Source organism: Bacillus sp. ILBB4 (assembly GCF_035064545.1).
GTDB lineage: Bacteria > Bacillota > Bacilli > Bacillales > Bacillaceae_H > Priestia.
In genome coordinates this window covers 113,573-171,243 of sequence record NZ_JAIQVD010000003.1, presented here as the reverse complement: position 1 = coordinate 171,243, position 57,671 = coordinate 113,573, and the positions used below count along the sequence as shown (strand labels likewise).

Here is a 57,671-nt window from a genome sequence, read left to right as displayed (position 1 = left end):
CTCCTGCAAAACCTTCTTCCTGACTAATAGCATATAGAACCGAAACCACCCATGAAAAAAATGGAGCTATGATTAATATAATCGTTGTTCCCCACACTATATATTTTCTTTTAGCTGTTTTCCCTCGGCTTAGTCCGCTTGCAAACATAAGCCCTACTACTAAAACTGTTAATGCCACTCCAATTGCCATTTCATCACCGCCTTTAGCAGCCAGTTTCTCTTCTACTTTACATCGTTTTCTTTTTTGCCTCTTGGACGGAAATAAATACGCTTGTAACAACAAGTAAGAGTAAACCTTCTCCGATAATCATTAAACCTTTTATTTGAATGTCTAGAGCATCAAACCCGCTTATTTTCGCAAAAGCATAAAGAAGTAAAAATGAACCGAATAACATAGTAACGAATGAAATAACAAGGGCGACTATTCTTTTGTTACATACGATACTTACAAAAAGGATTACCGTAAATACGATACTAATGGCCATACAATTATTAAGAATGAAAGACATACGCATCCCCTTAAATATCTTTTTATTCCATTATTCTTACTCAAACCTAAATCCAATCCCACCGTCTACAATAATGTTTTGACCCGTAACAAACGAAGCATCATCAGAAAGGAGCCATTTTACTGCTTTTGCGGCTTCAATCGGATCACCAATTCTGCCCAGCGCGTTTAGCTTTTGATAGGATTCATTGAGCTTTGCTTTTTCGTCTTCAGATAGATTTGAAAACCTTTCTTCTAACATAGGCGTACGAAATGCACCTGGGCACAGAGAGTTAATTCTTATATGTTGATGGCCATATTCTTGAGCAACTGACTTCGTTAAAGCAATCACACCGCTTTTCCCAGCCGCATATACGCCAGTCCCTGCTGAACATAAAATAGCGTCCATTGACGATGTATTTACAATGACCCCGCTATTTTGTTTGGTCATTACCTGCAGCTGATATTTCATACAAAGCCATACACTTTTTAACGTAACGTTTATTAAATGGTCAAAGTCTTCTTCTTTGAATTCATGGGTAGCATTAGAAGCTGCCTCCGTGTTAGCCGCATTATTAAAGCTCACATCAACTTTTCCAAACGTCGAGTATGTTTGGCTCACGAGATTTTTAACATCTTGACTATTCGTTACATCCGTTTTGATAAAAAGAGAGTGAGGAGACCACTTTCTTAATACAGAAAGAGCTTCTTCTCCTTTTTCACTATTTCTAGAAGCAATCACGATATGCATGCCCTCTTTTGCGAGTAATTCCGCTGTAGCTAAGCCAATCCCCGACGTTCCACCCGTAATAATCCCTACTTTTTCTTCAAACATATAGTTCTCCCCTTTTGCGTTTAATGAAGTCCCAACAAATTAAATGTAGTAACATTAGCCATAGAAGTTATTCAGCTTTGGATAGATTAATACCTGCTTCGAAACACTAAAAAGAGAGTAAGACACAACTAAAGCAATTCAATCTAAAGGCGAGCAAATTGGATACATGAGCTAGTTTAGGTCACTCGCTACATCGCTGTTGATTTCTGTGCAAGGCTTCGCTTTCCGCGGGCACCCGCTGAGCCTCCTCGTCGCTTACGTTCCTGCGAGGTCTCACCTATTCCGCTTTTCCCGCAGGAGTCTTCGCCATGCCCTCCAATCAACCGCTAGAAGCACCTACCCACATAAACGAAACCTACGTCCATCACAATAACAAAAAAATCCGAACGAGTTTGATTCTCCATCCCTCGTTCGGATTCACCTTCAACTAAACTACTTTTGTCTCAACCTCTTTTAATTAGCCACTAACTTGATTATGAGAAACAGATAAAGTAGATTTTCGATTCCATAAATAGAAAGCATAACCGCTTAAAAATAGATTCTCGTTCTAAACGACATGTTTTGTTGAAAAGAGAAGAAATGCGGCCACTTTTTTGTTTTTGTGAGATAAAAAGCTATTCCTATTGCCAAAGGAACGATTCCTAAAAACTGAAGATAATGTGTAGTAGGATGCGTCATGCTCACGTATGCACCGTTTACCACAAACCAAAAAATGACTAAGATTTCTAGACCAATAACTTTCCACAAAAGTTTTGACTTAATCATTACTAAACCAACTTTCTCCTTTAGCGTTCATTAATAACCTATACTATTCGCTTTAAGAATTTTATATGTTACTGACTCTTTTATCATTTAAGCTCGTAGAAAGTACTGAGTAAAGTTTAAGGCAACGTTCTATCCGTTTAAAATAAGGAGATGGCTTTCTACTGTTTTACTGTGATTATACAAGGTACAAAAACGCACAAAATCCTGCCCACGTGACATAATCACTGAACTCCATTTTTTTACCGCCTCTAACAAGTACATTTACAGCCCAGTTCAAAACATTTCCTTCAGACGTTTTATCTACATACTTTCTCCCTAAAGAGTATGCGACCACTCGAAATAAGTAATAGCTGGCTAAACATAAAAGAGATATGATCATAAAATTCAAATTCAATTCTTTCACCTGGTACACCTCATCGTTTTTCTGCTATTTCATCCTTGTTCATAAAAATCTTTTTTGACGTCTTTTAAAAGTTTTAAGATACCTTTATAAAAGCAAGCGATTAACATTCCAGCGATATTGGACACCATCGTAATTGTAAGATTGCCGATAATCAGGCTAAGAAAAGTACCAAGAAACATAATACCTATTCCGATATAAAAACCTGGGTGAAACAGTTCATCGTTGTCCTCTTTTTCTTCTTCACGAATGTTTATTCTGTTTTGTAATGTGGCATCCTTTTTAATAAATTCATCAATAGTCGTCTCGTAGATGTCGCTTAATTTTAAAAGATATTGAATGTCAGGATAGCTTTTATTATTCTCCCACTTATGTATGTGCTGTACCGATACACTCAGCTGCTCAGCAACTTCTTCTTCCGACATCTTTTGTTCTTCTCTTAATTTTTGCAACTGATTTCCTAACCTCAACTCATTCACCTCTATAACTATGACAGCGTGTAAACAAAATTTATTTACACTACGCTTTCTATAATTCTAACATATTATGGTAAAAAAGAGATAAACAGTTAATGAAGCATATACAAAAAACTAAAACGGCATTCATAAAAAATAATGAGAATTCTCATGTGTAAAAATGAAAGAATGCACTTTTATCTCCATCCTTTTATTGTTTATACTAAATAGTGGATTGTACGAACATCGAAATAAAAAAGGAGGAAACATGACGATGGAAATGCTATTTATTTATATATTGGTTATCGCTCTTATTGGATTCATTATTTGGAGAAGGGTTAAAAGGAGACATAGACCCATTAAAAGGAATGGACTTGGTATATTAGCTCCTATTTTGTTCATATTAATTGCATTTTCACTTAGTCTAAGTCAGATGATGCACATACCAGGCCAGCCCTTTCACTTACCTCCCTACTGGGAAATGATGATTGCTGGTGTACTAGGTGCTATATTCGGACTCATTATGCTTAGCCAAACAGACTATGAAGTAAGAGAAGATGGCTTTATTTATTCAAAGCCAAATAAGAATTTTAAATATGTGATTATCGCCATTATCTTTATAAGAATGGCTTTGAGCCAATACTTCAAAGGCTTAGATTCCATAGACTTCGCGGTCTTAACGATGACACTAGCTTTTATATATATTGTCATTTGGAGAGTTGGCAGCTATATGAAATTCCGTAAATTAAACGGTGATAATTACAGCGTAAATGCTGGGTAATCATCAATATAACTAGTCCTTCTTTCTGTTTGGAAAGAAGGATTTTTTGTCATAGTGAGTAAAAGTCCCGCCTGTTGTGTAAGACAACACATATGTTGTATAATGCAATATGTGTTTTTTATAACAGTAGTCTATATATAAAAACAGATTATATTAAAACTGTACCTAATCACTCGCTGTTTGATTTACAGGTATATGATGAAAGGAATCGTACTATGACATTTATCAATTCGGTAACAGGCCCAGTCCATACGTCAGAACTAGGGCTAACGTTAATCCATGAACATATGCGCGTTCGTTCTGAATCTGTTCATGCGCAGTTTCCTCATTTGTATGATGAAGAACAAGAAGTTGCAAAAGCAGTAGAACAAGTAAATCGTGCGAAGGCACTCGGAGTCAAAACAATCTGTGATCCTACGGTGATGGAACAAGGACGGGATATTCGTTTTATTGAACGAATTGCCCGTGAAACAGACACTCAAATCGTCGCAGCCACAGGAATTTATACGTATAACTACATCCCTACCCATTTTCAAACTCGAAGCATTGACTATATGGCAGACCTGTTTGTTCGAGACATTGAAGTCGGCATTCAAAACACGTCGATCAAAGCAGGTTTTTTAAAATGCGCTACGGATGTACCTGGCGTAACGGCTGATGTAGAAAAAGTAATGCGCGCTGTAGCACGAGCTCATAAAAAAACAGGCGTGCCGATTATGACGCATTCACATCCTGCAAGCGGTACGGGCTTGAAGCAGCTTGACATCTTACTGGATGAAGGCGCTAATCCAAATCAAATTCTGATTGGACATACGGGAGATACGGATAATCTTGAGTACATTTCAAACATATTAACTCAAGGTGCTTTTATTGGAATGGACCGCTACGGCCTAACAAGAGAATGTTCAACTGAAAATAGAAACAACACGGTTATTGAGTTAGCTAAACAAGGATATTCAAACCGCATGTTTCTCTCACAAGACTACTGCTGTACAATGGACTGGTTTCCAGAAGGCGTGATTGAAGAACGTTTTCCAAAATGGTCGATGAGCTTTGTATTAGAAGAAGTCGTTCCTGAGTTAAAAAGAAAAGGCGTAACGGAACAGCAGATTCAGCATATGCTTTTTGATAACGCTCGCTGCTGGTTTGAAGGAAAGTAATGAAGACGGACAATACGCCTCCTATAAATTGAAATAATAGTTTATAGAGGGCGTATCCATTCCGTTTATATCTAAGCTTTGTTCGTGTAGAACCGGGCTAATTTTCGAATAAAAAATATATCTCACCTGTTATTTTTCAAGAAACGATTTTTCGAAAAATCCTAAAAGATATTCCAATGTTATTGGATCACTGTAGGTCGAAGCTTTTGTGTTAATTTCGAACACACGATTGTTCTTAACCGCAGGTATGTTCTTCCACACACTTGTTTTTAAAAACGAATTATCGCCATCCGTACTTTTACTCAAGATTATATAATCGCCCGCGAACTCAGGAAGTAATTCTGAAGAAAACGTATAGATACCCGATTCAAGTGCTTTCTCTTTTACTTTTTTAGGCATGTTTAGCTTCATTGCCTGATACAATACTTCTGTTCCGCGCGCATAGTTATTTCCAAATACATAAAACTCTTTATTGCCGCTTTCAATCACAGAAACAGTCGCATCTTTACCGATTTTTTTGCGAATTGTTTCTCCTGCAGCCGCTGCGCGTTTTTGGAAATCATTCACCCATTCTTTCGCTTCTTTTTCTTTGTTTAAAAGCTTTCCAATTTCTATTTGCTGATTCAAATAATCTAATTTACCCCAAGTAAAGACAACGGTAGGAGCTATTTTATTTAGTTTCTTGATGTTCTTCATTTCAGATCCAGCAATAATTAAGTCTGGTTTCAGCTCCATAATCTTTTCTAAATCATCCTCTGATACTACTTCTACTCCCTTTACTTTTTCTTTAAAAAGCGGGTTCATACTGCTCCATTCATCAATCCCAACGAGCTTTCCTCCTAAAGACATTACATTAGGGCCGTTGCTAAGAGCCACTATTCTTTTAGGGTTTTTAGGAACTTTGACAGGTCCAGCTTCTGATTTATATGTAATTGTTTCACTTTTAGTATCTCCCTTATCTTTTCCGTTTGTCGTTTCGCTGTTTCCACAAGCGCTCACGATAATAGCCAGTATAAGTAGAAATGGTATAAAAAATAGCTTCTTCAGTTTAATCTTCTCCTTTTTCACGTTGTTCTTATTTGATAATGATAATCTTTATCAATTATTACTCTGTATATATTATACGTCAGTGATAACGATTGTCAATAACTATAAAATTTTCCACCAAAGAAAAAAAGGCCTCTATACTTAGAGGCCTTTTTCTATTACTTCATTCATCTCACTTAGTAAAATTAACTCGTTTTTCTTAATAACTTTTGTTTTTCTTTGCTCTTTTTTATCATAAAGTGTGCACCCGACAAACATAATCCAACGGCTATTCCGATCGTCAGGTTTGTAAACACCGTTAACGAAAATGTCGTAAGTAAAACCAGGGAATGAAATGATCTTTCTTTTATCACTTTTGCAAACTGTTCTTTTTTACTTATATTCCATGCCACGACCATCAAAACTGGAGCGAGACTAGCAAGCGCCACGTATGAAGCGTACGGAGCGAGCACTAACAGCACAATCAACACAAAGATAGCGTGCGTGATTCCTGCAATTGGAGAGGAAGCGCCGTTTTTAATATTGGTAACAGTTCTTGCAATCTCTCCTGCCGCGGGAATACCTGAAAACATCGGCGTTATCATGTTTACGATTCCCTGGCCAATCAGTTCTTTTTTGCTGCTGTGCTTTGATTTTGTCATTTCATCTGCAACGCGAGCTGTCAGTAAAGATTGTAACCCTACAAGTATAGCAATGACAAATGCAGAAGGTAAAAGAGTTACCAGCCTCTCCACTGTTATATCTGGAAACGCTGGCGCCGGAAAATGACGAGGTATCTCTCCGTAAATGGAACCAATGGTTTCAAACTGATTGGAAAAGAAAAAAGATGCCAAGCCCGTTGATACAATGATTCCAAGTAAATAGGACATTCCCAGCGACTTAGGTGAAAAGTAAAGAACAATTAAAATCGTAGCTAAGCACAATCCTGCTGTAGCGATACTATAGATGTTGATGAAGTGTAAATTACCAAAGATCTCTTTTATATTTAAATGAAAATACTGATATTTTTCAATAGCGTGTAACCCAAGGAAGTTTGGAATCTGCCCGCTAAAGATAATCAGCGCAATTCCCGACTGAAATCCTACAATAATAGAGGACGGAAAATACTTGATTAAAGCTCCTACTTTACATAGCGCAAAGATAATGAGGAGAATTCCGGACATAAAGCCGGCAATTAATAAGTTTTCATAGCCATATTGCAGCACAATCCCTAATAAAACAGGAACAAACGCACCGGTAGGTCCCGCGATTTGAAACCTACATCCACCTAAAATAGCAATTAGCAGCCCTGCTACAATCGTTGTATAAAGTCCTGTAACAGGCGATATTCCAGAAGCTATCGCAAATCCTAACCCTAAAGGTATAGCTATAATGCCAACAACAATACCTGATAGTATATCTTTCTTCAAATGCTGCAAGGAGTAATTTCGAAAAACCTCTAGATTCATAAGTGTACATCAGCCTCCATTTTAAGTAGTGAGGTTACCCATTCGTATTTTGGTCATACAACCTTATTTAACTTTCATTCGTTCAAAATAAGGTGGGCTACTCGATTACTTCTATTTTAAAGGAGACAACTTACAAAAAAATAAAGAGGAAATTAGAAGTTTATTAGCAAGTTATTAAAATTTTCTTAAGAATTCTTACTATTTATTCTTTTAGTTATTTTTTAGATAGAGCTAGGTAAAACCGGTACGATTTTCTCGATATAAGACTTTAAGAGCTATAAACTGAGGGAATAATGAAGTCTTTGTTCACGCAGACCCTAGGTAGAGGCTTGAAACAGAGTCTTCTAGGCATACAATTTTTGATACTTATCGCTGTAAATAAATCTTTTTTACTCAACTGCGCTATAAATGTAGAAATAAAAACAACTAGACCCTATAGTAGCTATAGGGTCAATGATTATATTTATTAACAGCTCAGATTATAACTAAATGTTCCTTTTCCAACATTTTGATCTAATCCATTGATAGTTAGCTTGCGCTGCTCTTTTTCCGGAAGGTGAAACGTAATCTGGTTATAAGGCAATTCATAAGAACCTTCCTTGTTAATGTTTATTTGAATCTCATCTTCTGTAGTTTCCATATCAACATGAATGTACGCAAATGTGTGCAAATATTCGTTTGTTAACCCATCATCTTCATATAAGCTATAAGAAGATCTCCCTTTCCCTCTACAAGGAAATAATAAAAATCCTCTTTCATCCATATTCTTCGTTGAAAAAGTTACTTCTGCTTCATTAATCGGGATGATTGCTCCCGCCTTAGCTAGCAGCGGCGTATAGTGTAAAGGTGCAGGAATTTCAACCTTTTTTCCCCCTTCATACCACGTTCCAACATGAAAATCGTACCATCCTCCAGGATTATTTGGCAAATACACTTCTCGCTCTTTCTTTCCTTTTTCAACAACGGAAGCAACCAGCAGAGAATCGCCTAGCATAAAGTCGTCATTTTCTTCAAAGGTAGTTTCATCATGTTCAAAATCATAAAAAGTAGGCCTTATAATAGGATGGTAGCTATTAGAGGTTTCGCGCAACTCACTATAAATATATGGAATTATTTTTGTTCTAAATTTAATTAATTCTCTAATTGAGTCTAGAACTTCAGGATACATCCAAGGTTCATTAACTGTCTCGTCATCGTTCCAAGAGTGGATAGTAAATCTCGGATGAACAATTCCATTTTGTATCCATCTTACGAATAATTCAGGTTCAGGAGCAGGGCCAGAAAATCCACCTACGTCATGTCCAAAATTATAAATACCGGATAAACTTAGCCCTATCCCCATCTTGATATTGAATTTTAACGTTTTCCAACTGGTGCGATTATCGCCTGTCCATGTTTGCACATAACGATGCATTCCCACAGAGCCGGATCGTGATATTAAATAAGGACGCAACTGAGGGTTATGTTCCAACTGTGCTTCATAGGAAGCCTTCATCATAAGCAGTGGATGAAGTGCACGAATCAGTTCAAACTCTTTATTGTTCCCAAAACCGTGACAGATGGCTTCCTTACTCCAGATTTCAAATTCATTATTATCATTCCAAGTGGAATCAATTCCATAATCCAATAACTTTTCTTTTACTTGCCCTTTCCACCAGTCGTAGGTTTCTTTATTGGTAAAATCTAAATAAGCACCTATTTCATCCCAAAATTGTGCCATTTCAGGTTCTTCGTTATGACTATTTGTTATAAACATCTTTTTTTCTTTTAACTCATTAAATAAGGGATGATCTTTTAATAAACAGGGCTTAATATTTGCACATAAACGTAAACCCTTATCATGAAAGTCGTTTACCATCTTTTTTGGTGAAGGAATTTTTGATTGGTTCCAATTAAATACATAACGCTTATCTTCTATTGACGTATAGCCCGACGACAATTGGAATGAATCACATAAGATATCATGTTTTTCACACAGCTTTAAGAATTCGTTTAACTGCATTTGTGCATCTGGAGCATCGGTATAACTCATTGTCGATCCAGAATACCCCAAGCTCCACTTCGGTGGAAAAATTGTTTGTCCAGTTAACCATGAAAATTTCCGAGTAACATCTTTAACTTTTGGGCCTCCAATAATATAGTAATCTAAATCACCTTGTTTAGCTTGATAGTATCTGTATAGCTCATGATAGTTATCGAGTTCCGTACCTAGTTCGAAAATTGAACTGGACAAATTATCATAGAAGACCCCAAATGAGAATCCTGTTTCTCTATGCCTTGTGATGTAAAAAGGAATATGTTTATAAAGAGGATCGCTATATTCTGCATCATACCCCATTGCATCAATTGCTTGCATTCGATAGCGCTTTCCATGTTTATCAACTGATCCTGTCTTTTCTCCTAATCCAAAATATTGTTCATCTAAATCACGCTTTAAATAATGAACGATCCCCTCACCAAGTGAACCATCAAAATTATACGCCTGAGTTTTTCGGTCATTCGCAAAATTCACCCACCCAGAATCCTCACGGTAAAACCAGCTAATCTTAAATCCATTTAAATCAACATTAAGCTTTAACGCTGAAGTTTCTACGGTGCATTCACCGTTATTATTACTGAACTCATAGCTTGGTAGTGAAAAACCGCTTGTATCCAAACGTTTGCGCCCCTCCAATGGAACATCTGCCTGCCCGGGTGCGACGCTCCAAGTTTTATCTAGTTGTAACTCTTTACCGTCTGTAAACAAAACTCTGATAATGTCCGTTTCAAGTACCATAATTTTCGCGTATATGTTACTCTCTGCTAGTTCAAATTGAAGAATATTATTAGCTTCATTCAAGAAAGTAAATTGATAATTCTCTTTAATACTCATGTCGCATCTCCTTTACTGTGCATGTATTATAAAATAGTATGTCAAGCTGCTCCCTAATAAAAGTTTATAAATATTGTCTTTACTAGCTCCTATTCAAAATACTTTTATCAAATTCTTTTAGTTAAAGTTGCTTCTCTCTTTCAAGTCTGCAACAATTTTACTGTATAAATTATCTGTAAGGTTATAAAAGAAAAATAAAATGATTAATCCAATAATATTAAGAGCCGCCGGAGCAAGAAATAATAACCCCTTAAGACCTAACAATGTATCTGAAGACTGCTGAATATTTGGAACGTACCCAATTAAGCTCAGTGCAACTCCTGGAATAAAACCTGCCAAAGCCTGCGCAAGCTTTCGGAAGAAACTGTATGTTGAGTAAACAATGCCTTCTGTACGTTCTCCCGAATTCCACTCATGATAGTCGATGGAATCAGCAATCATTACCCACGGTAGACCAAGCGCAAATGCTAATGCAAAGTTTCCTAATGAAAAAACAGTTAAAAACGTTACTGTACTCGTTGGTAATATAAAATTTAAAACGTCACAGGCAATGCAAACTAAAAGCCCAAGCATGAATGTATTTTTCTTCCCTATTCTTTTTACCATTGCCGGGATGAACATTGAACCAACTACAGCAAGCCCTATACTCAAAAAGGAAAGTATTGCCATTAATTCTGGACTTTTTAAATTATACTCCAAATAGTACAACTGAACAGCGTTGCGAATATTGGAAGAAGCAATCATGAATAACGCTGCTAAACACAATACAATAAGAGGACGGTTTGAAAACAATGCTTTGAATAGTTTAGATAAAGGCACCTTTTCCTTTCTTGGGGCTCTAATAACGTTTTCTTTAGTATTACGATAGCAAATTAAATGAAACAAAATTCCGAATATTGACATCACAGATATAGCCACGATGTACCCGACTTCTTTATTAGCAAACTGTAGCACAATAGGAATTACCACTACTCCTGAAATAAGAAGAGCTGTTTGACTACCAATTGCTCTAAATGAACCCAAAGATGCACGGTCAATTGGATCTTGTGTCATCGCTGCAGACAAAGAACCATATGGGATATTAACAAATGAATAGGCTAGCCCAAATCCCATATAGGTGGCAAATGCCCAAACAATCTTTCCGGTGTCTGAAAAGTTTGGAGCCAAAAACGAGATGACCGTCATTAATGCTAGAGGAACTGTTCCCCATAAAATGAAAGGTCGGAACTTTCCTCTTTTTGAGATATTTGTTCTTGAATCTACAAATGCACCAACACTTGTATCTGCAAACGCGTCAAATATTTTAGAAATTAAAAATACTAGCCCTCCCCAGTAAGCAGAGATTCCCAAAACATCTGTATAAAATTTCAGAAGGTATAACTGTCCCATATCAAACATAAGTCCGTTACCAATATCACCAAAACCATAAGACATCTTTTCTTTGAAAGTTAGCTTTTTAGAAACCGTAACTACTGGCCTTTTACTTGGAACCACTGGTAATGCCATATAACTATCCCCTCTTTCTCCCATTTACAATCCCCTTTTGTAAACCCTTTCATTAAGAAGTAGACATAGATGTTTCAATATTTAAAATCTATCACACTCCTTTCAGATGTCTCTTTTTAAGTTAGTAGCCCACAAACTTAAAGCATCAATTTTCTCTTTTCTTTAACTCTTTCCAAACTTGTTCATATACTTTTTTTAAAGGAACGCTGTAAGTCTCAGCAATGAACTTACAATCTTCAAATTCTGGTGCCCTTTGTACAACTTCACCTTTCATAAGTCCGGTTTTTACTGTAACGCTTCCCCATTCGGTTTCTACTTTATGGAATTCTCGTTCCAGCCGGTGAACCGACAATGGATAATAGCGAATTCCCAAAGTTGTTGTTTCCTGAAATAAAATCTCCTTTATTTTATCTACATATGCCTCTGCACAAAGCAGCTGAAGTAAAACACCTGGTCTGTTTTTCTTCATGTAAATAGGCGTGTAAAAGACGTCGTTGGCTCCGGACTCTAAAAGCAAGTCCATAATATATCCCAGTAATTCGCCAGAAATATCGTCAAGATTCACTTCCATTTTTATCATTTTACGATCGATGTGCTCCAAGTTAGGAGGAATGTGTGAAGACAAAATAGTCTCTCCTTTCTTTTAGTTCCTGTTTACTTTGAGATAGGATACTTCAGACTTTCAATTTTCCTCACCAATAATTACTCGGAGCACATTAGGATGTTTTTCAAAATCTTTTGTTCCTGCTCCATATCCCACTGCTTGTACTGTCATGGAAGGAACTGTACAGAATTCTTCTGAAAGCACTGATACAATAGCTGCACCTGTAGGCGTGGTTAACTCGCTTTTTATATTGCTTTGCTGAAGAGGAACACCTTTTAATATTTCTAAAGTAGCAGGTGCAGGGATTGGATAAATCCCATGATCAATATGTACTTTACCAGCACCTACACAAACAGGTGATGATTTTATTTTTCGAATTTCTAGTTTGTTTATCAAAATAGAAGCTCCTACAATATCTATAATCGAGTCTACAGCTCCGACTTCGTGAAAGTGTACTTTTTCTAAAGAAATACCGTGAATAAGACCTTCAGCTTCCCCAATTTTTCTAAAAATGTTTAACGAAGTTTCTTTCACTTCTTGAGATAATTGACTTCCGTCGATCAGCTTTACAATATCTTGGTAAGCACGATGACTATGGTGATGGCTGTGTTCGTGATGATCGCTATGTTCATGCTTGTGACGATGGTCGCTATGTTCATGTTCGTGATTGTGGTCGACATCTTCATGTTTATGATTATGTTGATGTCCATCAGCATACTTGTGATCAGCTGTTTCCGATAGTTCTACATCAAACTTCGTACTAGAGATTCCATTTTTCACAACTTTTCTCCAGCTCAATTTATACTCTTCAGAAATATTTAGTTTTTGAAGCTCCTCTTCTAAAAGAGTTGAATCTCCTCCAGCATCAATAAGTGCACCAATGAACATATCACCACTAATGCCTGAAAAGCAGTCAAGATAAAGCGTTCTCATTATGTTTAGCTCCTTTTTGAATTAATCGGTGAATCAAAGCAGCGTTGTAAGCAGCGCCGAACCCATTATCAATATTAACTACGCTAATTCCGGAAGAACATGAATTTAGCATAGTTAATAAAGCTGATAATCCGTTAAAATTTGCTCCATAACCAATGCTAGTAGGTACAGCAATGACCGGATGGGAAACCAATCCACCAACAACGCTTGGAAGAGCTCCTTCCATACCAGCTACTACCACTGTCACAGTAGCATTTTGAATCTCATCAATATTATTTAAGAGTCGATGAATACCAGCTACTCCTACATCATAAATACGGCGAACTTTACACCCGAGTATTTCTGCAGTTACTGCAGCTTCTTCTGCCACAGGCAAGTCAGAGGTTCCTGCACAAACAATGGCAATATATCCTTCAAAAAAAGAATCCTGATCCGAATCCTTCCAAAAGAGAATTTTTGCTACCTCGTTATATGCAAAACTTGGGCATGCTTCAAGCACTTGATTTGCTTTTTCTTTTGATATTCGCGTCACAAGCACCGACTTATCTTTCAGTTGCAGCGCTTTAATAATAGAAATGATTTGTTCGGCTGTTTTCCCTTCACCAAATACTACTTCTGAAAAACCTTGACGTTTTTTTCGATGATAATCTACCTTAGCAAAACCTAGATCCTCATATGTAGCTAACTCTTTTTCAGCATCTGCCACAGTTAGTTTCCCTTGCTGAACTTGTTTCAAAATTTCTTTTATCATTGTTCGTCACACACCTTAGATTGTTTATTCAGTGAAGTTTAGTGTCACTATTCCACTTTGGATAAAGCTTGATTCATGCTACCACTTTGATAACCAGTCAAATCTAATGTAATATATTTATAGCCTAGTCCCTTCAATTTCTTAGTAATGATATTATTTTTTTCCATAATAAAGGTCATATCCTGAGGTTCCACTTCAATTCTAGCAATCTCTTTATGGGTTCGAACTCTCACTTGACCAACACCTAGCTCTTTTAAATAGGCTTCTGCTTTTTCTACTTTGGTTAATTTTTCTTTCGTAATATACTCACCGTAAGCAATTCTAGAAGATAAGCAAGCAAATGAAGGCTTATTCCAAGTTGGTAACTCTAATTGCTGAGATAACTCTCTAATTTCTTTTTTAAACAAATTAGCCTCTAGTAAAGGTCCTCGTATTCCTTTTTCCTTTGCAGCTTTCATGCCAGGTCGGTGTTCATTCATATCATCCGCTATAGCACCATATACAATCGTTTTAAATTGGTATTCTTCAATAATTGGCTTCAGATGATCAAATAAGCTACTTTTACAAAAATAGCATCTATTTTTGTTGTTTTCCGAATAGCCTGGAATAGCTAATTCTGATGTCTCAATGATCTGATGCCTTACCCCAATTTGCCTTGCTAGCACCTTGGCTTCTTCCAGTTCACTTGATGGATAGGTCTCCGAATCTGCAGTTACTGCAATCACATTTTCATTTCCTAATGTTTCAACAGCCACTTTTAATAAGAAAGTGCTATCGACTCCTCCGGAGAAAGCTACAACAACTGATTCCATATCTCGAAAAATAGAAGTTAAAATCTCGTATTTTTTGCCCAACATGTTCTTATCCTCCCGTCTTTGACAATCTTCTTACTTTTAAATTGTCATGCTTCCAAATCCACCATCAACCCGTATTAGCGTTCCTGTTACAAAACTAGAAGCCTTTTCTGAAGAAAGCCAAACAGCTGCTCCTTGTAGTTCTTCTGGCTTACCAAACCGCTTCATAGGTGTATGTCCCATAATTGAATCTACCCTCTGTGAACTTAGTAATTTTTTATTTTGTTCTGCTGGAAAAAATCCAGGAATAATTGCGTTGACTCGAATACCGTTCGGAGCTAATTCTCTAGCTAAAAATTGCGTTACACTATTAAGACCGGCTTTTGACACAGAATACGTAAATACTTTAGATAACGGAGTAGTCGAAGAAACAGAAGAAATATTAATAATACTGCCTTTTCTTTTTTGTTCGATCATTTTTTCAGCAAAAATTTGACACGTAAGTACAACCCCTTTTAGATTGACATCCATAATATCATCCCATTCGTCCATATCTAGCTCAAAAAAAGGAGTTCCACTATTTTTACCAGGAGCGTTAAGAAGAATATCCCATCCTCCTGACCATTTTTCAATTGCACTAGCTACTTCAATTAAGGATTCACGATCACTGACATCAGCTTGAAAAGCTTTTGCTTTTCCTCCATTACGTTCTATTTCCTTCACTACATCTTCTGCTTTTTCTAAATTACGTCCTACAATAGCAACTGTTGCTCCATGATTAGCTAGTCCTATCGCTATAGATGAACCTAAAACACTATTTCCACCAATTACGACTGCAGTTTTTTTAGTTAAATCAAATAATTGTTTCATTTCTGTCCTCCACTCTCAAAAAATTTCCTTCTTTATTAAATGATATAGAATACAGCTCTGAACTTTGTTGCATATGAGGATGAGAATGGATATGATTTAGCAATGCCTCAGAAACCTCAATTTCACTTAGCTCTAACGTATTTTTAATTCGCACCATCTTTACTTGAGTAAAGTCTAATATATTACTCGTTTTAATAGCTGCCTGAATGGCTTGGCGATCATTAGGTAACGTAGTAGGTATTTTTGTAGGCGCCACAACTGTTGAAGTTAAGCCATTGGCGTACATAAATTCTAGGTTTGCTTTATCTACTAATCTTTGAGTTGTAAAGTCTGCAGTTCCGACTCCATTTGCATTTCCTTCTGTTTGGGGAGTCAAGTCCAAAACAACCATCTTATTAACGGCCGGTCCGCCATGAGCATATGGAGTTGGATAGCGTCCTGTGACATTAGGATCCATTCCATCCCCACTAATATTTTTACCAATTTCATCAATAACCAGCACGTCTAGCTCATCAAAGTACAATTTCGGTAAAAGCTGTTTAGCTATAATTTGTAGATTCGTCTCTTTATCCTCAATTTGTTCAGACGGCAATACTTCTATTACAGCTACTTTATCAAATGAGTTTTCAATACTAGCAATGCCAAATAGAACAGGAAGTTCTTGCATAATAACTTTAGCCATTGCAGGAACGTTTTCAGCCATATATTTAAATCCTAGCTGATGGCAAGCTTCTGCCCCTTTTTGTTTTCCTAAACCAATGCTAATCATTTTCATGAGACCACTTTCCACTGGACCGCGAAAAGCTGTATGTGGTTTTATTCGATTTACAACGATAATTCCATCAGCTTTTGAAGCATGCTTATCTACAAAGACAGGTAATCCATTGGATAATTGTCCAATTTCCACTACCTCCATTGAAGAACGAATCTCACATTGTACACTCTCTTCGGTTATTCCAAGATGACGTAAAACTTCTTGCTGGCCTTCAGCAGTTGCTCCGCCATGACTACCCATGCTTGGAACAATGAAAGGATTAGCTCCAAGTCCTTTTAAGAATTGTACTGTGGTAGCTGTCATTTCGACTATTTGATCAAGCCCTCTACTACCTACTGCAATGGCAATTTCCATTCCAGGTGTTATTCTTCTTTTTATGTTTTCTTGATTTAATTTTTCCGTTAATACGTGTTGAACGTCATGAATTTTTGTATCATCAAATGCCACTTGTACCTTGGCCATTTTAGGAATAGGAATATCTTTTAATAAATCTTGCAAAATACCCATCTTTTTCTCTCCTTTCTTTTAATCTGTAACATTAGAATTATCCGTAATAAGAAAAAGAACTTTATTCATGTTAACGTTGTAAAAAGTATCTCTCTGCGTTGTAATAAGAAATATTTTCAATCAGCGCTTGCAGAACTGTAGAATCATTGGGAACCTTTCCTTGCTCTACCCATTCGCCAATTAAGTTGCATAGTATTCTACGAAAATAATCATGTCTTTCATAGGAGAGAAAGCTGCGAGAGTCTGTCAACATACCGATAAAATGACTGAGTAACCCAACGTTAGCAAAATCTTTCATTTGTCTCTCCATTCCATCAATGTGGTCGTTAAACCACCAAGCTGTCCCAAACTGAATTTTTCCAGGAACGCCATTTTCATAAAAATTCCCCATCATAGCGGCAAGTACAGGATTATCTTTAGGATTCAAATTAAATAACACGACTCTCGGAAGCGCATCTTCTTGATCAAGCGCATTCAGAAATTCCGATAATCCTCGTGCGATATCAGCTTCTCCAATTGAATCAAACCCTGCATCCGCTCCTAAAAGGTTTTTCATTTTTGTATTGTTGTTTCGCATAGCTCCGATGTGTAGTTGCATTACCCATTGTTTGTGAGCGTACATTTTTCCTAGTTCTTTTAAAAGAAACGATCGGTACTTAATTAACTCATCTTGTGAAAGAAGTTCGTCATTCATACGTCTCGTAAAAATTATTTCCGCTTCTGCTAGAGTCACCTCTTGGTATTTCATGTAAGGAATATCATGATCCGCTGCTCTTCCCCCATTATCATGAAAATAATCAACTCGCTGTTTAAGCGCTTTAATTAAAGTTGCTAAAGATGTTACTTGTTTCTGAGCTACGTGTTCAAGGTTCTTGATCCATCTCTGAAAAGTTGGACGTTCAATAAACATTGCTCCATCAGGACGAAAGGTTGGAACAACTTTTGTTTCAAACGTAGAATTTTGCTTTAGCAATTGATGATATTTAAGAGTAGAGGTAGGATCATCCGTAGTCCCTATAAATCGTACATTAGATTTCTTAATTAACGATTGAGGTGTAAACTCGGCACTTTGCAGTTTTTCGTTGCATTCGTTCCAAATTTCAAGTGCCGTATCCGGGCTAAGCCTTTTATCAATATTAAAAAAATTCTTTAATTCCATATGAGTCCAATGGTACAACGGATTTCCAATTAAAGAGGGCACCGTTTCTGCCCAAGCAAAAAATTTTTCCCAATCACTAGCTTCTCCCGTAATGAAATGCTCAGCTATACCATTCATTCTCATTGTTCGCCACTTGTAATGATCTCCTGCTAACCACAGCTGAGTAAGGTTTTTATATTGTTTGTTTTCTAAAATCTCTTTTGGGTCTAAATGGCAGTGAAAATCAAAGATCGGCATTTCTTTAGCAATGTATTTATATAACTTAACAGCTGTAGGTGTGTATAGTAAGAAATCGTCTGCTAAAAACTCTTTCATGTTATTTTCCTCCTAAGGAAACAAAATTGACTTTATGGCTAAAAGGATATGTAAACACTTTCATTTTCTGTTATAATTAATTTGTTCGTTTACTAAACTAATTAATTATAGAAATAATTTATCATGTATACAAAATTCAGTCAATTAAATATTTTAAATTTTACAATTAATATTTTTCCACACGAAGATGCTATAATAAAAAAACAATGTCAACGAAAATTTGGAGGATATATTTATGCCTAACGGTGATGCAGCTTATATCAAAAAATTAAATCGATCTTTAATTATTAGCAAAATTGTAGAGGCAGGAATGATTTCACGAGCTGAATTGTCTAAGGTTACAGCATTAACAAAAGCTACTATTTCAGCACAAGTTGCAAGTCTACTTGAAGAAGATATTATTATTGAGACACAGCAAGACTATTCAAACGTTGGAAGAAAGCCTATAATGTTATCTTTGAACGAAACGGCAGGATATGCACTAGGAATTGATCTAGATTATGGTCAAATCTCATTTACTCTTTCTAATCTTCTTGGACGTCCAGTTTCTTCAGATAAAGTCAAAATACACGATACAAATTACTCAAATATACTTAGTGTATTAGTAAAAAAAATTAATGAATATAAAGATAAATGTCTTATGTCTAGATACGGCCTGATTGGTATAGCTATTTCGATACATGGTCTTGTTACCACTGATGAAATTATTCACTACATCCCTAGGTTGCAGTGGCATGAAATTGCTTTAAAAGAAGACTTAGAAGCAGCAGTAAAGGTGAATGTTTATCTTGAAAACAATGCAAATTTGCTAGCTTTTGCTGAACGAGCTTATACACATCATAAATCTGATAACTTAGTATGTATAACGCTTCGTTCAGGTATAGGTCTTGGAATCTTAATAAACAACAAATTATCTAAAGGTCATGATGGCTATGCAGGAGAAATTGGTCATATGATTGTTCAACCAAATGGAGAGCTTTGTGCCTGTGGAAACAAAGGATGCTGGGAGAAATATGCATCTGAGTCAAGCTTTTTAAAGAACCTTTCCCAAAGAAAACAAGTTCGTAATATGTCTTTTAAACATATTGAAGAAGAGCTTAATAGAAAAGATATTGAAACCCATCAAGAAATGGAGAATTTTATTCATTACCTTTCAATTGGTTTGAATAATGTCATTAATATCTACAATCCTGAAATTTTAATTATCGATAGTGAATTACTTTCTCGATACCCAGATTCTATACAAAAAATTAAGAGCAGCCTTTCTTCCTCTATAAGTCACTACCGTGAATTATTAATCTCCTCAACTGGAAAAAAGGCATATGAATTGGGTGCATGCGCATTAGTAATTAAGCATTTCCTTGAAATTACAATGCCAAACTTGGTATATTCCGAGTCAACAGAAAGCTCCCTTTTAAAATAAGTACCATCTACATTTCAGCTTGTATAGTAAGAGTAATTAAAGATAAATGTTTTTACCTTCGAAAAAAGAAATGAAAGATTAATTAAGACTTTCAACCTTCCTAATAAAGAAAGTAAAATGATTGTAGCATGAGCTTAAACTAAAACCGGAGCTATCTTACCTAGACAGCGATTAAGAATTGCCTCCTACTTGCTAGGAGGCAATTCTTTTACTTCTATATCTAATCACCATAATAAAACTCCAAAAGGTTTAGGATAGATAACAAGATGATCAAAATAACCAAAACTCCTCCTATTCATACCCTGCTTGCTTCTTTTGGGGATGTTTTTTGTTTTTCATGAGCATAAAAAACCAGTTTTCGAAAGGCAATATGCAGTAAAATAACGAAGGCAAACATACCAATCTTTGCAAAAATAAACAGATCATCACATCTATTTCATCACATCTATTTCAACAGAATAAACAACTAGAGGGCATTCGGTATATAGATTAGCTATGAAACTTTTTATTTCCTTTGTTCTTTTGGTACTCTATAAAAAATGAGACCGGGATTGCACCAATACCTATACCTATTGAAATAAACAGCGCCTGGTTTAGCTGAAGACTCGTATTTCCTGCTGCTTTACTATACATCATAAAACATACGAAGCTTAAAAAGCCTATAGCAAAGGGAATCAACAGATGCTTATACCTTTTCGTCATCTTATGCTCCTTTCTATGCCCTGCCTAGACCCACTACATCATGTGTAAGTTTTTCTCGTCACCTTCAGCGGAGAGTCTTAGTACATCGTTTATTTATAAACACTTTTTTTAGATTGAGAGATGCGCTTAACATTATGTATCTATCATTCTTTTATAAAAAGTAACTTCCTAAAATAAAGCTGGCTAAAAGAGCGACTACAGCTACTCCTCTCAATATATAGCTTTGGCTTTCACTCAAAGGTTTCCCCTTTCTTTTACTTATAAAAGGATGAATATAAAAAAGATAAAAAGAGAAAAGAAACCCCACACCTGCTGCTAAGGTTATGAATATTTCCAAATTAAAACATCTCCTTTTTCTCCTTTTCCTTCTTTTTTTCTTGTTAAACAAGTCTCTTTAAGGAAAAGCAAATAGTTAGCAGCGTTTCTCCAGAAAATACAAACCACTTTGAAAGTGTACAAAAATAAAAAAGCAGGATTTCTCCTGCCTTTTTGCATATGTAATTCCTCTTCACTATGTCAACTCAGCGCTTTTAGCGAGCATAAAAGCAGAGATACTAAACAAAACAATAAATAAAGAAGCGGCATGTAACAGTAAAAAAAGAAATTTTTGACCGCCTTTAATGAAGAGCGAATAAATCATTCCTAGGATTGTTACTAAGATTAAAAGTGCTGCTGCTATTTTAATTACTATAGCAAAGAAAGCTCCTGCAAATACAATTGACGGAATAAAAGATGCTACAATAACGATATACAAAATCAGTGTAGCAATAAAAGCGTTTTTTGATACGTTTGAAGCCTGTTTAAACAAATTCCCCATATAATCTCCTTTCCCATTTTAAAACTGCACCTTTTACTATAATACATGTGCATAGAGGACACAATTAACTTTTTTTAAAGTGCTCATCACTTAAGCTTTATCGCCAATCATATTCGTTATATTTTTGACTTCATCATATTATGTTCTCTTATGTTATGGCCGTTTTCCCCTAACCACACAATTCGCTTAGCTTTTACGATATGACGGAGAAATTCAAACTCTTGAGGCGTACATTCAGTCGGTTCGCTTAAATGGATTGAGTTTTTAGATAACCATTCTACAGAGTTTAAATATTTCTCTTGTCCTCTAAAAAAAATCCCCATATCCTATCCCCCTTTACCACTTTACCTATTACTTCCATTTTACTAAAATAAAGCTAACACTTCATTATTTATGTCCGGTAGCTAATCATTAGCAAAAAGACCTTATAGATATCTCTATAAGGCCTTATCTTTCTAGAACTCTAGATTAACTCATCCCGCTGAGCTTTCTCCAAACGCTCTTTAACTATTTTTTTAAACACATGAGGATCATCTACTCGAATGGCGACCTGCTGATATTTCTTTTTGATTCCCATAAAAAGCGTCGCTTCAATTGGAGACTTTAGTATTAGTAAAAGATCAGGATAAACTTTTTCAAAATCACGTGCGATAAATTCAATCGTGGTGTTAGGGATTCTTTGTTGGAGGATGTGAGTGTCTTCTACTATTTCTTCAATATCTTTAAAAGAGATTTCCATACGCTTAGCTAAGCCAAACGAAATGTATATACAATCATCTTCCACTCGTAAAGGGTTAAGCCTTAATCCTTGAATATCTCCTATGAAGAAAACAATGCTATAAATATTAAGGATCAGTAAAACGATTGAAAGAATTATAGACGTATTATGCAGCAGCCAATGAAGACCTAATGTTTCAATGACAATCGCATGAATAATCATAATTTGAAACGTAATAAAACTTGAGCGTTTATACAGAGTAAACGTATTCCCTTCAGTACTCGGCTGCTTCTTCCACGTTCCAAACGCATAATAAAACATCAGCATTTCTGAACAAAGTATGTGTATAAAAGTTTGTTTAGGGAACTTTTCGTTTATAGCATGCGAAAAGGAAAATAAAAGCGGTAAAGAGCTTGATCTAATCCTTCTTAAAATAGGCGGTACGTTTTTAACTAGCATAAATAGCAGTGAAAGTTCAAACAAAATAAGTAGTCCTTCTATGCCAACTCCTAGCCACATAACCGACTGAAAAGAAGCGAAGTATTCACTTGGAATGATAAAACGCGCAGCAATAAGGCCTGTGGCCATTAATACAATAAAGTACTTTAGACTGAACTTACGCTGCCAAGCTAGAAATAAGAGCGGAGCCACAAGGCTTAAGTCTATAATAGAACCTACTACTACTCCGTTGAAATCACCAGGCAACGAGTGAAGTCCAAAAGAAGAATGATATAACACATAATTCGAGCTTATCACTAATAACAACAAGAAAAGAGCAACAAAAGAAACTGTTTTTTTATGAAGAACCAAACAACCCACCTCACTTTTAGTTGGTGAAACACGAAAATTCCTGTTACTTCCATTTTAGCAGTGAAGTTGATTTAAGTCACTTTGTAACGTGACTTTGTTTTATAAAACCATTTTAAAGATATCGACTTTTTTATAGCAGTTCTTCCATACAAATAATTTACAATGTAAAAAGAGTTTGACATTTTTGGAACTGATGCTACAATAATAAATGTAAAATACTTTTTACATTTATTATAAGGAGGAGTAGAATGGATTGGGTTAAAATTGTGTATTCATTCATCCTGTTAGTTTGCGGAATTTTGATTTTTGTTTCATCATCTTCGCGAAAAGGTGACGAAAGAAAGAAGTTTATCAGCACGAAGGCTCAATCATATTCATTTATGATCGTTATTGGTGTACTAATTTTAGATGTTGTAGAGTCCATTTATCGGACTTTTCAAGGGAAAAGTTCTTATGATGGCAATGGCATTTCGCCGTTAATGTTTCTAACGACAATTTCAGTTGTATATTTTATAACATTTCTTATGTACAGAAAAAAATACGGTGATTAACTTCGCAATTTTATTATAAAATTGCGAAGTTAAGCTAATTTTTCCCGGTGAAACGATAAATATAATTTCCCTTTATAATTAGCTTTTGACACAGCCTCTAGATGACATACGATAGTAAATGAGCCTGTTATAAGTACTTTTATTAAAAAGGAATAACTAGACCTCCTACTGAGGTTTTTTTTATGCACTTCTAAACATTTCTATGATATTAAACTTAAAATAAAACATCTCCCTTAGCTAAAGTCAGGAGATGATATTACAAATGGTGAGTTCATTAGCGTTTTCTTACTCTCTATTCTGTCTCTCAAGTAATTCAATGATTCTATCATTTTGTTTGACAACCGTTCTTAGCTTTACTTCTAATGAACATAAAGTGATAAAAACGGCTATAAAACCTATAACGCCATAAAACATAACGGCTTCTTCCCTTTTTTAAAACAATCAACCATATACGCCCTACATCTCAAAAAAGCTATGTCTTTCCACTTTACAAACCCTAAGCGAAAACGTTTGATACCATTCTGTTTTCCCTTTGTGCTGTGCTGCGCGGTGAGCTGAATGTTCTTTCCATATTTTGATTGATTCTAAGGAATCCCAGTATGAAATGGTAATGCCTAAATCTTTGTCCCTGGCACTTTCTATTCCTAAAAAGCCTTTTTGTGCAGAAGCAAGCTCCACCATTTTGTCTGCCATGATTCCATAACCCTTCTCCCCTTCTGTTCTTTCAGAAGCAAAAATAACGGCATAATAAGGCGGTTCGGGGGTTTTGGCAATTCCAGTCATATTGATTTCCTCCTTTAGAAGTCACATTAATAGTATAAGTACATGGTTATTTTTTTCTATTATATTTATCTTCTTTCAGCACTACTTTTATGAATTCCATTATAATACTTTTTTTAGTTTATCTATACGAAATGTAACATTTAATAGTATATAAAGATAAATATTCCATTTATATGATATAGTTTTTATACGTAAGTAATAAACAAATAGAAATGGAGTTTCAACATGAGGAGCATAAGCAAGATAACAACAGGGACCATTACGATAGCTTTGGCGCTTGGATTAATGGGGTGCAGTCCTACACGTTCAAACAATGAAAGCATAGATGGAAGCGAGGCAAAAAAAGAGCTGGCCATAGAGCTGAAATTTCTGCAAAACGAGTCCGAACGCTTAATCAATAAAGACGGAAAGATAGAAGATAAAACGTTTCAAAGCTACAAAAACGATTTTAACCTACTGTCTGCGTCTATTAGTAGTACAACAAAAATGGAAACACAAAGTGATAGGGAACTAAAAGAAAGCATAGCGCAATTAAAAAGAGATGTAGATGCATTAACAGAAAAAGAATATGTAAAATCCTATAAAAGATTTAATTCAAGCAAGACTATCTATGAAGTTACGCTCATGAACAATATGCATGACATTATAGATGCAACAAAAGATTGGGATGAAGACCATAACGAGTTGGCCTTATTTGATAATAAACATATGCGTTCTTCTAGAGCACAAATAAAAAAAGATATGGGACCTGCGATTGATCATATTAACACCGTATCTAAATATAAAATAGAGCTCATGCAAGACGAAATCCAAAAGCATCGCGATAGTTTCACCAAGCTGCAGCTCGAACAATTAAAAAAAGCCACTCATAATTTTGATTTGTCTCTCAACGATCAAATTAAATCGATTCAATTCTATAAATCTATAAGTGGAGATTATAATGTAAGCAGAGACCTTAGCTATAATTCCTATGATAAATATACAAATGCCTGTGTATACATTACCGACTTTGAATCTAATTTAGGAATTGCCAAGGCCGGTGAATTTTAAAAAAAGCCTTTCTAAAAAATTATTTTTAGAAAGGCTTTTTTTGCTGTATTTATTACAAGCGCTAGTTCTTTATATCTTTTAACGCTCTATAGGCATTTGCTTCTCCTGAACCAAATAAAGCGTCGTGTCCTTTTTTTCCATAGTCAAAAGCTGTTTGCTTAATACGTGCTGTTACTTGAGCGGGTTTATACTCAGGATGAGCTGCTTTAAGAACTCCTGCAATTCCAGCTACTTGAGGAGTTGCCATGGAAGTACCGGCGTTTAACTCATAGGAAGTTCCTAAATACGTAGGCCATGTACTCAGAATTAAATTACTTGGATCAGCCGCTGCAGGATCATTGGTTTTGGCATATTTCTCTCCAAAATCCCCTCCTGGAGCCGCCACGTCAATGGCACTGTTTCCATAATTAGAGTAGAAAGCAAGCTTCTGAGTCGACCATTTTGTGGAAGCCGAAACATTAATCACTCCTGGCATTTGCGCCGGTACGACAGTTGCTGGCCCTTTGACACTTATACCATATGGTTCATACAAGGTATTTAAAAAGTCGTTTACTTCCTTTTTATTATCCAAATTTAAACTTTCGTTTCCGCTACCGGCTACGACCGTTACGCCATTTTTCACGGCATACTGAATGGCTCTTTTCCAAAGCAGCGTTTCAGCGATTGATTTATAACTTTCTCCTTCAATAGTCATCTTGTTATTATTATAGAAACGAAGAGACATATTAATAACATCTACTTTATCATTAGTTGCAGCAATAATTCCGTCTATAATCCAAGATGGCAGTCCTAGAGCTTGCTCTGAGTACAGTACGCGATAAGAACGTATTCCAAGTTCCGGTCCCACTCCCTTTACTTTTCCATTCGCTCCAATGATTCCAGCAACGTGCGTACCGTGTCCGTTACGATCTTTTATATCTGCAGGATCCCCTGTTTCCGATTCGTCCATTCCAGCCGGAACAAGATTACGTCCGCCTAGTATATTATCTTTTAAATCAGGGTGAGACTCATCAATACCGGTATCAATTACTCCTACCACTGCTTTATGAGTTGTACTACCATCTTTATTTTTATACCCGCCTGTTTCTACCTTATAAGATTTTCCGTCATTTGTCACTCGTTGAATATTCCATTGAGAGTCCCAATAATTCTCTGAATTCTGTGAGCTGATTATACTAGACTGATAGTTATAAGGACTAACTGCTGTTTTTTCCAAGCTTAGAGGAATTTCCCTGTTAGCAGCTTCGATTGAAGAATTTCCTTTTAAATTGTTAAGAAAAGAAGACTGTTCAGATTGAGCCTCTATTCCTCCTACTTCCGGCAGAGCTTTAGTGACTTTCCCACCAGCTTTTTGAATAATCTCTTGATAGTTGTCTGGTAATCCATTTTTAAAAGCAATTGCGTATGTGTTACTTATCTTTTCATCTTGACTCTTAGCTTGAGTAAGAACTCCGCCAACAGCAAACACTCCTGCTCCTACCGCAAGTGAAAGCACCGTATGTAGAATTTTTTTTTGCATATGCCCCTCCTATATATGGAAATATTTATCATATACTATCTTATTACATAACCTTTAAAATTCCAAGTTTTTCTAATAGATTACGATTATTTAAAATAAGACTTGATTTATATTTCACAAACAATAACCAAAATAAGGGTTTTAAAAGAGATTTATAGCTCATTTATTGTATAAGGAAAGCTTATTATTTGATACCTCAACTAATAAAGAGTAAAGTTTTTCTATAATAAAGGTTAAAAGCGAAAGGATGAGTAGGATGTTTAAAGATGGTTATGTAAAAGTGAATGATGTAAACCTTCATTACGTGACAAAAGGTGAAGGCGAACTAATGCTGTTTTTACACGGTTTCCCTTACTTTTGGTATACGTGGCACCATCAGTTAAAAGAGTTTTCTAAAGATTATCGCGTGGTAGCTGTAGATATGCGAGGCTATAACTTATCAGATAAGCCAGAAGAAATTTCTTCTTACAGCATGCCTCACTTAATGGAAGATGTAAAACAGTTAATTGAAGCATTTGGTGAAAAAGAATGTGTGTTAGTAGCACATGATTGGGGCGGCGCTGTTGCATGGGCATTTGCTTATACATATCCCCAGTATGTCAAAAAGTTTGTGATGTTTGATGCACCGCACCCTTATACATTTATAAGAGAGCTAGCTGAAAATCCTGCTCAACGAGAAGCAAGCAGCTATATGAGCTTTTTCCAACAGCCAAATTCTCAAGATGAGCTACTCGCGAATAATAGTGAAAAATTAAGAAAAATGCTGACGGAGCCGGGCATTAAAAAAGGCTATTTAACCAAAGAAGAAGAAGCTAAATATGTAGAGGCGTGGAACCAGCCAAATGCAATGAAATCCATGCTTAACTACTACCGTGCGTCTTCTCTTTATCCATTTGAAGAGCGCGTTCATAAACCTGTAGCCCTGCCGCATAAAGTATTTCAGTCTCCGACTTTAATTGTATGGGGAAATGCGGACGAAGCGTTTGAAAACAGTAATTTAGATGGCATTGAAGAGTACGTTCCAAATGTAACGATCCACCGCTTAGACGGTGTGGGACATGCGCCTCAACATGAGCAGCCAGAAAAAGTGAATGAATTTATGAGAGACTTCTTAAACAAATAAAATCGAAAAAGACTGCAAGGTGCGGTATACAACCGCTTTGCAGTCTTTTTTATAGATTATAAAGCATATTATCAACTATTCATTTCTATTATTGAATTATTTTTCAACGTTTCAATAGAGGTATACCGGGTATAAATTTTACTGTACAGATGCAGTCCCCCCAAAGGAACATGTACATTTCTTTCTTACTTACCCTTTTTTGAGCTCTCCTTTTGGAGGGTTCTTTTTTACGGTTTTACTTCTTTCCCCACCGGAAGAACAATCTTAAACAACGCTCCTCCCGTCTCTTTATTATCGGCCGTGATGCTTCCTCCGTGGTTTTTCACAATGGAATGAGCAATATAAAGACCGAGCCCTAAGTTTCCGTGGCCGCTTGCCCTTGACGCATCTTCTCTGTAAAACTTTTTAAACAGCTGTTCTTTGTTGGATAGTGTAAACCCAGGACCCGTATCATGTATTTCAAAGATTACTTCGTTGTGATGAATCGCGGTATTCCAAACTATTTCTCCGCGTTCAGGCGTGTAGCGAATACAGTTTGTGATGATATTATCTAACACTTGAGAAATGCGCTGAGGATCTCCGTAAAATTCGTTTGGCCCTTCTGTTTCACTAAGCGACGACACAAATGTAATCTCTTTTTTTGACATAAAAGCTGAAATTCATTTGCTTTCTCATGAACAAATGTGTTGATATTAATAGGCTCACTCTTTACGGCAAAGCCTGGATTTTCTATGACTGATACTTCTTGCAGCTGATTTAATAGTTGAATCGAACGCTGTGTATTTGTGTAGATCGTATGTAAATATCGACTAAGCCTCTCTGGGTCCTTTTTGCTTCCTTCTACTAAAATTTCGGTGTGACCGTGAATAATTGTAAGAGGCGTTCGTAAATCATGTGCAATCGCAGCCGTCATATCTTTGCGGTCTTCTTCTAGCTGCCACTGTTTAGCTAGCGATTGCTTTAATTCTTTTCGCATTTCTTCAAAGGCATGCAGCAGCTGGCTTAATTCTTTTGCGTCTTGAGTCACGGACAGCGAAAAATCCAAAGTATTATGCTGAATGTTTTTCGCGGCCGTCATCAGCTCGTTAAAAGGCCGTTCAATTTTTTTACTAAATCGTCTTTCAAACAAATAAGCAAACAAGTAAAAGTAAAGAAACGGACTGGCTAACAATAAAAACGTTACAAGCGCAACGATCCATTAATAAAAATAATAAGCTTACGGTTCAGAAATGCCATTCGCAATTGCTAGTAAAAAAATTAAGCCAGAAAGCAAAATAAAAAAGATACTGTTTGCTATAATGCTAAACCACACAACGCTCGGTTTTTTCGTTCGGACTCCTAAAACTAATGCCACAATAAAGCCAGCGTCTATCGCGAAAAACAGCCACAGCGGCATAGTCAAATCCCCGGTTTCATTTGAAAAAATTGAATTTTGTGGAAACAGCCAATTTGCAAAAAATACAACAAACGCAGCCGCCATCAAAATAACTGTCAGTAAAATCGGCTTATTTTCCTTTGGAATATTCATTTCAAATACCTCCTAGCTAAAGAAAATAATACCATATATTATTAGATAGAAATATACAGATTCCATAGTCTCAACACCAAAAAGAAAAAAGGACATAGATTTTTATTAACGGATTCTTTTCCGAGGGGCAAAATTTAATTTCATAATGCACTTTTAGCGTGAATTCATGTTTTTTATTTGCTTGGTATTACTTCTATATTTGCTATTTCCCCTTAAATTCAAGCAGGAATTCGCATAAAAATTCTCCAATATGGAAATAATTATTTGAATTTAACCGTGAATTATTTAGTGAGTTTTAAGGATATTATTTATTTTAAGTAGGTTCTTATATCTTTCGTTGTTGATTCACTTTATTAAACTGTTTGGAAGTTTTGTTGAACAAGTTGTAAATTTAACATTCTAAAGTAAGAGCATTTCTTTGTATTGAGAAATGCTTTTTATTTTGTTTAAAATTAAAAGGATATTTCAATAACAACAATAATATAATAAAAAACGATAATAATTTATTGTAAAACGATAAATTATATGTTAAATTCGTATTATTATTAAATAAGTGAGGTGTTTTTTATGAATGTTAAACGAGGTTCTACCACTTTCTTAAAGGTAATAATTTTTCTGATTGGAATTGCAGTGCTTGCCGCATGTATATTTTTGTTGCCTGAAGCAGCCAGAAGAGATGCTATAGAGCGTCCTGGTGATTATTCGTTATATCCACTTTTGGTATGTACATATGGAATATGTATTACGTTTTCTGTGGCGTGTTATCAAATTTTTAAACTTTTAACCTATATCGAAAAGAATAATGCTTTCTCTGAGTTATCTCTTCAATCTTTGAAGGTAATAAAAAAATGCACTTTTACTGTCATTTTCTTTATTTTGTTAGCAATAGTTTATTTAAGGGCGCATGCTCAATTCACAGGTGATGATGCAGCAGGTCCAATATCTCTAGGTCTAATGGGCATCTTGGCAACAACTATCATCGCAGCCATTGTGGACGTGTTTCAAAAACCTATAAAGAATGTCATGGATTCACAGCCAAAAAACAATTAACATTTCGAAATATAGGAGAGGTGTTTTTTATGAAGATAGCAACCACATTATTTTTGAAGATAGCAATTATTCTCATTGGAATTCTGGTTCTCACTTTGTGCATATTTCTAGTTCCTGAACTGGCAGATGCGGTAGCGGATTTCTTAGGTATTCATTCCATAAAATATATCATTTTCATCCTTTTATATGGAGGAACATTACCTTTTTACTTCGCCCTTTATCAAGCTGTTAAACTGTTGAGTTATATTGACAAGAACATTGCTTTCTCTGAATTGTCTGTTCGAATTTTAATGGGAATCAAATACTGCGCCATTTCTATCTGTAGTTTGCATGTCTTAGGTTTGCCCGTCTATTATCTCGTGGCAGATAAAGACGATGCCCCAGGTCTCATATTTGTTGGAATGGTCATTCCTTTTGCTTCGTTGGTTATCGCAGTTTTTGCTGCTGTTCTCCAAAGGCTTTTGCAAGAAGCGATTAACATAAAATCAGAAAATGATTTGACGGTCTGAGGTGGAGGATATGGCAATTATTATTAATATTGATGTGATGTTAGCAAAACGAAAAATGAGCGTAACGGAGCTTTCAGAGAGGGTTGGAATTACTATGGCGAATCTTTCCATTCTGAAAAATGGGAAAGCAAAAGCGGTTCGTTTTTCAACATTAGAAGCAATATGTAAGACTTTGGATTGTCAGCCAGGTGATATTTTGGAGTACAAAAGCGACGAAGACAATCAATAATAAAAGACAACAATTTTCTTCAACCATGAGGATTAGGTAGTGAAATTAAAATGAAGGGGCAGCTTAATTGCTGTCCCTTCTCTGCTTTTATTGATTGATTTATTTAATTAGAGAACTCGATTGAGAATTATATTGATATTGATAACAAAAAGTGTGATGCGATTTGCAATGTTTTCACCTCAAAAGGGAACACGTTAGACTTTTCTACGTCCTCTTTATTATTCATTTGGTACATACTCTAAAATGTCCCTTGGTTTACAATCTAACACATAACTTATTCTAAATATTCTTCCTCTAAAGCTGGGTTTAAATAACGAGCCATACCGGTTTTCATTTTACGAAATCCTGCTTTTCGATAAAACTCTTCATTTCCTGCTGTGGAAACAAGATGAACGCAGGAAATATCGTCAAGCTGAGCAAGCAGGTTTTCTATAATTTGCTGTCCAATTCCTTTATTCTGATAATGCCCGTCAACCACAACATCATAAATGGCAGCATTAAACACACCGTCTGAAAGAGCTCTGCCGAACCCTACTATTTTATTTTCATCATAAGCAACCGCTACTACATTGCTTGATTGGAATACTTTTTTAACCTTTTCTTCATCATGGTTCTTCCACCCGACAGAGCGGTAAATTTCTTTCATTCTCGACCACTCAACATTTTCTATAGAATTTGAAAAGGAAACCTTCATAGAATCTACTCCTTTTGTTTTTATATAAACTATTTCGGCCTCTAAGATACAAGTCCCTGGCATATCATCCATTTATCTTTCAAATCATGACGAGTATTCTGCTATAAAAAACATATATTCAATATATCAAAGTAGATTTTAAAAGGAGTAACATTTAATCACAATGTAGACAAAAATAAAAGTTCAAATCATATAGATTTGAACTTAAGATAAAAACTTGATTTATAAACTCTCTAAAAAATGAATAAACTTTTTAAGACTTTGAGAGCGCTGCTTCCCTTTCTTTACTACAAAATCAATATGAACGTCTTCTGAAAGCTCTTGGTATTCAATGCTTTTCATATCACCGCCAGATTTTACTACACTAGCGGGGACTACACTCATTCCAAGTCCATCACGAACGCCTTGTAAAATAGCTTCTAATGAATCAAATTCCATGATGTTGGCTTTATGTAGATGATGTTCTTTTGAAAACTCTAATAGTCTGTTTCTATAGATGCAGTTTCCATCACTATTGATGAGTAGCGTTGGTTGGTCTTTTTCTTCTCTAGCTTCATATAGAGGTGAGATAAGCACCATTTTTTCTGCATAGTGATAAACCGTTTCAAACTGAGCCTCGTTATAGGTACCGCTAAGAAAAAGTCCATCAATTTCTCCGTACGAAAGCATTTCTTGCAAGACTTGTTTTCTATCTGTTTTTATTTTAACTTCAATATCCCGATGTTCTTTCAGAAAAGATGAGAATAAAGAAGGAACTTTAGTAGCAGAAACCGTCTGCGAGGCACCAATGATCAAGGATCTTTTAAACTTATTCGGATTAACTTCTGCTTTAGCTTCCTCCATTAACAGTAAAATACGCTGGGCGTAGTTAAACAAAGCTTCCCCTTCATTTGTTAACGTAACTCCTCGATTCGTACGTATCAATAATTTGGTGTCTAATTCTTCCTCTAGATTTTTAATCCGCTGGCTAATATGCGGTTGAACATATCCTAATACCTCCGCAGCTTTTGATAGTGATTTTGTTTCTGCCACACATTTGAAAATTCGTAAGTCTTGGCTTTCCAATTTCAATTCCTCCGTTGATATCATTTTAAATGATACCGCTCTTAGTATTACCTATTATATCCTTTTTTCCATCGAAGATATAATAAAAGATGTTAAGAGAAAGGAAGGTTTATAGAAGTGAACAATTTTAAAAATAAAGTATTTATTATTACGGGCGGCGGCACTGGTATAGGCAAAGCAACGGCTTTAAAGTTAGCAGATAGAGAGGCAAAACTTGTGATAAACTACAGTTCCTCAGAAACAGAAGCTAAAAAAGTTGTGGAGGAGATTGCTGAAAAAGGAGGCATTGCGTTTGCTTTTAAAGCGAACGTAGCCAGTGAGCACGAAGTTAATAATATGATTGATCAAACCATTGCACAATTCGAACGGTTAGATGGATTAGTGAATAACGCTAGTATTACAGCTCAAATCCCCATGAATGACTTAGAGTCTGCAACTGATGATGTATGGGACTCCTTATATGATGTAAACGTAAAAGGTATGTTTCACTGTGTAAAAGCAGCCGTTCCACATATGAAAAAGCAAAAGTCAGGGGCGATTGTTAATGTAGGAAGCGTTGCGGGTACAACTGGAATCGGCTCGTCTATTCCCTATGCAGCGACAAAAGCAGCAATTCATACGATGACGAAATCGTTAGCGATTGCACTCGCACCACATATTCGAGTAAACTGCATCTCTCCTGGTGCAGTCGACACAAGATGGTGGTCTGGCAACGAAGATAAAATGTATCAGCTTGCAGGAAATTTACCTCTTCAGCGCATTTCTTCTCCAGAAGATATCGCAGATGCTATTCTGTTTCAGTTAAAACAAGAGTCCGTGACCGGCCAAGTGTTTACGATCGATAACGGACAAACTCTTTAAACATACGTAAATATTTCTAAAAAACAACTCCACTACTAGCAAGAAATAGTAGTGGGGTTATAACAAGCTCTCTGCTACTGATTTTATCATTCTTTCCCCAAGGAAAACCCTTCAAACAGCCGGCCTCCATGGGGTGCTAACACTTTATCGACTAGTTGAATTACTTTAACTTTACTCCCTGTTTTATAAAAGATTTCGAATGCCTCCACAAACTCTTTACTAAAGCTTTTATTGTAGTTATTCAAAGACCGTACAATCCATTTAGAATCCCCGATCCAATGACCGTTCGTTCTTAATACAAATTCATGCGTTATGTAAGCGAGCGTGTTAGCAATAAAAAGTGATTCACCTGTATTTGAAGAACCGATTAAATCATCTAAGGCATCACTTATAAAATATCTTTTTAATCTAATCGTCTCTTCCGGCCATTTTTCGGGACCTTTTTCTAGTAATTGTGCAGCTTCTTTTTTTATAGACTGAACAATCCCATTATCCACTAAAATAATTCCCTCGGAAATCATTCTTGGGAGTGACGGTCTAGCCCTCTTACAGTCGCTTTTAAAAAAGGCTTGGTATGAAGTCAGACTATGAGCAAAAACTTCAATTGCCCACCCCAATTCAATGAGTGACTCCCTAAAAGAAGAGGTGAAATTCTCATCAAAAATAACAATATCAAGGTCGGACGTATGTGTAGCTTCGCCTCTCACTACGCTTCCGGCGAGTAATGCACCTTGGCAATGAGGGTAATGTTTAAAAATGAATTGTGTAGCTGCTTGCAGCGGTTCTAACCTTTTTATCTCTTTCATCATATTCCTCCAGAAAATGATATATATTATTTTTCTGGTTAGAACGCGGAAACTCCTTTTAAAAATAGATTTGAATAAATATGTGATTTATAAGAAATTTCAGAATTTAATCTTTATTAAAATGCAAACATGGTGTATGATAATGAACAGCAGTTTTATGGCTGACAACTTAACTAGTTATCGGAGAAGGTTTTATTTCTTTAATTGTTTTGACGATAAACACAGGGACAGGCAGAAGGCTGAGTTTTCCTAATGAAGTAATGATGCGAATGTACTTCATTTCACCTTCCACATCAATTTCATCTCCGATATTCCAGCATTCCATTGATTTTTGACTAAGAACAGGAAGGATTTTCAGCACATCGCCATCAAAGGAGATGTTATCTTTCACCTCTAAAAAAGAAAGGCGATCCATTTTTTTATAGTGATGCTTTGGATATGTTCTTTTTTTAAATACTGTTCCCTTAATTCTCACTCAAGTCACCTTCTCTTTTTTATCAGATTATTCCTTCCGCTTTGCTGTAAACAAGAGAAGAAAAAAATGATGGTCTCTCTTGTTTACTTCTCAGCAAAAAACATCATAGCATAGCGTTTAAACAGCACTAGTTAATTTTCTTAGCTGAGCCTTCAAGCTGGATAAAATTTTTCACTGTAGATTTACTTCCGCAAGACTCGCGTACGATTAGTTCATCTTTTAATACAAACTTTTTTTGTTCTAACGCTTTTCCGCTCATTAACCCAAGCAATAATTCCATCGCTTTTTTTCCAATTTCATATTTAGGCTGTTCAATCGTTGTAATATGAGGTTCAATGATATCCGACATTTTTGAGTTATCAAACCCTACTACAGCTATATCTTCAGGCACTTTTAAACCGCTGTCTTTTGCCGCTTTTATCGCTCCTATCGCCATTTCATCGTTAAAAACAAATACAGAAGTTGGCCGTTGCTCTAACGATAATAAGCGAATCATTTGATGATAACCGGACTCTAGGCTAAAATCTCCTTCTTGAATAAAAGCGGAATCCACGGGTAAATCGTGACTAATCATCGCCTGGCGGTACCCTTTTAATCGGTCACGGCTTAAGATAACATTCATAGGGCCCGTGATGTGCGCGATTTTCGTATGCCCAAGGCTTATTAAATGCTCCGTTATTTTTCGCGCGCCGCTAATATTATCAATAGATACGGTAGAGATATCTAAGCCATCAATGTACTCGCACGCAAGAACCGTAGGGAACTGTCTGGAGACTTGTTCAATTCTGTCTTTATCCATGCGGGCTGTTAGAAGGATCATGCCGTCCGCTTGCTTTTGGAATAATAAATCAACAAACTCTCCTTCTCGCTCAATGTCATTTTCTGTATCTCCTAAAATCACTCGGTAGCCGCTTTTAATGGCCGTATGCTGAATTCCTTTAAGAACTTCAGAAAAAAACGGGTGGGTAATATCAGGAACAACTACTAAAATGGTTTTTGTTTCTTTTTTTCTGAACTGTCTTGCGATGATATGGGGCTGATAATTTAATTCTTCAATGGCTTTTAAAACTTTTTCCTGCGTTTCTTTGCTTACTAGGTGGGGCTGACTAAGAACTCGCGAGACAGTAGCTGGAGCTACATTAGCTAGTTTGGCCACATCACTCATTTTAACTGACATACGTTCACTCACCTTTATCTGTAGTAATTAACATTTTATAATAAAAAGTTCTATCCGCTTTGCATCTATCTTTATTATACATTACTAGCATAATAAAGCCTCTCTTTATCATCATGATGGGGGCCGAATAGAACAATTAAGACTATTTTAAACTAGCTATGCCCACAAGTTCTGATCTTCTTTCAAGCATAAACCATGAAAAGTGATGCAAAACATATCTTTTTATGCTTCGCATCACTTCAGTCAATCACGTTAAATGTTTAGGCCTTCTTTAATATTTAATCCTTCTCTAATTGACTTTAACGTTACTTCGTTTGACCATTCTGGTCGATCAGGGTAGGCAAATACAGAGTTTGTTACGATGCCGTCAAAATTAATTTCTCTCAATTTGCGATACAGTGCGTCAAAATCAATTTCTCCTTCACCAGGATTTAAATGCTGGTGAATCGTTACCTTCGCATCAGGCGGATTTACAATATAGCGCAGTCCAAACGCTGCTTTATGGTTAAGCGTATCAGCAATCAGAACGTGTGCAAGCAAATCACCTGCTTCATCAATATGCTTTGCTACATCGCCAATGCCATCGTCATAAAAGAAAGCATGAGGAACAGAATAAACTAATTTAATCCAGTCTTTATCCAGCGCACGAATCATTGCAATAGCTTCTGTATTTAACTCAATAAAATCATTTGGATGCGATTGGAGGTTAAGCTTAATTCCTTCTTTTTCAAAAATCGGCATCAGCTCTTCCATCGATTTAACAAAAGCCGCTTCGCTTTCAACAGGCCGGCTCTTGTCGCCGCTGAATTCACTGTTCATTAAATCTACTTCCAGCTCAGAAGTAATTTCAATTGTACGCTTCCAGTTCCTTACTGCCGCTTCGCGTTCCTGCTCATTTGGTGAAGACCACTGCTGCACCGGAAGCACAGAAGAAATTTTCACACCAGCATCGGCACAGTATCTTTTTAAGTCTTTTATACGCTGTTTATCAACTTTTGGGTATTCATAAAACCAAATAAAATCTTTACGCGGAGATAACTCTACATATTCATAACCTAATCTTGCAACTGTATCAATCGTATCTTTTAAACTTGTATTATCACGGTAATGTGACGGATCATATGCTAAACGCAATTTAAAGCTCCCCTTTCTTTTATGCGCACCAGACGTGCCCATCCCCCAGTATTTTAATGTGATCTATGAGTAAGCTGTTTCATAATCAGAACGTTCTTACGCTTACATTTTGCCTGCTGCGGTTAACGTTTTATGATAGAAGTCAGGACGTTCGCCTAACGAAATAGGAACAATATTTCCTGATTTTTTTGCTTCTAAGCAAGCATCTGAAGTAACGGCAGCCACATAACCATCCCAAGCTGTTGGTCCATTCACTTCGCCTTTAAGCGTTGAATTAATCCAGTCTTGAAGCTCTGTATCATAAGAGTCAATGAATCGATCTTTCCAATCCACTAAAATTTCAGTAGATTTTTTTGCTTCACTGTGCAACACAACGCTTGAAGGCTCAGGTAAATTAGCGATTCCTGTTTCTCCTACTACTTGACATTGAATATCATAGCCGTACTGGCAGTTTACAAAAACCTCCGCATCAATTCGAACGCCTTGCTTTGTTTCAAGCAGCACCATGATTGGATCTTGCAAATGTTCAAGTGCCTTGCTCGTTTTTCGCGGTGCCACGATTTGAACCGATACATAATCGTCATTTAATAACCAGCGCAAAACGTCAATTTCATGGATGAATGTATCAACGATTGACATATCGCCTGTATATGTATCAGGTACCGTAGGGTTTCTGTGTGCGCAGTGAACCATTAATGCTTCACCAATTTGCCCGCTTTCAATCACTTTCTTTAAAGCGCGATACCCTGTATCGTAGCGGCGCATATAGCCAACTTGCACCAATGGCTTGCCGTGTGTAATTTCAGCGTCAACGATTCTTTTGCAGCCTTCTGCTGTTGTAGCAAGCGGCTTTTCGCAAAATACAGGTTTTCCAGATTCAATTGCCGCTAGCACAAACTCCTCGTGCGTCGGTCCCCAAGAAGTCACAACAACTGCATCTACTTCTTCTGATTTAATTAACTCATGTCCATCATCGTAAATAACGGCATCCAAGCTTTGATTTTTTACAACAGCTTTTGCTTGTTCTTGATTTACATCCGTAACCGCAACAATTTTTCCGCCTGATAACGTATTTGTAATTCTTCTAATATGATCTTGTCCGATTGCTCCTGTTCCAATAACACCAATTTTTAACACCATAATCTATGGCCTCCTTTAATATGTGAGCTTTAAAAATAGAAATAAATGCTTGCTGCCATACTTTTTATTTTGCTTTAAAAACTTTATATGACGCTTCTTTCTTATCCCATGCCGCTGCAAAAACAGTAGCAGTTAACCCTAAGGCTGCTGCAAAAAAGAAGCCTGCTTTAAGTCCCATCCAAGAATTTAATATTCCTGCAGCAAAAGGACCTCCGAATATTCCTAACGCATACAGCGCTTGGTAGACTCCCATCGCCGTAGCTCTTTTTTCTACAGCTATTCTTTCAATAGACATTCCTAACATAAGAGGAAACACTAATCCTAATGAAAAACCGTTCACACTTTGAAAGATACAAAGCAAAAGTTTATTTTCCGTCATAGGAATCATACAGGTAAAGAATGCGGCCAGAAAAAATGCGGCCTTCAAGATGCTCCATTTTCCAAAGCGCCAAACAAATAGCTTTTCCATAATAAGAGGAGCAGCTGCATGAGGGATCATAAAGGAAAAGACAATCAAACTCAGCTCTCTCTCTCTAAATCCTGCGCTTAATGCGTACGCAGGAGTAAAACCAAACATAGTCGTGAAAATAATGCTGTGTGCTAAAATAGACAGCAGCGAAATTTTTAATAGCGAAGGCTCTTTTATTACGCCCATTAATTCCTTAAGCTTTATAGGTGATCTCTTTATGTTCTGTTTAGGCTCGTGAATGAAAAGAGAAAGAACGGCGCCTATTACACTCAAGATCGTCCCTATCCAAAACGGAGCGTGCCATCCCCACTTACTCACGATGTAACCGCTTAAACTCATACCCAAAAGCTGAGCCAAAACCACTATAAATGAGATGATATTCATAGCACGAGTAGTTTTTTCACGTTCAAAGTAGCATGAATATAAAATCGTAAAGGCAACCCACGTTGCCGCTGCCAATCCAGCTAAACACCGTGATATAAACACGCCTATTAAGCTATCGGTCAACGAAAATAGCAGGCAGCTGGACATGCTGGCTACCATGCCGAAGATAACAAACGGTTTTCTCATTTTCACAAAGTCTGAAAAGATCCCGAGCGGAAGGCGACATAACAGCTGCATGAGTCCATAGCTGCTTAACACTAAACCAATAAAGGCATACTTGCCTCCCAGCTCTTCCATATAAGGAGACAAAATAGGTACGTAAATAAACTGCGAGAACCAAAAGATAAACGAAACAGCTGCAAAAAGATACTTATCTTTGACAGTACTTATAGCACTCAACTAATCACTTCCATTTTGTTACTGCGAAAAAACCGACTTTTATTTTTTATTAGATTGTACTACAGGGTACCAGCAAATGTCGCTAGTATCCCATAGTACGATAAGTAAATTCTTAGTAGCGTGCCGTAACCATTTTCTTTCTTGTATAGAACTCTACGCCGTCCGTACCGTTGGCATGAAGATCGCCGTAGAAAGAGTCTTTCCAGCCTGAGAATGGGAAGAACGCCATAGGTGCCGGCACCCCTACATTCACTCCTAGCATGCCCGACTCAATATTTTCACGGAACTCGCGTACGCTTGCGCCGCTGTCTGTATAGATACAAGCTCCGTTTGCGAATCGAGAGTTATTGGCAACGTCAATTGCTTCTTCTAACGTTTTTACACGCACGATAGAAAGCACCGGTGCAAAGATTTCATCTTGCCAGATTTTCATTTCTTGTGTAACGTTATCAAAAATAGTTGGTCCAACAAAATAGCCGTTCTCTTTTACTGCATGATCTTCGCGGCCGTCACGAACTAAGCGAGCTCCTTCTTCTACGCCAGATTCAATATAGCTAAGCGTACGTTCTTTATGGTTTTCACGAATAACCGGTCCTAAGAAAACATCTTTTTCTAATCCGTTTCCAATTACGATGTTGTTTGACTCTTGAACAAGTCGTGAAATTAATTCATCTGCCACGTCTTCTTGCACCGTTACGACAGATGCTGCCATGCAGCGTTCACCTGCTGAACCAAAAGCGGCTCCGATAATTTGTTTTGTTGCTACGTTTAAGTCAGCATCGTTTAATACGATTGAGTGGTTTTTAGCACCCGCTAATGCTTGAACACGCTTTAAGTTTTCTGTACCTTTTTTATACACATATTCAGCTACTGGCTGCGAACCTACAAACGAAATAGCTTTCACTAATTTATGTTCAAGAAGGCCATTTACCACATCATGCGCGCCGTTTACAATGTTTAATACGCCTTTTGGCAATCCAGCTTCTTCAAATAATTCTACTAATCTTGCTGCTAAAAGCGGCGTGCGCTCAGACGGCTTTAATACAAATGTATTACCGCAAGCAATCGCAAGAGGGAACATCCAGCAAGGAACCATCATTGGGAAGTTGAACGGCGTGATCCCGCCAATAACGCCGATTGGATAACGATACATGCCAGACTCAATGCCAGTTGCAATATCAGGAAGCTGTTTTCCCATCATTAACGTAGGAGCACCTGCTGCAAATTCTACGCATTCAATTCCGCGCTGTACTTCTCCGCGCGCTTCATTAAAGCTTTTTCCGTTTTCAAGTGTCACAAGTTTTGCTAATTCGTCCCAGTTATCTACTAATAGCTGCTGATATTTAAATAAGATACGCGCACGTTTTGGCACCGCAGTTTTTGACCATCCTTTGAAGGCTTCATTCGCAGCTTGCACCGCTTGATCTACATCTGCTTTTGTTGAAAGAGGCACCTCTGCAATAACTTCACCCGTTGCAGGGTTATAAACTGGTTCTGTAAGACTTGTAGATGAATCCACCCATTCGCCGCCAATATAGTTTTTTACTGTTTTTACTGTTGTTTGTGTCATGTTCATTCTCCTCTCAATTTTTGATTACGCTTGTTGCAGTACTTCTTCAGCTGTTTCCATAAACTGCTTAATTTCTTCTACAGTTGGCATTGCATCGGAAGAGCTGTGTTTTGAAATAACGATGGAAGCAGAAGCACCGCCAAATCTCATAGCTTCAGGAATTGTAAACCCTTGCATTAACCCGTAAATAAAAGCAGATGCGTAGGAGTCGCCAGCTCCAAATGTTTTGAGCACTTTTGTTTTAAAGATGCCGCCTCGATGAGACTGGCCGTCTTTCGTATAAGCAATCGACCCTTCTCCCCCGTGCTTGATGACGACAATCTTAGCATGATGAGAAAACCATCGTTCAGCTGTAACTTGATCATTTGATTCTTCATAATTTAAAAGCTTTTCCATCATATCGAATTCTTCTCGCGTACCGATAATCACGTCTGATTTCTCTGCTGCTAAATTATAATAGACTGCCGTTTCAGCTTCTGACTCCCACGTGTATGGGCGGTAGTCAACGTCAAAGAATACAACCACGCTATGTTTTCTCGCGTATTCAAGAGCAAGAAACACTGCTTCTCTTGAAGGACTTTTAGCAAGAGCCGTTCCAGAGATGAGCAGCGATTTTGATTGCTTGATGTACTCTTCAGAAACTTCCGTCGGATCAAGCTTTAAATCTGCCACGTTATCACGGTACATAAGGATGCTGCATTCTTCAGGACTTTTAATTTCAGTAAAGGCCAGTCCCGTTACGGCTCCTGTTTGATCAACTACAATGCCTTCTGTGTTGATGTTATGTTGATTTAAATATCTGGTGCTGAAGCGGCCCATTTGGTCATCTGACACTTTTCCAATAAAGCCTGTCTTCATTCCAAGTCTAGAAAGACCAATGGCGATATTAGCAGGAGATCCTCCTACGTATTTTGTAAACGTCATCGTGTCTTCCATCGGGCGATTAAATTCATTTGCATTTAAGTCGATGCAAAGCCTTCCTACTGCAAGAAGGTCAAATCGCTTTTGCGAATCGAATGTTAAATAACTCATAGTCACGTCTTCTCCTTACTTTAATGCTAATTTTTCTTCCATAATCCATTCATGATCTTTGCTATTATTAAATTTCCATGTTCGAACAGGACCAGCCATGACGTTTAAATAATAAACTTCATAACCCGGAGGAGCAGATACCGGGTGATACCCTTTAGGAACCAAGACTGCATCTCCATCTTTAATGATCATTGTTTCATCTAGAGATTGATCGTCCGTATATACCCGTTGAATCGCAAATCCATGTCCTGGGTTAACTTTATGATAGTACGTCTCCTCTAAATACGATTCATGCGGCAAGTTATCTTGATCATGCTTATGAGGGGGATAGCTTGACCAGTTTCCTTCCGGCGTAAACACTTCGACTACTAGCAAACTATCAGCCGGCTTTTGTTCTGGAAGAATGTTATGGACTTGTCTCGCGATATTTCCTGCTCCGCGATGCTCTACGCCCACATCCTGCGGCGTAATTAAACGAGCAGGGTATGTACCTTTTCCAGGTGCTGCGCACACCGCAATTTCCAAGTCGGTTACAGCTTCTACTTCATAGTGATCATCATTCGATACATATACGGAGTACGGAGGGATTTTTTCAAAGATATCCATTCGCTGTCCGATATTTTCCCATTTCTCTTCTTTTGTAGAAACGTTGGACTTACCGGTTAAAATCACAATACAAATCTCTTGATTTTCCGTGTTCTTTTTAAGCTTTTGACCTTTTTTTAATGAGTAAACGTCAAAGCCAATGTACTCCCATCCTGCAGATTGTGGGGTGATGCTTAGCACGTTTCCATCACTGTCAGCTGTTTTTGTTGGTACGATTAAATCAGCCATTACTTTCCACACCTTTCTATTTCTTATTTTTTAACGTGTTTATGCTAGGGACACTCTTTGCTAAAGCTTCTAGTTTTTTAAGAGCTTAATATTTTCTTGCTTTTTGCAACTGGCTTTCTTTGCCTTCAAACGCCGTTTGAACGTCTGAGCTTTCAGATACGGCTGCTACTCCTACATGCCACCAAGAATCGTAGCCGTCCGTCATTGTTTTTGGAAGAACTTTAATGTCAATCAGTGTACTAACACTTTGCTTTTTTGAATCTTCAATGGCACATTCAAGCTCTTCCATCGTATACACTTCATATGTTTTTGCTCCGTACGCAGCTCCAGATTGAGCAAAGTTGATGCGCATAATATCTCCATCAAGCTGCCCCGTCCGTGGATTACGAACGCGGAATTCTGTGCCGAAGCTTTCAATTCCATTATCCATTTGCAAGTTGTTGATGCAGCCAAAGCCTGAATTATCAAAAAGAACAATATTTATTTTAATTCCTTCTTGAATGCTCGTTACCAGCTCACTATGAAGCATTAAGTAGCTTCCGTCTCCTACCATCGCATACACTTCTTTATCCGGCTCAGCCATCTTAGCGCCCAAGGCAGAAGCAATTTCATAGCCCATACATGAATATCCGTATTCAAGGTGATACGTATTACGTTCATTTGAGATCCACATGCGCTGAAGGTCACCCGGGAGGCTTCCCGCTGCACATGTAATAATAGAATCAGGTGCAATTAGTTCGTTTACTTTACCAAGCACAGTCGTTTGGACAAGTTCTGTGCTCAGGCTATCTTTATATTCCGACAGGCTTTGATCAAAATGCCCTTTGATTTCCGGAACAAACTCTTCGCCTGTGTATGCAATGTTTTTTAGACGAGTCAGCTCTTCATTCCACTCTGATTTAGCTTCTTCAATTTCAGTTTCATAGCCTGATTTGTAGCCTTCTAACGCAGACGAAAGAGCTTCAAGACCCACTTTGGCATCCGCGACAATTTTGGTAGCCTCCAGTTTTGACGCGTGAAATTCAGAAATATTAATGGTTAACACATCCGTCTCAGCGTAAAACAGCTTTGAAGAAGTCGTAAAATCTGTGAAACGTGTCCCCACACCAATAATTAAATCCGCGGATTGTGCTATTTTATTAGCAGCGCTGTTACCCGTTACGCCAACTCCTCCTAGATTTAAAGGGTGATTGCTTTCAAGACCGCTTTTTCCAGCTTGCGTTTCGCTAAACGGAATATGAAACTTTTCAGCAAATGCAGCAAATGTATCCGCAGCCTCTGAATAACGAACGCCGCCTCCTAAAATAAGAAGAGGCTTTTTCTTTGATTTAATCAGCTCCACCGCATTTCTAATACTTTCTTGCGAAGGCTCGCGGCGTTCAATTAGGTGGGTACGCTCACGGAAGAAACTTTCTGGAAAATCCCACGCTTCCCCTTGTACATCCTGCGGCAGCGCGATTGTAACGGCTCCTGTATCTGCCGGATCTGTTAATACACGCATCGCATTGATCATAGCCGACATCAGCTGTTCTGGACGGCTGACTCGATCCCAGTACTTGCTGACGGACCGGAAGGCATCATTTGTAGAAAGAGATAAATCATGCGTTTGTTCAATTTGTTGAAGAACCGGATCCGGCTGGCGAGTTGCAAACACATCGCTTGGCAAAAGCAGCACCGGAATATTGTTTGCAGTAGCCGTCGCAGCCGATGTAACCATATTCGCTGAGCCTGGACCAACGGAAGAAGAGCAGGCCATGATTTGCTTTCGATGTTTTTGTTTTGCAAAAGCTACTGCAGCATGAGCCATTCCCTGCTCGTTTCTGCCTTGATACACTTCAAGCTCCCCTGGGTTTTCCTGCAGCGCTTGCCCGATCCCCACCACATTTCCATGTCCAAAAATGGTGAATACTCCTTTGATGAAACGCTCTTTTTTTCCATCAAATTCTACATATTGCTGATTTAGAAATTTTACTAAAGCTTGACTAGTTGTTAACCTTATCGTTTTCATATACCTTCCTACCTTATCTTCTGAAATTAATCACCATCAGATTGATTTTTCTACCCTTTTTTCTCTTTTTTAAATGAAATCGATTTCATTCTATGTGATAAATGAGGTTCTATCCTCTTACTTACTAGCTCTTTCCTTTGTTTCAGCTACTATTTAGCGATGAGACAAATACTTTCAATCCCTGTACTTTTTAATACTTGAAGATGGAGAAAAGCTCGAAAATTCATCATAAATTCCACTTTCTAATGAAATCGATTTCATTTGGTGTTAAAAAAATATTTTTCAAACTCCATCCTTAACTTCCCCATCAATTTTTCATGTTCTGTCTTACCTGTAAAACCAATCTTATTATACATTTAGCTTCGTTCAATGAAATCGATTTCATCTAATTTTAAAAGCGCTTTCTTATCTATGAACCTAGTTTATAATATTCAGTTTACTTTGTAAACACTTTTTTAAAAATTTTGTTAGTTTATCTTTTTATTCACTGTAACCGCTTTATAGAGGAGCACGATGTGAAGAAAAAAGAAAAGGCATACTTCTATGTATACCTACTGGCTCTAGATCTAAGCATATGTATAATAACTCAAAAACACTTATTCTTCCGCAAGGATAAGTGTAATCTCATTTTCTTTTGCATAGTGCTGATAGCTGACGTCCACTTTATCTGTAATTAAATAATCCACTTCATGCAGCTGACAATACGTAATCATTGCATACTTATCAAATTTTGTATGATCTGCTAATAAAAACACTTTTGTACTTCTTTTTATGACCGTTTCTTTGATTTCACTTTCAACGGGCGATGAATTGGTAACGCCATTTGATATGGAAATACCCGTAGAAGCCATAAATACTTTATCAAAGTTGTAGTTCTTTACAGGATTGGCATGGTTAAAGCTTGAAAATGATTGAGTTTCACGCTCAAGATAGCCGCCCGTAGAAATTACTTTTAACGCATCAAAAGACAAGGCTTTTACTATAACATCTAAACTATTGGTAACAATCGTTATTGATTTGTCTTTTAGAAATTCAATCATTTCTAACGTGGTGGTTCCTGAATCAATAAAGATGACGTTTCCGTCTTCTACGTACTGAGCTGCCGTTTTGGCAATTAAACGCTTTTGAAACTGATTTCTTGTTTGTCTTTCATTAAATGATTCAAGCTTCACATGGTTAACGGCTACTCCGCCATATACTTTTTTAATATGCCCTTCATCCACTAACTTTTGAACGTCGCGTCGAATCGTGTTTTTGGAGACTTCAAACACCGAAACCAAATCATCTAATGAGACAGATTCATGTTCAAAAACATACTCTTGAATTTGTTGAATTCGCTTCGTTTTTAACATTTCTACCTCTCCCGTTTATCTTTCTTTTCGCTTTTTTGTTACTTACTATTATAACCTTTACAAAAGGCATTTTCTAGAAGAGTAACTGCTAAAACAAAGAGAGTTTGAGACATAACTACATCAATTCCAGCTAAAGACAAACAAGTTAGATACATAAGCTAGTATAAATCGTTTGTTGCACCGCTGGTGATTTTCGTGCAAGGCTTCGCTTCCTGCGGGGTCTCACCTCTTCCGCTTTTCCCGCAGGAGCCTTCGCCTTCCCCTCCAATCAACAGCTAGAAGCAACTACATACCTGAAACCTACGCTCATCATCACCATGAAAAAATCCGAACGAGTTTGATTCTCCATCAAGAATCTCCATTCATCGTTCGGATCTTGCTTCAACTATAATGCTTTTGTCCCAGCCTCTTTTTTATTAAGCCTTATGACTTGTATGAAACTCTCTCATTTTCTCTTTTACAGTCGCCATAACCGCTTCTTTTCCCGGTGTAAGAATGGTTCGCGGATCATACACTGCACTGTCGCTTTCCAATGTTTGACGGACAGCGCGCGTCCAGGCCTGAAGGCACTCTGTGTTCACATTGATTTTCGCATGTCCAAGAGCTATTGCTTTTTGAATTTGATAGTTTGGTATACCCGAACCGCCGTGTAAAACCAGCGGTGCATCTGTTAAGCCAGCTATTTCTTTCATTTCATCAAAGCCTAGCTGCGGTTCGCCTTGGTACTGTCCGTGAACTGAACCTAAAGCAGCCGCCAAAGCATCGACTCCCGTTTCTTTTACAAGACGCAGACATTCGGCAGGGTCAGCGTACACGATGTTGCCAACAAGCCCGTCTTCCATGCCTCCGACTGTTCCGACTTCGGCTTCAACGGAGACATACTGAGCAGCAGCATAGTCTACTACTTGCTTAGTCATGGCAATATTTTCATCAATTGGATAGTGAGAACCGTCAAACATGACCGAGCTAAATCCAGCGTCGATAGCTTTTTTACATCTTTCTACACTCATACCGTGATCTAAGTGAAGCGCGACAGGAACTGTAATGTTCATTTCGTCTAACAAGCCTTCAATCATGCCTACAATCGTTTTAAATCCGCCTAAATAGTCTACAAGCCTGTCTGAAACGGCTGCAATGACAGGCGCTTTTTCCTCTTCGGCAGCTTGTAAAATGGCCTGTGCCCACTGCAGGCTGTTAATATTATACTGACCAACCGCATAGTTTCCTTTTTTAGCGGCATGAAGCATATCTTTCATTGATACTAGTTTTGAAGATACTAACGTCACCGACTGACACTCCTTATCATGAATATGATTTTGTTGTTTGAAAGCTGTAGTATTCCGAGATAGCCTTTATGGTTGTCTCTTTAGCCGTCTTAATTGCTTCTTCTGCGCTTAATTGATAATATTCAGGTCGAAATAGCTCTACAGATACCGCATCATTATAGCCTTTTTCCTTTAATGTTGAGAAAATAGCAGCTAAATCAATTGCTCCTAGACCTGGCCATACTCGGTCTTCATCTGTTAAGAAGCCAATAGGAAAATCTTCCGTGTCATCAATATGAACGATAAATATTTTAGAAATATCCGCTTGTTTTAAGTCTTCTAGTTTTGATCCCATTGCATGAAAGTGGAAGCAGTCAAGTACTAAGCCTACGTTATCGCGGTTTACAGCTTGAACAATATCATAAGCTTGATCAAATGTATTAACCGTGCACTGAGGGTGTCCTACAAACTCAACGGCGATTTTAACTCCGTAAGGTTCAGCCAATTCCGATAATTCATTCAGCACTTGTACGCAGCTATTCTTAATCTCTGCTTTTACTATTTTTTGTTCCGTTACTAAAGGAACGGCTACAATATAGGGAGCACCTATCTTTTGAGCGGTTTCTAGCATACTTTTAAACTCTTCTATCACTTCCTTGTACTCTTTTTCACTGCGGTTATTAAAGAAGACTAAAGCATTCAGCGCTAGCGGTTTAATATGATTTTCATTAAAAAACTGCGCTAAATCATCCATTGAGTGGCTTTCTAAATACTCAGGCAGCTTATCCATTGTACGAATTTCGATATAATCATATCCGTGCTTGTTGCAATACTCAAGGTCCTTTACAAGATTTGAACTTTCTAATGTTGTTGCTTCGTTAAAACATAGTTTCATAATCATTCTCTCCATTCTTTACTTAAATAATTTTATTGTCATTCATGACGTCAGCGTCTTCATTATCATAGCTGCGGAACCTTTGCTCCAGTTCTTCAAGTGTAAGCCCTTTCGTTTCTGGTAAAAACTTTTTAACAAATAAAATCGCTCCGATTCCGAGTACAACAAAAACAAAAAACGTAGTGGATAAGCCAATGCTGGCCAGTAAAACAGGAAACGTTAACCCTACAAGGAAGTTAATTCCCCACAGACAAAATACGGTAACACCCATCCCTAAGCCTCTTAATCGTAAAGGGAAAATTTCCGAAAGCATTAGCCACGTTACCGGGGATATAGCTCCCTGCTGAAACGCGAGGAACGTAATCGTTAGTGCTAATACGATATATGGAAGTGCCGCAGATCCTTCAAATACAAGAGAAAATATACCAATCAGCAGCAGGGCAGTAGTCGTTCCCACCAATCCCGTTATAAGCATTGGTCTGCGTCCAACTTTACCTAGCAGCCAAATCCCTACAAACGTGGCTAAAACAGATATGATTCCATTTCCGATATTTCCAATAAGAGCAGCTTCTGTTTGAAAACCTGCGTCTTTTAAAATTTCAGTGCCGTAATACATGATGGAATTTACGCCGGTAATTTGCTGTACGACAGCAATTCCAATACCAAGGAAAACGACTCTTCGAACCCACGGAGTTGTTAAGTCTTTAAACGTTGCTTTTTCCATTTTTGCTTCTTTCTCGTAAGCGCTCTCAATCTCCTGCAGCTCTGATTTGGCTCTCTTACTTTCTCGTATCTTTTGAAGAAACGTTAGCGCTTCGTTATTTTTCCCTTTTGACACAAGCCAGCGCGGACTTTCTGGTACTCTAAGCATGCCAAAGAATAAAAAGACAGCTGGAATGGCAGCGATTGGCAGCATATATCGCCAAACGTGAGGGTTTTCTCCTAGCATATTTCCGATAATCGCGTTAAACGTAAAGGCAAGAAGTTGACCAGTAACAATCATAAGTTCATTTTGAGTTACCATTTTCCCTCTGCTTTCAGCTGGTGACATTTCAGCTAAATATGTCGGTACGGTAACAGATGCGCCCCCTACAGCAAGTCCTAATAGGAAACGGCAAAGAATCATAATGGCTGCGTTTGGTGAAATTGTACATCCAATTGTGGAAACAAAAAATAGAATGGCGAGATATAGAATCGTTTTACGCCGCCCGTTATAATCTGCTAGCCTGCCGCCTATCACTGCACCAAATGCAGCACCAAATAACAGAGCGCTCGTTACAAGACCTTGAGTAAAAGAGTTGAGATTCAATTGATCAGATTCAGACATATAAGGCAGTGCCCCGTTAATAACTCCCGTGTCATATCCAAAAAGCAGTCCACCAAACGTAGAAACTAAAATGATCGTACGTAAAAATGAATGTTGATTTCCCTGTTTACCCATGCTAATTCCCCCGTCTTATTTTAAGAATGAATAACTAACTTTTCGTTAATGTACTTTCGGGCCATTAAAGCATATTCCAATGGATGCGCAATGGAAGGGTCCTGTTCCGCCTCAACCACAATCCATCCTTTGTAATTATAGTCAACTAACGCTTTATACACGTTTGTAAAATCTACACATCCATCACCCGGCACGGTAAACATACCGGCTAGAAAAGACTGCAAAAATGACTTTCCTTCTCGCTTGCACTGCTCCAGTACGTTTCTTCTTGCATCCTTAAAATGAACGTGTTTAATACGATCTATATGTTTATGTAATAGCTCCATATAGTCTCCGTCAGAAACATAAATATGTCCCGTATCATATAAAAGATGAACATGATTTGCGTCCGTTCCTTCCATTAACCGATCAATTTCAGCTAATGTCTGTACACCTGTTCCCATATGGTGATGATAGACAAGACGTAAACCGTATTCTGCTGCGATTTTTCCCAGCTCATTTAATCCTGCACATAAAGCTTCCCATTCTTGATCACTGAAATAAGGTTTTTCAGCAAAAACATTTCTTTCAATCCCTTGAACACTGTAAGTTTGCTCAGATACGACCGCCACGTCAGCATGCACTTCCTGTAGATACTGACAATGTTTGTGGAATAAACTTAACGTCTCCTCTATCCCATCACGAATGATAAAACTGCTAAACCATTGACCCGCAATTCTTAAATTTCGAAGCTCAAGCTCTTTGTTTAATATGCTTGGTTCAGGAAAAAAACCTCCCACTTCTGTTCCTTGAAAGCCCGCTACGACGATATCGCTTAACAGATGCTGCAATGTGTTTTCTGCACCAATTTCAGGAATATCATCATTTCTCCAGCCGATTGGAGCAATTCCCCACAGAATATTTTCGTTTTCCATTTTGATTCCTCTTTTCCCCTTATTGTGTAATGCTGCCTCACTAGCAATAGATAGTGATAAAACTTAACAATCCTATAACTCTACAAATGAAATCGATTTCATTTGTAGATAAAAAAACTCTTTTGTTATGTGTTGGTTAAATATTGGTTAAGTTTGAATTAATATTAATATTAAAAACGCTTTCAGTCAATGATAAAATTTCAGAATTTTTTATACACTGCATCTGCCTAAAAGCTTATTCCTTCTAAAAATGCTACTTATAAAAGATATCGTATCCACTTATATAACCACAAAAAAAAGCTTTATCTACTGTTATTTCAACAATAGATAAAGCTTTTATGAGCAAAGTTATATTTCTTATTTTAATAGTATGATTATTTAGTATGAATTTATGGAATAGATTTATAAAAAAAATGACCTGCATCCTTTTTATAATCAGTTTCCTTTTACTTTTATAATAGCTTCTCCATAGCTTGTCATTGACGTTTTAAATTCAGTTATGAACTGTTCTATTTTTGAAATAGATTTTTTCATTTCATCGTCCCCTTTGCCTCTTATATAGCTCTATTATCAACAATTGTCTGCTGTTTGACAAAGTCAGTGGAAACGGAAACATTCCCCATGAAAACGTACACATACCTGTTAAAAGAAGCAAATCTTCTCATTTGCTTAGTATTTCATCATTTTTCTTTCTTTTTTAGGGTCTCTTCTTACGTTTTTTGCTTATCCAACAAAAGGATTTATGAGAACTTTCCTTTAAAAGCGGCAGTGCGCTTCGCTCGCATTCCCTCATACTAACAGCAGGATCACTATGTGCATTAACATTAGGCTTACCTTTTCTTCCCTTTCCTCTTTTTATCCAAATTACCTCTTGTCTTAAAGTAGACTTTAACGTTTAAGCTAGTTTTATAGCTTTAAAAAACAAAAAAGGAGAAATACTATGCTGATTAAAAGGATTATGGTGCAACTCCCCGGCGGACTTCAGGCTAGACATACAGCTTTATTTGTACATAAAGCTTTCTCTTTTAAAAGTAACATTCTTCTTGCGAAAGACGGAAAATCTGCGAATGCCAAATGCATAATGAAGGTTATGGAGCTAGCTGTTAAAGAAGGAGATGAAATTACCTTACTGACAGGTGGAATCGATGAACACGCCGCCGTTCGCACCCTTGAAGAATTTCTTTTAACTAAACATAGATAAAAAGCTGCTACACTATTCCTTACTCTCCTTTTTTCATAAGATCATAGAAAGCAAATTTTTTTAAAAAAACTCTTGCTTTAAAGTCGACTTTAACGTTTAAGCTAGTGTTGTAGCTTTTAAATACATCAAGCGTAGTCAGTGAATGCCATTGTGCTAGCAACTGGTTATGTTTAATACGAAAGGATTGTGTTTTTACTTATGTGTAATAATCATCAACATACAACAACATCACGTGTTCTAAGTGCGCCGCATGCAAAGGCAAAATTCGAGAACACGACAATTGAACGCAGAGAACTGCGAGCAGACGACGTTTTAATTGATATTAAGTTTAGCGGTATCTGTCACTCTGATATTCATAGTGCATTTGATGAGTGGGGCGGCGGAATGTTCCCGATGGTTCCTGGTCATGAAATCGCAGGAGTAGTTGAAGCGGTTGGAGAAAACGTAACAAAATACAAGGTTGGCGATCGCGTTGGCGTTGGATGTTTCGTTGACTCTTGCGGAGAGTGCGAGTACTGTGTAAACGGTGATGAGCAATACTGTACAAAAGGCGTTGTTCAAACGTATAATTCATTGGATTATGACGGAAACCGTACATACGGGGGCTACAGCCAAAAAATCGTCGTAAAAGAAGGATTCGTTGTTCGTATTCCTGATAATTTAAGTATGGATGCAGCAAGTCCGCTTCTATGTGCAGGGATTACAACATTTTCTCCGTTAAAGCACTGGAATGCCGGTCCTGGCAAGAAAGTTGCGATCGTGGGAATGGGCGGTCTTGGACATGTAGCGATTCAATTTGCACATGCAATGGGTGCTGAAGTAACCGTACTGAGCCGTTCTAACAATAAAAAAGAAGAAGCTCTAAGCTTTGGCGCAGACCATTACTTTGCGACAAGTGATGAGACGACATTCACTGAATTAGCAGGTCGCTTTGACCTTATCTTAAACACGGTATCGGCTAACCTGAACGTGGATCAATACTTATCTTTACTTCGCGTAGATGGAACGCTTGTTAATGTTGGCGCACCGGCTAACCCAGATCAATACAGCGTATTCTCACTTATCATGGGACGTCGCAGCATTGCTGGTTCACTTGTAGGCGGCATTCGTGAAACACAAGAAATGCTTGATTTTGCGGCTGAACACGGCGTTGCCCCTATGATTGAAGTTATCGATGCGAATCAAGTAGATGAAGCGTACGAACGCGTTCTTCGCAGCGATGTTCGCTATCGATTTGTTATTGATATCTCTACACTGTAAGTTTAGAAGAAAAGCGGGCAGCTAATTGAATTAGCTGCCCGCTTTTTATTCTTTATAAAATAAGAAAAACAAACGATAAATTAGGCTTTAGATGAAAGCTCTTCCTGATACTTTTGCTCTAATTTATCATAATAATCAATTTTCGTTTCAACTTTTCTAAAAGCTGCGTCCAGCTCTCTTTGTTTTTCCATCATTTTCTCTCTATGCTTTTCAAATATCTGCTTGCGCAAACCGATTGTATCATCGCCTTCTTGTGTTAATTCAACAATTTTACGTAATTCTAAAAGAGCAATATCCGTTTTTCGTAAGCAAATAATAAATTCTAGCCACTCGATATCGGACTCGCTAAAAATACGATTTCCGTTTTCATCTCTTTTTATAAAAGGTAAAAGCCCCTGCTGTTCGTAGTATCGAAGCGTATGCGTAGGCAGCCCTACCTTTGCAGCGGTCTCTTTAATATGATATTCCATTTCACTATACCCTCCATCGCCATTCTTAGTACGGCGTTTGCTTTATGTATCTAAGCTTCCCTTTTCACGGGTGCTTTCAACTCATCTTTTAGATTTCTACTATACGATATATATAATAGATTCCGCTATTTTCTTTGCTATGATATGAGGTAACTGTATAAATAGTATCATAAACATTAAAGTAAACGTTAAGGCAACTTATAAAGAGCTGCCGTGAAGTCAGCAGCTCTTTTCATTTTTATATAAAATACAATTAATCTGCGACCATCACTTTACTTAGTTCATTTAACAAATAATCAAGGGTTTGACTGATTCGAACTGTATTACGGCTTGTAAGACCTTCTGTAAGTCCTAACATAACCATATGCTCTCTTGCTGTTTCGATTTCTGTCATTAAGACTTGCATGACAACTCCTTTATACCACTTCACAGCTCATCACCCCTTTTTACTATACATATATCTCATATGCGGTAATCTTAAACCTATCATACAGGTTTTTGGGGGTGAATAGCGAGTTTTAGAGCTTAAACAGTTTTATTTTTTATAAAGTAAATATACTAATATACTTATTGAACTAGAAAGTATCACTCCACTTTCTGTTAGAAGTTAAGAAAAGGCCTCCTAAATGGAGGCCTTTTCTTATTTCTTATAAAGCAGTCTAATACAAAGCCTTAGCCTCTAAAATATTCTCTATAATACGAACCTTTCTCACACTCTATCTCATAGCGCAGCCTAGTTTGCTTTCTGTAAAGCTCTTCGGACAGCTCATTAAATTCACCTTCTGTGATAGATCCATGAATTAAATTGTTGAATAAATTATTAAGATGTTCAGTTAATTCTTGAAGTTTTTTTTCTTTCAATGAACGTCACCCTTTAAAATAATTTTCATCTCCTAAAATTATATCAAATAAAACGTTTTCATACGATATATTTTTTTAATGAATTATCGTATTAAAGTGATGAAAGTATTTTTTAACCACCGCAACACAATCAAAGAGCTCAGATAAATCATTAATCACATGATTTCAGCAAAAAATAAGTGGATAAAGACCGCGGCCAAAAAGGCAAATGGTATCAACCGTTTTAACAAAAGCATAGGATGAAAAGAAAAATTAAACGAGAAAAGGAGAATGAGTATGCACTATACACCTTATTATCATCAGTGGCAGACCCCAGTGTACTACAGCTGGCAGCCATATAGTTATTATGTGCCAAATCACTATCACACCAGCGAACAGTTTCAGCAAAGAAACGGTAAATTAAAGGACTACGGACCAAGACCATTTGTTATTAACATTAATGAAGCGTCAAAGCAAAACAATACGTACCGCACTGCTTTATGGACGGGAACACATTTACAAGTGACGTTAATGAGTCTTAAGCCCGGTGAAGATATCGGCTTAGAAATCCACCCTAACGTTGATCAATTCCTGCGTATTGAACAAGGGCAAGGCATTGTTCAAATGGGCAAAAGTAAAAACAATCTAACCTTTAAACGAAAAGTCTACGATGATGATGCGATATTTATCCCTGCCGGAACTTGGCATGATGTCACCAATACGGGTACCACTCCCCTAAAGCTTTACTCCATATACGCTCCTCCAAACCACCCATTTGGTACGGTTCATGTGACAAAAGCAAACGCCCTGGCTGAAGAACATTAAAAATAAGCAGAGCGTTATGCAGGATTGGAACGCTTTTTCAGGATCACTACTAAGTAAATAGATGGATGTTGACTAAAGAAGCTCGCTAGAAAATCGTTGTACTACCTTTTCTAGCAGGCTTTTTTTAAACTTGCTATACATAAAGGGTTTTATAGCCAAGGAAAGAATTATACAATAAACCAATCTTTTTAAACCGCTTAAAATAACTGAAAGGCAAACAGGCGATGAAATTATTTTATAAAATTCCCAAATCAAACGTAAATCCTTCTCTTAAACTAGCAAGAAAAATTCTATATATATCTGTAGAGGCAGTCATTATGACCATGCTTGTGATTAAATCTTTTACTGTGACCTATGAAAACGACATAAATTTAATATTCAGGCAGCTAAATGAACTAAAAGCTTCGATTGGCGGATTTGGCATAAACGAATTGTTATTTTGGTTTATGATAAAGTGCAGTATTTGTACCATCGTTACATTTGATCTTTGCTTATACTTTCGAAAAAAGCTAAAAAGAAACAAAAGAGTTTTATAATTCATAAGCTAAAGCTTTTACATTGGTCCATTGGTTTTCCCATCAAGAATCTAGATTCATCGTTCGGACCTTCCTTCACCTAAAATACTTTTACCTCGGCCTCATTTTAAATAGAAAAATAATAAAAGTAGAGGCATATTACGCCTCTACTTTCTGTTTAGAAATCTACATCGATATCTTCTTGAATGGTTCCGGTCACTTTTTCACTTTTAATTAATTGACCTTCTTTAAATGTTTCTTCTTCCTCATTCCTAACGGGTTTCAGCTGCTTATAAGAAGGAGCTGACGCAGAGCCCAGCTCTTTTTTAAGCAAATGAATTTCGCCTAACAGCTCGGCTCTTAATGAATGAACTAACGATTGAAAATCTTCTTCCCGGCTGTCTTTCTGCCCGTTTTGTTCCACAAGCTTCGCTACATAATCCTGAAGTTCCTTTGCCTGCGAGGCCTCATACTCATCGCGATTTGCAGCAAGACGTGAATTCATTTCTTTTTTTAGTAAGTCAATTTCGCCCAACAGCTCTTTTCGAAGTGAATGAACTAACGTCTCCACTTCATTTTCTTTGCTCATTTTTTGCAAGTCTTGCTGTATGAGTCTTACTATATAGTCCTGCAGCTCGCTTGCCTGCTGTTTTTCTTTCAGAAATGAAGACACTTCTGACGGAATGTCAGCAGTTTCGATTGTGAAATTTGCACGTTCATCTCCATTACTTACGGGCTTTTCCCTTGCTCCCATCATATCTGCTGATAGATTGCCAGCTGTCAGAAACGCATTTGATAGTAAGTAAAATGGTGCAGCCATTTGGGAGCTTAGCTGACCATACCAATCATCTAGTGCTTCCTTAAGGCGAGTGTTTTGATGACTCATATATGCTCCCCCTTTTTAAACGTGAACTGCGTTTGTTTCATGTCTGCTTAAAATTTCAAGACCGTATAAATTTAATTTGCGCGTCTCCGGCAAGAAAAGATGATTTTCTTCTCTGATTTCTTCCCCGTACATATTATCAATCTGCTCTGCAATAAACTGTTGAAGGATAGGAGCCAGTCCTCCAATATAAATATATTTATAGACTTTATCTTTTGGCGATGGAAATAGATTTTCAACTTTCGTTAATAAAATTTGCGTGTATTCTCTAAGCGAAGCGTGAATAGGCTCCGTGAGATCTACTTTTTTCCCGCTATTGCCGTCTCTTTGCTCCATTTTTGCTTTATGGATATTGGCAATAATAAATTCTTCTAATAAACGAACATCATCAAAATACTCCAGCAGCTTTTCATTTCTTAGCTTTTCAATATGCTTCAAATATGAAATATCCGTAAGACACTTCAGCGAATTTCTGCTTTTAGGAGC

General features: G+C 37.2%; 61 protein-coding genes and 1 pseudogene (2 of these 62 running past the window's edge). 13 read left to right on the top strand and 49 right to left on the bottom strand.

Annotated features, from left to right (window positions below; translation table 11 throughout):
• The 7 genes from LAV82_RS12785 to LAV82_RS12755 all read right to left on the bottom strand — a co-directional run.
• A protein-coding gene (locus tag LAV82_RS12785; protein WP_074895254.1) for a hypothetical protein crosses the window boundary here: on the bottom strand, window positions 1-190 show its 5' portion. Its footprint begins 101 nt before the window's first position; 190 of the gene's 291 nt are visible here — the first part of the coding sequence; it begins with the start codon at window positions 188-190; its stop codon lies beyond the left edge, outside the window.
• 37 nt (window positions 191-227) lie between these two features.
• The gene (locus LAV82_RS12780; RefSeq protein WP_074895255.1) at window positions 228-509 is read right to left on the bottom strand and encodes a hypothetical protein; all 282 of its coding nucleotides are present in this window, start codon (window positions 507-509) and stop codon (window positions 228-230) included.
• A 36-nt stretch (window positions 510-545) separates the two neighbouring features.
• Window positions 546-1,322 carry an SDR family NAD(P)-dependent oxidoreductase gene (locus LAV82_RS12775; protein WP_499716208.1) on the bottom strand — a complete coding sequence of 259 codons (777 nt, stop codon included), beginning with the start codon at window positions 1,320-1,322 and terminating at the stop codon, window positions 546-548.
• 188 nt (window positions 1,323-1,510) lie between these two features.
• Window positions 1,511-1,645, bottom strand: a complete 135-nt coding sequence (locus LAV82_RS12770; RefSeq protein WP_255255970.1) for a hypothetical protein — start codon at window positions 1,643-1,645, stop codon at window positions 1,511-1,513.
• Window positions 1,646-1,850: 205 nt separating this feature from the next.
• A complete protein-coding gene (locus LAV82_RS12765) occupies window positions 1,851-2,087 on the bottom strand; it encodes a hypothetical protein (protein ID WP_029323192.1) in 237 nt (78 codons plus the stop codon).
• A gap of 175 nt (window positions 2,088-2,262) precedes the next feature.
• The gene (locus tag LAV82_RS12760; protein ID WP_211077717.1) at window positions 2,263-2,490 is read right to left on the bottom strand and encodes a hypothetical protein; all 228 of its coding nucleotides are present in this window, start codon (window positions 2,488-2,490) and stop codon (window positions 2,263-2,265) included.
• 29 nt (window positions 2,491-2,519) lie between these two features.
• A complete protein-coding gene (locus LAV82_RS12755) occupies window positions 2,520-2,966 on the bottom strand; it encodes a helix-turn-helix domain-containing protein (protein ID WP_307871986.1) in 447 nt (148 codons plus the stop codon).
• 250 nt (window positions 2,967-3,216) lie between these two features.
• On the opposite strand from LAV82_RS12755, the gene LAV82_RS12750 reads away from it, so the two are divergent.
• Window positions 3,217-3,723, top strand: a complete 507-nt coding sequence (locus LAV82_RS12750) for a CcdC protein domain-containing protein (protein ID WP_029323199.1) — start codon at window positions 3,217-3,219, stop codon at window positions 3,721-3,723.
• 215 nt (window positions 3,724-3,938) lie between these two features.
• Window positions 3,939-4,883, top strand: coding sequence for a phosphotriesterase family protein (locus LAV82_RS12745; RefSeq protein ID WP_499716207.1), 945 nt, complete (start codon window positions 3,939-3,941; stop codon window positions 4,881-4,883).
• Window positions 4,884-5,012: 129 nt separating this feature from the next.
• Here LAV82_RS12745 and LAV82_RS12740 read toward each other — a convergent pair whose 3' ends face one another.
• The 10 genes and pseudogenes from LAV82_RS12740 to uxaC form a co-directional block, all read right to left on the bottom strand.
• Window positions 5,013-5,930, bottom strand: coding sequence for an iron-hydroxamate ABC transporter substrate-binding protein (locus tag LAV82_RS12740; protein ID WP_499716534.1), 918 nt, complete (start codon window positions 5,928-5,930; stop codon window positions 5,013-5,015).
• A 185-nt stretch (window positions 5,931-6,115) separates the two neighbouring features.
• Window positions 6,116-7,378 carry a SulP family inorganic anion transporter gene (locus tag LAV82_RS12735; protein WP_499716206.1) on the bottom strand — a complete coding sequence of 421 codons (1,263 nt, stop codon included), beginning with the start codon at window positions 7,376-7,378 and terminating at the stop codon, window positions 6,116-6,118.
• Window positions 7,379-7,844: 466 nt separating this feature from the next.
• The gene (locus LAV82_RS12730; RefSeq protein ID WP_499716205.1) at window positions 7,845-10,250 is read right to left on the bottom strand and encodes a glycoside hydrolase family 31 protein; all 2,406 of its coding nucleotides are present in this window, start codon (window positions 10,248-10,250) and stop codon (window positions 7,845-7,847) included.
• Between the two features lie 117 nt (window positions 10,251-10,367).
• Window positions 10,368-11,756: a glycoside-pentoside-hexuronide (GPH):cation symporter gene (locus tag LAV82_RS12725; protein WP_499716204.1), complete on the bottom strand. Its 1,389-nt coding sequence runs from the start codon at window positions 11,754-11,756 to the stop codon at window positions 10,368-10,370.
• 145 nt (window positions 11,757-11,901) lie between these two features.
• A pseudogene (larC, locus tag LAV82_RS12720) lies at window positions 11,902-13,248 on the bottom strand (nickel pincer cofactor biosynthesis protein LarC).
• Window positions 13,249-13,273: 25 nt separating this feature from the next.
• Window positions 13,274-14,044, bottom strand: a complete 771-nt coding sequence (larB, locus tag LAV82_RS12715; RefSeq protein WP_013058126.1) for a nickel pincer cofactor biosynthesis protein LarB — start codon at window positions 14,042-14,044, stop codon at window positions 13,274-13,276.
• A 47-nt stretch (window positions 14,045-14,091) separates the two neighbouring features.
• A complete protein-coding gene (gene larE, locus LAV82_RS12710; RefSeq protein WP_499716203.1) occupies window positions 14,092-14,901 on the bottom strand; it encodes an ATP-dependent sacrificial sulfur transferase LarE in 810 nt (269 codons plus the stop codon).
• Window positions 14,902-14,937: 36 nt separating this feature from the next.
• A complete protein-coding gene (locus LAV82_RS12705) occupies window positions 14,938-15,708 on the bottom strand; it encodes an SDR family oxidoreductase (protein ID WP_499716202.1) in 771 nt (256 codons plus the stop codon).
• Window positions 15,692-16,990 (bottom strand): nickel pincer cofactor-dependent isomerase, group 22, encoded by a 1,299-nt coding sequence (locus tag LAV82_RS12700; RefSeq protein WP_013058129.1) that lies wholly within the window; start codon window positions 16,988-16,990, stop codon window positions 15,692-15,694. The genes LAV82_RS12705 and LAV82_RS12700 overlap by 17 nt, the downstream gene beginning before the upstream one ends.
• A gap of 70 nt (window positions 16,991-17,060) precedes the next feature.
• The gene (uxaC, locus tag LAV82_RS12695; RefSeq protein WP_057273638.1) at window positions 17,061-18,464 is read right to left on the bottom strand and encodes a glucuronate isomerase; all 1,404 of its coding nucleotides are present in this window, start codon (window positions 18,462-18,464) and stop codon (window positions 17,061-17,063) included.
• A 235-nt stretch (window positions 18,465-18,699) separates the two neighbouring features.
• Between uxaC and LAV82_RS12690 the strand changes: the two genes are divergently transcribed.
• Window positions 18,700-19,887 carry an ROK family protein gene (locus LAV82_RS12690; RefSeq protein ID WP_013058131.1) on the top strand — a complete coding sequence of 396 codons (1,188 nt, stop codon included), beginning with the start codon at window positions 18,700-18,702 and terminating at the stop codon, window positions 19,885-19,887.
• A 489-nt stretch (window positions 19,888-20,376) separates the two neighbouring features.
• On the opposite strand, the gene LAV82_RS12685 is transcribed toward LAV82_RS12690, so the two are convergent.
• The 5 genes from LAV82_RS12685 to LAV82_RS12665 all read right to left on the bottom strand — a co-directional run bounded on the left by LAV82_RS12685 (window position 20,377) and on the right by LAV82_RS12665 (window position 22,934).
• Window positions 20,377-20,589, bottom strand: coding sequence for a hypothetical protein (locus tag LAV82_RS12685; RefSeq protein WP_013058132.1), 213 nt, complete (start codon window positions 20,587-20,589; stop codon window positions 20,377-20,379).
• Between the two features lie 151 nt (window positions 20,590-20,740).
• Window positions 20,741-20,926 (bottom strand): hypothetical protein, encoded by a 186-nt coding sequence (locus tag LAV82_RS12680; protein ID WP_098580280.1) that lies wholly within the window; start codon window positions 20,924-20,926, stop codon window positions 20,741-20,743.
• Between the two features lie 174 nt (window positions 20,927-21,100).
• Complete coding sequence (locus tag LAV82_RS12675; RefSeq protein ID WP_029323225.1) at window positions 21,101-21,406, bottom strand: hypothetical protein; 306 nt, start codon at window positions 21,404-21,406, stop codon at window positions 21,101-21,103.
• 116 nt (window positions 21,407-21,522) lie between these two features.
• Window positions 21,523-21,729 (bottom strand): hypothetical protein, encoded by a 207-nt coding sequence (locus LAV82_RS12670; protein ID WP_257147021.1) that lies wholly within the window; start codon window positions 21,727-21,729, stop codon window positions 21,523-21,525.
• A gap of 140 nt (window positions 21,730-21,869) precedes the next feature.
• Window positions 21,870-22,934 carry a beta-carotene 15,15'-monooxygenase gene (locus tag LAV82_RS12665; RefSeq protein WP_499716199.1) on the bottom strand — a complete coding sequence of 355 codons (1,065 nt, stop codon included), beginning with the start codon at window positions 22,932-22,934 and terminating at the stop codon, window positions 21,870-21,872.
• Between the two features lie 248 nt (window positions 22,935-23,182).
• Between LAV82_RS12665 and LAV82_RS12660 the strand changes: the two genes are divergently transcribed.
• Window positions 23,183-23,485 (top strand): hypothetical protein, encoded by a 303-nt coding sequence (locus tag LAV82_RS12660; RefSeq protein ID WP_013058148.1) that lies wholly within the window; start codon window positions 23,183-23,185, stop codon window positions 23,483-23,485.
• Window positions 23,486-23,941: 456 nt separating this feature from the next.
• On the opposite strand, the gene LAV82_RS12655 is transcribed toward LAV82_RS12660, so the two are convergent.
• Window positions 23,942-24,268 carry an antibiotic biosynthesis monooxygenase family protein gene (locus LAV82_RS12655; RefSeq protein WP_318331161.1) on the bottom strand — a complete coding sequence of 109 codons (327 nt, stop codon included), beginning with the start codon at window positions 24,266-24,268 and terminating at the stop codon, window positions 23,942-23,944.
• A 225-nt stretch (window positions 24,269-24,493) separates the two neighbouring features.
• Between LAV82_RS12655 and LAV82_RS12650 the strand changes: the two genes are divergently transcribed.
• Window positions 24,494-25,318 (top strand): hypothetical protein, encoded by an 825-nt coding sequence (locus LAV82_RS12650; protein ID WP_499716198.1) that lies wholly within the window; start codon window positions 24,494-24,496, stop codon window positions 25,316-25,318.
• 61 nt (window positions 25,319-25,379) lie between these two features.
• Here LAV82_RS12650 and LAV82_RS12645 read toward each other — a convergent pair whose 3' ends face one another.
• Complete coding sequence (locus LAV82_RS12645; protein WP_499716197.1) at window positions 25,380-26,837, bottom strand: S8 family serine peptidase; 1,458 nt, start codon at window positions 26,835-26,837, stop codon at window positions 25,380-25,382.
• Window positions 26,838-27,093: 256 nt separating this feature from the next.
• On the opposite strand from LAV82_RS12645, the gene LAV82_RS12640 reads away from it, so the two are divergent.
• Window positions 27,094-27,960 carry an alpha/beta fold hydrolase gene (locus LAV82_RS12640; RefSeq protein ID WP_499716196.1) on the top strand — a complete coding sequence of 289 codons (867 nt, stop codon included), beginning with the start codon at window positions 27,094-27,096 and terminating at the stop codon, window positions 27,958-27,960.
• Between the two features lie 227 nt (window positions 27,961-28,187).
• On the opposite strand, the gene LAV82_RS12635 is transcribed toward LAV82_RS12640, so the two are convergent.
• The 3 genes from LAV82_RS12635 to LAV82_RS12625 form a co-directional block, all read right to left on the bottom strand.
• Window positions 28,188-28,583, bottom strand: coding sequence for a sensor histidine kinase (locus LAV82_RS12635; RefSeq protein WP_499716195.1), 396 nt, complete (start codon window positions 28,581-28,583; stop codon window positions 28,188-28,190).
• Window positions 28,511-29,089, bottom strand: coding sequence for a histidine kinase dimerization/phospho-acceptor domain-containing protein (locus LAV82_RS12630; protein ID WP_499716194.1), 579 nt, complete (start codon window positions 29,087-29,089; stop codon window positions 28,511-28,513). Before LAV82_RS12630 ends, LAV82_RS12635 begins: the two co-directional genes overlap by 73 nt.
• Before the next feature lie 87 nt (window positions 29,090-29,176).
• On the bottom strand, window positions 29,177-29,488 hold the full coding sequence (locus tag LAV82_RS12625) for a hypothetical protein (protein ID WP_499716193.1): 312 nt from the start codon (window positions 29,486-29,488) through the stop codon (window positions 29,177-29,179).
• A gap of 567 nt (window positions 29,489-30,055) precedes the next feature.
• Between LAV82_RS12625 and LAV82_RS12620 the strand changes: the two genes are divergently transcribed.
• The 3 genes from LAV82_RS12620 to LAV82_RS12610 are packed head-to-tail and all read left to right on the top strand — an operon-like array spanning window position 30,056 to window position 31,276.
• On the top strand, window positions 30,056-30,538 hold the full coding sequence (locus tag LAV82_RS12620) for a DUF2975 domain-containing protein (protein WP_098580287.1): 483 nt from the start codon (window positions 30,056-30,058) through the stop codon (window positions 30,536-30,538).
• 29 nt (window positions 30,539-30,567) lie between these two features.
• Window positions 30,568-31,047 (top strand): DUF2975 domain-containing protein, encoded by a 480-nt coding sequence (locus tag LAV82_RS12615; protein WP_013058153.1) that lies wholly within the window; start codon window positions 30,568-30,570, stop codon window positions 31,045-31,047.
• Window positions 31,048-31,057: 10 nt separating this feature from the next.
• Window positions 31,058-31,276 carry a helix-turn-helix domain-containing protein gene (locus LAV82_RS12610; RefSeq protein ID WP_013058154.1) on the top strand — a complete coding sequence of 73 codons (219 nt, stop codon included), beginning with the start codon at window positions 31,058-31,060 and terminating at the stop codon, window positions 31,274-31,276.
• 274 nt (window positions 31,277-31,550) lie between these two features.
• Here LAV82_RS12610 and LAV82_RS12605 read toward each other — a convergent pair whose 3' ends face one another.
• Together LAV82_RS12605 and LAV82_RS12600 are read right to left on the bottom strand one after the other, a co-directional pair.
• A complete protein-coding gene (locus LAV82_RS12605) occupies window positions 31,551-31,970 on the bottom strand; it encodes a GNAT family N-acetyltransferase (RefSeq protein ID WP_098580288.1) in 420 nt (139 codons plus the stop codon).
• A 222-nt stretch (window positions 31,971-32,192) separates the two neighbouring features.
• Window positions 32,193-33,035 carry a LysR family transcriptional regulator gene (locus LAV82_RS12600; protein WP_499716192.1) on the bottom strand — a complete coding sequence of 281 codons (843 nt, stop codon included), beginning with the start codon at window positions 33,033-33,035 and terminating at the stop codon, window positions 32,193-32,195.
• 117 nt (window positions 33,036-33,152) lie between these two features.
• Here LAV82_RS12600 and LAV82_RS12595 point away from each other — a divergent pair, with 117 nt between their 5' ends.
• Window positions 33,153-33,896: an SDR family NAD(P)-dependent oxidoreductase gene (locus LAV82_RS12595; protein ID WP_029323246.1), complete on the top strand. Its 744-nt coding sequence runs from the start codon at window positions 33,153-33,155 to the stop codon at window positions 33,894-33,896.
• Between the two features lie 86 nt (window positions 33,897-33,982).
• Here the strand turns inward: LAV82_RS12595 and LAV82_RS12590 are convergent, their stop codons facing one another.
• From LAV82_RS12590 to iolE, 15 genes are all read right to left on the bottom strand, one after another.
• Window positions 33,983-34,702 (bottom strand): nucleotidyltransferase domain-containing protein, encoded by a 720-nt coding sequence (locus LAV82_RS12590; protein ID WP_499716191.1) that lies wholly within the window; start codon window positions 34,700-34,702, stop codon window positions 33,983-33,985.
• 169 nt (window positions 34,703-34,871) lie between these two features.
• Complete coding sequence (locus LAV82_RS12585; protein WP_013058159.1) at window positions 34,872-35,177, bottom strand: hypothetical protein; 306 nt, start codon at window positions 35,175-35,177, stop codon at window positions 34,872-34,874.
• A gap of 127 nt (window positions 35,178-35,304) precedes the next feature.
• Window positions 35,305-36,354: a LacI family DNA-binding transcriptional regulator gene (locus LAV82_RS12580; protein ID WP_013058160.1), complete on the bottom strand. Its 1,050-nt coding sequence runs from the start codon at window positions 36,352-36,354 to the stop codon at window positions 35,305-35,307.
• Window positions 36,355-36,606: 252 nt separating this feature from the next.
• A complete protein-coding gene (locus tag LAV82_RS12575; RefSeq protein ID WP_013058161.1) occupies window positions 36,607-37,488 on the bottom strand; it encodes a sugar phosphate isomerase/epimerase family protein in 882 nt (293 codons plus the stop codon).
• 102 nt (window positions 37,489-37,590) lie between these two features.
• Window positions 37,591-38,628 (bottom strand): bifunctional inositol 2-dehydrogenase/D-chiro-inositol 1-dehydrogenase, encoded by a 1,038-nt coding sequence (iolG, locus tag LAV82_RS12570; protein ID WP_499716190.1) that lies wholly within the window; start codon window positions 38,626-38,628, stop codon window positions 37,591-37,593.
• A gap of 64 nt (window positions 38,629-38,692) precedes the next feature.
• A complete protein-coding gene (locus LAV82_RS12565; protein WP_098580293.1) occupies window positions 38,693-39,880 on the bottom strand; it encodes an MFS transporter in 1,188 nt (395 codons plus the stop codon).
• A gap of 112 nt (window positions 39,881-39,992) precedes the next feature.
• The gene (locus LAV82_RS12560) at window positions 39,993-41,450 is read right to left on the bottom strand and encodes a CoA-acylating methylmalonate-semialdehyde dehydrogenase (protein WP_013058164.1); all 1,458 of its coding nucleotides are present in this window, start codon (window positions 41,448-41,450) and stop codon (window positions 39,993-39,995) included.
• Between the two features lie 24 nt (window positions 41,451-41,474).
• The gene (gene iolC, locus LAV82_RS12555; RefSeq protein WP_013058165.1) at window positions 41,475-42,482 is read right to left on the bottom strand and encodes a 5-dehydro-2-deoxygluconokinase; all 1,008 of its coding nucleotides are present in this window, start codon (window positions 42,480-42,482) and stop codon (window positions 41,475-41,477) included.
• Between the two features lie 15 nt (window positions 42,483-42,497).
• The gene (gene iolB, locus LAV82_RS12550) at window positions 42,498-43,316 is read right to left on the bottom strand and encodes a 5-deoxy-glucuronate isomerase (protein WP_013058166.1); all 819 of its coding nucleotides are present in this window, start codon (window positions 43,314-43,316) and stop codon (window positions 42,498-42,500) included.
• 85 nt (window positions 43,317-43,401) lie between these two features.
• A complete protein-coding gene (gene iolD, locus LAV82_RS12545) occupies window positions 43,402-45,324 on the bottom strand; it encodes a 3D-(3,5/4)-trihydroxycyclohexane-1,2-dione acylhydrolase (decyclizing) (protein ID WP_053487549.1) in 1,923 nt (640 codons plus the stop codon).
• A 596-nt stretch (window positions 45,325-45,920) separates the two neighbouring features.
• Window positions 45,921-46,676, bottom strand: a complete 756-nt coding sequence (locus tag LAV82_RS12540; RefSeq protein ID WP_211077696.1) for a DeoR/GlpR family DNA-binding transcription regulator — start codon at window positions 46,674-46,676, stop codon at window positions 45,921-45,923.
• 416 nt (window positions 46,677-47,092) lie between these two features.
• Window positions 47,093-47,932 (bottom strand): class II fructose-1,6-bisphosphate aldolase, encoded by an 840-nt coding sequence (gene fba, locus LAV82_RS12535; protein ID WP_499716533.1) that lies wholly within the window; start codon window positions 47,930-47,932, stop codon window positions 47,093-47,095.
• Between the two features lie 46 nt (window positions 47,933-47,978).
• Window positions 47,979-48,836, bottom strand: a complete 858-nt coding sequence (gene iolI, locus LAV82_RS12530; RefSeq protein ID WP_211077695.1) for a sugar phosphate isomerase/epimerase family protein — start codon at window positions 48,834-48,836, stop codon at window positions 47,979-47,981.
• 22 nt (window positions 48,837-48,858) lie between these two features.
• The gene (locus tag LAV82_RS12525) at window positions 48,859-50,277 is read right to left on the bottom strand and encodes a sugar porter family MFS transporter (protein WP_499716188.1); all 1,419 of its coding nucleotides are present in this window, start codon (window positions 50,275-50,277) and stop codon (window positions 48,859-48,861) included.
• 20 nt (window positions 50,278-50,297) lie between these two features.
• Window positions 50,298-51,191, bottom strand: a complete 894-nt coding sequence (iolE, locus tag LAV82_RS12520; RefSeq protein ID WP_454222230.1) for a myo-inosose-2 dehydratase — start codon at window positions 51,189-51,191, stop codon at window positions 50,298-50,300.
• Between the two features lie 940 nt (window positions 51,192-52,131).
• Here iolE and LAV82_RS12515 point away from each other — a divergent pair.
• Both LAV82_RS12515 and LAV82_RS12510 read left to right on the top strand, forming a co-directional pair.
• A complete protein-coding gene (locus LAV82_RS12515) occupies window positions 52,132-52,392 on the top strand; it encodes an HPr family phosphocarrier protein (protein WP_029323251.1) in 261 nt (86 codons plus the stop codon).
• 198 nt (window positions 52,393-52,590) lie between these two features.
• Entirely contained in the window at window positions 52,591-53,652 is a 1,062-nt protein-coding gene (locus LAV82_RS12510; protein ID WP_013058175.1) for an NAD(P)-dependent alcohol dehydrogenase, read from the top strand.
• Between the two features lie 80 nt (window positions 53,653-53,732).
• On the opposite strand, the gene LAV82_RS12505 is transcribed toward LAV82_RS12510, so the two are convergent.
• The 3 genes from LAV82_RS12505 to LAV82_RS12495 form a co-directional block, all read right to left on the bottom strand.
• Window positions 53,733-54,122 (bottom strand): MerR family transcriptional regulator, encoded by a 390-nt coding sequence (locus tag LAV82_RS12505; protein ID WP_016764980.1) that lies wholly within the window; start codon window positions 54,120-54,122, stop codon window positions 53,733-53,735.
• Between the two features lie 253 nt (window positions 54,123-54,375).
• Window positions 54,376-54,552: an aspartyl-phosphate phosphatase Spo0E family protein gene (locus LAV82_RS12500; protein ID WP_235569042.1), complete on the bottom strand. Its 177-nt coding sequence runs from the start codon at window positions 54,550-54,552 to the stop codon at window positions 54,376-54,378.
• Between the two features lie 242 nt (window positions 54,553-54,794).
• Window positions 54,795-54,983 (bottom strand): hypothetical protein, encoded by a 189-nt coding sequence (locus LAV82_RS12495; RefSeq protein WP_013058178.1) that lies wholly within the window; start codon window positions 54,981-54,983, stop codon window positions 54,795-54,797.
• Window positions 54,984-55,259: 276 nt separating this feature from the next.
• Here LAV82_RS12495 and LAV82_RS12490 point away from each other — a divergent pair, with 276 nt between their 5' ends.
• Window positions 55,260-55,787 (top strand): cupin domain-containing protein, encoded by a 528-nt coding sequence (locus tag LAV82_RS12490; protein ID WP_074895358.1) that lies wholly within the window; start codon window positions 55,260-55,262, stop codon window positions 55,785-55,787.
• A 693-nt stretch (window positions 55,788-56,480) separates the two neighbouring features.
• Here the strand turns inward: LAV82_RS12490 and LAV82_RS12485 are convergent.
• Window positions 56,481-57,188 (bottom strand): hypothetical protein, encoded by a 708-nt coding sequence (locus LAV82_RS12485; RefSeq protein ID WP_499716187.1) that lies wholly within the window; start codon window positions 57,186-57,188, stop codon window positions 56,481-56,483.
• A gap of 15 nt (window positions 57,189-57,203) precedes the next feature.
• Window positions 57,204-57,671 carry the final stretch of an Alp7A family actin-like protein gene (locus tag LAV82_RS12480; RefSeq protein WP_499716186.1) on the bottom strand. It continues 687 nt past the right edge of the window, so only the last 468 of its 1,155 coding nucleotides appear in the window; the start codon falls outside the window, past its right edge — the gene reads right to left on this strand; the stop codon is at window positions 57,204-57,206.

Bases quoted from the DNA above. Each gene is read 5' to 3' on its own strand.
- LAV82_RS12780 (WP_074895255.1), bottom strand. From the start codon at position 509: ATGTCTTTCATTCTTAATAATTGTATGGCCATTAGTATCGTATTTACG.
- LAV82_RS12775 (WP_499716208.1), bottom strand. From the start codon at position 1,322: ATGTTTGAAGAAAAAGTAGGGATTATTACGGGTGGAACGTCGGGGATT.
- LAV82_RS12765 (WP_029323192.1), bottom strand. From the start codon at position 2,087: ATGATTAAGTCAAAACTTTTGTGGAAAGTTATTGGTCTAGAAATCTTA.
- LAV82_RS12750 (WP_029323199.1), top strand. From the start codon at position 3,217: ATGGAAATGCTATTTATTTATATATTGGTTATCGCTCTTATTGGATTC.
- LAV82_RS12745 (WP_499716207.1), top strand. From the start codon at position 3,939: ATGACATTTATCAATTCGGTAACAGGCCCAGTCCATACGTCAGAACTA.
- LAV82_RS12735 (WP_499716206.1), bottom strand. From the start codon at position 7,378: ATGAATCTAGAGGTTTTTCGAAATTACTCCTTGCAGCATTTGAAGAAA.
- LAV82_RS12730 (WP_499716205.1), bottom strand. From the start codon at position 10,250: ATGAGTATTAAAGAGAATTATCAATTTACTTTCTTGAATGAAGCTAAT.
- LAV82_RS12725 (WP_499716204.1), bottom strand. From the start codon at position 11,756: ATGGCATTACCAGTGGTTCCAAGTAAAAGGCCAGTAGTTACGGTTTCT.
- larB (WP_013058126.1), bottom strand. From the start codon at position 14,044: ATGATAAAAGAAATTTTGAAACAAGTTCAGCAAGGGAAACTAACTGTG.
- larE (WP_499716203.1), bottom strand. From the start codon at position 14,901: ATGTTGGGCAAAAAATACGAGATTTTAACTTCTATTTTTCGAGATATG.
- LAV82_RS12705 (WP_499716202.1), bottom strand. From the start codon at position 15,708: ATGAAACAATTATTTGATTTAACTAAAAAAACTGCAGTCGTAATTGGT.
- LAV82_RS12700 (WP_013058129.1), bottom strand. From the start codon at position 16,990: ATGGGTATTTTGCAAGATTTATTAAAAGATATTCCTATTCCTAAAATG.
- uxaC (WP_057273638.1), bottom strand. From the start codon at position 18,464: ATGAAAGAGTTTTTAGCAGACGATTTCTTACTATACACACCTACAGCT.
- LAV82_RS12690 (WP_013058131.1), top strand. From the start codon at position 18,700: ATGCCTAACGGTGATGCAGCTTATATCAAAAAATTAAATCGATCTTTA.
- LAV82_RS12685 (WP_013058132.1), bottom strand. From the start codon at position 20,589: ATGACGAAAAGGTATAAGCATCTGTTGATTCCCTTTGCTATAGGCTTT.
- LAV82_RS12675 (WP_029323225.1), bottom strand. From the start codon at position 21,406: ATGGGGAATTTGTTTAAACAGGCTTCAAACGTATCAAAAAACGCTTTT.
- LAV82_RS12670 (WP_257147021.1), bottom strand. From the start codon at position 21,729: ATGGGGATTTTTTTTAGAGGACAAGAGAAATATTTAAACTCTGTAGAA.
- LAV82_RS12660 (WP_013058148.1), top strand. From the start codon at position 23,183: ATGGATTGGGTTAAAATTGTGTATTCATTCATCCTGTTAGTTTGCGGA.
- LAV82_RS12655 (WP_318331161.1), bottom strand. From the start codon at position 24,268: ATGACTGGAATTGCCAAAACCCCCGAACCGCCTTATTATGCCGTTATT.
- LAV82_RS12650 (WP_499716198.1), top strand. From the start codon at position 24,494: ATGAGGAGCATAAGCAAGATAACAACAGGGACCATTACGATAGCTTTG.
- LAV82_RS12645 (WP_499716197.1), bottom strand. From the start codon at position 26,837: ATGCAAAAAAAAATTCTACATACGGTGCTTTCACTTGCGGTAGGAGCA.
- LAV82_RS12640 (WP_499716196.1), top strand. From the start codon at position 27,094: ATGTTTAAAGATGGTTATGTAAAAGTGAATGATGTAAACCTTCATTAC.
- LAV82_RS12625 (WP_499716193.1), bottom strand. From the start codon at position 29,488: ATGAATATTCCAAAGGAAAATAAGCCGATTTTACTGACAGTTATTTTG.
- LAV82_RS12620 (WP_098580287.1), top strand. From the start codon at position 30,056: ATGAATGTTAAACGAGGTTCTACCACTTTCTTAAAGGTAATAATTTTT.
- LAV82_RS12615 (WP_013058153.1), top strand. From the start codon at position 30,568: ATGAAGATAGCAACCACATTATTTTTGAAGATAGCAATTATTCTCATT.
- LAV82_RS12610 (WP_013058154.1), top strand. From the start codon at position 31,058: ATGGCAATTATTATTAATATTGATGTGATGTTAGCAAAACGAAAAATG.
- LAV82_RS12605 (WP_098580288.1), bottom strand. From the start codon at position 31,970: ATGAAGGTTTCCTTTTCAAATTCTATAGAAAATGTTGAGTGGTCGAGA.
- LAV82_RS12590 (WP_499716191.1), bottom strand. From the start codon at position 34,702: ATGAAAGAGATAAAAAGGTTAGAACCGCTGCAAGCAGCTACACAATTC.
- LAV82_RS12580 (WP_013058160.1), bottom strand. From the start codon at position 36,354: ATGTCAGTTAAAATGAGTGATGTGGCCAAACTAGCTAATGTAGCTCCA.
- iolG (WP_499716190.1), bottom strand. From the start codon at position 38,628: ATGGTGTTAAAAATTGGTGTTATTGGAACAGGAGCAATCGGACAAGAT.
- LAV82_RS12560 (WP_013058164.1), bottom strand. From the start codon at position 41,450: ATGACACAAACAACAGTAAAAACAGTAAAAAACTATATTGGCGGCGAA.
- iolC (WP_013058165.1), bottom strand. From the start codon at position 42,482: ATGAGTTATTTAACATTCGATTCGCAAAAGCGATTTGACCTTCTTGCA.
- iolB (WP_013058166.1), bottom strand. From the start codon at position 43,316: ATGGCTGATTTAATCGTACCAACAAAAACAGCTGACAGTGATGGAAAC.
- iolD (WP_053487549.1), bottom strand. From the start codon at position 45,324: ATGAAAACGATAAGGTTAACAACTAGTCAAGCTTTAGTAAAATTTCTA.
- LAV82_RS12540 (WP_211077696.1), bottom strand. From the start codon at position 46,676: ATGTTAAAAACGAAGCGAATTCAACAAATTCAAGAGTATGTTTTTGAA.
- fba (WP_499716533.1), bottom strand. From the start codon at position 47,932: ATGAAAGATATGCTTCATGCCGCTAAAAAAGGAAACTATGCGGTTGGT.
- iolI (WP_211077695.1), bottom strand. From the start codon at position 48,836: ATGAAACTATGTTTTAACGAAGCAACAACATTAGAAAGTTCAAATCTT.
- LAV82_RS12525 (WP_499716188.1), bottom strand. From the start codon at position 50,277: ATGGGTAAACAGGGAAATCAACATTCATTTTTACGTACGATCATTTTA.
- iolE (WP_454222230.1), bottom strand. From the start codon at position 51,191: ATGGAAAACGAAAATATTCTGTGGGGAATTGCTCCAATCGGCTGGAGA.
- LAV82_RS12515 (WP_029323251.1), top strand. From the start codon at position 52,132: ATGCTGATTAAAAGGATTATGGTGCAACTCCCCGGCGGACTTCAGGCT.
- LAV82_RS12510 (WP_013058175.1), top strand. From the start codon at position 52,591: ATGTGTAATAATCATCAACATACAACAACATCACGTGTTCTAAGTGCG.
- LAV82_RS12505 (WP_016764980.1), bottom strand. From the start codon at position 54,122: ATGGAATATCATATTAAAGAGACCGCTGCAAAGGTAGGGCTGCCTACG.
- LAV82_RS12490 (WP_074895358.1), top strand. From the start codon at position 55,260: ATGCACTATACACCTTATTATCATCAGTGGCAGACCCCAGTGTACTAC.
- LAV82_RS12485 (WP_499716187.1), bottom strand. From the start codon at position 57,188: ATGAGTCATCAAAACACTCGCCTTAAGGAAGCACTAGATGATTGGTAT.